A 56,768-nucleotide genomic window follows, 5' to 3' on the forward strand; every position below is an offset into this window, starting at 1 on the left:
AGCCGCCGTGCCGCCGTGCCGCCGTGCCGCCGTGCCGCCGTGCCGCCGTGCCGCCGTGCCGCCGTGCCGCCGTGCCGCCGTGCCGCCGTGCCGCCGTGCCGCCGACGGATTGTGGCCCCGCGTGTCTTGGGTGGTCCAGTGTCACCGCGCTCGAACCAGCTGGCCTCGTCGTCGTGTCGAAGTGGCCGGCGGGCCGTCGTGCTGGCGGCGGGCTCGCGCGCTCGTACGCTAGCGGGCCTCGACGATGCGTTTCAAGGCCTCCAGGTCGGCCAGGACCAGGCCGGTGTCGCGGGTGAAGTCAGCGTCGGACATGCCGGGCTGGCGGCGGAGGGTGAAGACGAGTTCGCTGCCCTCGTCGTGCGGGATGACGCGGAACGGGTTGTGGAAGACCTCGCCGGTCGGGAGGTGGACGTCGTGGTCCAGGACGCCGAGGGCGTTGGCCGGGGCGAAGGTGAGTTCGATGCGGTCGGTACCCGAGATCGCCCACCAGCGGTCGCCGTCGCGCTCGACCGCGGAGCACAGGCCGGGCGCCCACTCCGGCAGGCGGGCCGGATCTACGGCGTACTCGTAAACCTCGGCCGGGGTTCGCCGAATGTGGACGCTGATGTGCCTCGACTCGGTCGCCACGCCGATCATGCTGCCACGAACGTGTTCGTGATGCCCGGCCCCCCGCCGATTCGTTACCGTTGATGTGTGACGACGCCGCTACAGTTCACGCAGGAATTTTGGAACAACCCCCATCCCGTGTACGCGCAGTTGCGGCAGGAATCGCCCGTGCGCCCGGTGACCTTGCCCAACGGCGCCGAGATCTGGCTCGTCACCCGGTACGCGGACTGCAAGGCGGCGCTGGCCGATCCACGCCTGTCGAAGCGGCAGGGTGCCGGCGACAACGCCCGGTCCCTGACGGAGCCGGTGCGTTCGCCGCTGACCAGGCACCTGCTCGCGAACGATCCGCCCGATCACACCCGGTTGCGACGGCTGGTGTCCAGGGAGTTCACGGCCCGGCGGGTCGAGGAGCTGCGGCCGCGCGTCGGCGAGCTCAGTGCGGCGCTGATCGAGTCACTGCGGGTGAGGGGTCACACCGCGGAGCTGGTCGAGGACTATGCGGTACACCTGCCGATTCAGGTGATCTGCGAACTCCTCGGAGTGCCGATCGAGGACCAGGCCGACTTCCGCCGGTGGACGTCGGTGATGGTGTCGGCGTCCGCGGCGGCCGGCGGTGCGGGCGTGGCGGAGGCGGCGGGCGCGTTCGTCGGGTACCTGCTCGGGCTCATCGAACGCAAGCGGGCGGCGCCGGCGGGTGACCTGCTCAGCGCGCTGATCGCGACCCGCGACGAGGGCGACCGGCTCGACGAGGACGAGCTGACGTCGATGGCGTTCCTGCTGCTGCTCGCCGGGCACGAGACGACCGTGAACCTGATCGGCAGCGGGATGTACACGCTGTTGACTCACCGTGACGTGCTGCAGCGCCTGCGGACGGAGCCGGGGCTGATTCCGGCCGCGGTGGAGGAGTTCCTGCGACTGGAGTCACCGGTGGAGACGGCCACCTCACGGACCGCGACGGAGCCGGTCACCTACGGCGGCGTGACGATCCCGGCCGGCGCCATGGTCGCCATCTCGCTCCTGGCGGCCGACCGCGACCCGGAGCGGTTCCCGTCGCCGGACTCGATCGATCTGCAGCGGCCGGAGAACCAGCACCTGGCGTTCGGGTACGGCATCCACTACTGCCTGGGCGCGCCGCTGGCCCGGCTCGAGGCGCAGATCGCGTTCACGGACCTGCTGGGCGCGTTCCCCGACATGCGGCTGGCGGTGCCGCCGGACCAGGTCGACTGGCGGCCGGGCACCCTGATCCGCGGCCCCGCGGCGCTGCCGGTCACGCTCTGACACCGGCTTCGCACTCAGAAACCAGCCTCGCACCCAGAGACCGGCCTCGCACTCAGAGGCCGGTGCTCGTCTACGCGCCGAGCGAGCCGGCCGGGCTGCCCCCTCCGCTGCTGGCTCATATGGCCGTGGCGGTGGGCGGCGGCTTGTCCGACCTCGGCCTCGCACCCGGAGATCGGCGGCCGTGAGCGGGCCGTAGCTCGTCAGCGCGGCGAGCGGTCCAGCGGCCAGGGGGCCGGCGAGCGGTCCAGCGGCCAGGGGGCCGGCGGGCGGACGCGCCAGGCTCGCCTGTCCGCTGCCGGCTCACGCGGCCTGGTGATGGGCGGCGGCAGTCAGTCGGTGGGTCAGACCCCGGCGGGAGGTGCTCACACACATCATCTCTGTCAGTCGGGCATGTGGCCGCCGGCGCCCAGGAAGAACGCCGCGATGCCGAGGACCGCGACGACCAGGGCGGCCAGCTTCGTGAAGCGGCCCGTCGGGTCGGCGACGGTGACGTTGAACCAGCCGCGGGGGTCCTTGCGGACCCGGACCGTCTCGCCGACCTTCGGCTCCGTGTCGAGGAACCGCAGGCGGCCGAGGTTCTCGCCGGTGCCGCGTTCGGAGACCTGGTACGCCGGGAAGCGGTGCTCCGACACCTTGCTCACCGCGCGCACGACCTGCGTCACCTGCGCGTCGGTGGGTACGCCCTCGCGCGACATGTACACCGGCAGGACGAGCAGCGCGCCGATCACCGAGGCGAAGCTCAGCACCAGCAGCATCACGACCCGGTTGCCGGCGGCGTGGTCCGGGGCGCCGAGACGGTACAGCAGGTAGCCGGGCACGGCCGCGAACAGCGACAGCCCGATGCCGACGGCCAGCCAGGTGAAGCTGGGCCCGCCGGCCAGGACGCCGGTGACGATGACGAAGGCCGTCGTCACGACAAGGGCGACCAGCGAACGCCAGATCCCCTTGAACAGTGCGCGCCACGGATAGTGCCTCACGAGTGGCCACCGTAGGCGATCACCCCGGCGAGCGCTGCCCCCGGGTTGCCATCAATTTCCGCGGCCCCGGACAACCGCCGATCAGAGCGCCCGTACGACGTACACAAACCGCGGACACGGCGCCGCCGGCAGACCGTGCCCGCAACCCGTCCGGCCGCCGCCGTGCAGCCCGAAACCGCGGGCACGCCGCCGCGGTCAGAGCGTGCCGGCGACCCGTTCAGCCGCTGTCGTGTAGTCCGGGACCGCGGACATCGCGGCGGCCAGGCGGAGGTACGGCAGGGCCTCGCGGGGGCGGTTCTGGCGTTCGAGGGTCCGGCCCAGCAGGTGGCACGCGTAGTGGTCGCTCGGGTCGCGGTCCACCAGCGAGCGCAGGTGCGACTCGGCCCGGTTGAGCTGGGCGGAGGCGAAGTAGGCGCGGGCCAGCCACAGCCGTACCTCGGCGTTGCTCGGCTCCTCGTCCAGGACGGTCGACAGGATCTTGGCGGCCTCGATGGGGTCACCGGCGTCGAAGTAGAGGACTCCCCTGCGGTACTCGGCGATCACGTCGTTCATGGGAAGCACCAACGCGTACGCGGTACAGAAAAGTCCCTAATGTTTCTGCAACCATCCGATCAGGTCGGCGAGCACCTGGTCCTGCTCCGGTTCGTTGTAGACCTCGTGGTGCAGGCCCTCGTAGACGTGCAGGGTCAGGTCGGTCGAGCTCGCGCGCTCGGCGATCATGCGGCTGGACTCGGCGTCGACCAGGCCGTCCTCGGAGCCGTGCAGGACCAGGGTCGGCAGCCGCAACTCCGGCAGGCGGCGCTGGAAGACCGTCATCTGCGTGAGCATGGCGCCGCCCAGGCCGGCCGGGACCTTGCCGTGGTGCACGAGCGGGTCGGCGTCGTACTTCGCGACCACCGCCGGATCCTTCGAGATCAACACGGAGGGTAGCGACTGCACCGGCGCGCTGGGAGCGATCCGGCCGAGGACCTTCGCGACGGCGATCGCGGGCTTGGGAATGCCCTTGCCGGGCAGCACGGGCGTGCCGGACAGCACGAGCCCGCGCAGCCCGGCCTGGTTGTCCAGCGCGTACGCGAGCGCGATCATGGCCCCCATACTGTGCCCGATCAGGAACGGCGCCGGCCCCGGATGCCGCTCCCGCACCTCCTGGAACAGCAGATCCAGATCCCGGGTGTACTCCGCGATGCTGCGCGCCAGCAGGCGTTTCCCTTCGGATCGGCCGTGGCCGCGGTGATCGGGGGCATACACGGCGAGCCCGATGTCACCGAGCCGCCGCACCACGTGGTCATAGCGCCGCGCGTGCTCGCCCATGCCGTGGGACAGCACCACGACCCCGGTCACATCGGAGTCCGGCAGCCATACGTCGTACACAATCCGTACACCGCCACCGCCGGTGAGGGCTCGCTCATCGCGCTGCATGGCAGCATGGTCCGCCGCCGCACCCCGCTCCGCAAGCACGCCACCGCGAACCCGGGCAACGAACCACCACGAACCCGGGCAACGAACTCGTCACCGTCCGCGCCACGCCCATCACACGGCCATTGGGCAGAACAGCGGCCGCCGGGCAGAACAGCGGCCGCCGGACCCAGTACAGGCGTGTCCCCCGCATTCGCACGGCCGGCGCGGCAAGCACCACAAGCGGCCCAAGTCACACAACTCGACCTTCACCGGCAACAGCGGTCGCTATCCGGCCGAAGTCCCAGCCGTCGCAATCCGGACTCCCGCACAACGCGACGGGCCCACGGCTTCAGCGACAACACCCGCGGCTCAGAGCAGCCCCAAGCGCACTCAGGGGCCCAGCACGCAGCGCAAAGGCCTGACCGGCGAGCGAACCCACGCCCCGGTGCGACCGGCACGGATCAGCCGGGCACGGCCCGGGCGGGGACGTCCGGCGATCGCAATCCGGATATCCCAGCCCCGTCGCGGCGGCGCGCAAGAGCGCGCGGGGGACGGACCGCGCCGGCCGAAGGGAAGGCAACCGAACGTGTTCGGCGCGTGGGTCAGCGCTGGCCGTGCGCGCCAGGTTACGCTGCGCGTTCGGCGGCCGATCGTTCAATGCAGAACTCGTTGCCCTCGGGATCGGCGACGAGAACCCAGCCGGTACCGTCTGGTCGTCGGAAATCGTCGACTTGAGAGGCGCCCAGGGCAAGCACGCGTTGTACCTCCTCGTCGCGGGTCGCGTCCAGCGGCTGCACGTCGAAGTGCACGCGGTTCTTCACGCTCTTGGGCTCGGGGACGCGGATGAACAGCAGGCCGGCGGAGCCGTCCGGGGCGAGGATGAGCGCCTGATCATGCGTAGGCAGGTTGGGATCGTTGGGCGCCTCCTGGTAGCCGGTGACCGCACTCCAGAAGAGGGACAAGCGGTACGGATCGGCGCAGTCAATCGTGATGTGCCTGATGCGGACGGTCATTGCGTCAAGGTATATGTGACAAGGGTGTTGCCGCTGAAGGGAGCGCAAGGTTGCTGACAGCTGGCCCGGCGTGGACGGCTCCGGCCGACGGCACGCAGACGACGACGCCACGCGACGACCAGGTCACCGCTCCCGGCGCGACCGGATCACCGCCGTCCGGGGCCTCCCCCGGTGCGGCCGCCCTACCCGTGGCGAACTCGCCGGCCGGGCCGGGACCGCAGCCGACCGGTCCGCCGGCAGCCTCGCCCGCCGGGCCAGGTCAGCAGCCGACCGGCTCACCGGCGAACTCGCCGGCCGGGCCGAGTCCGCAGCCAACCGGCGGCTCACCGGCCGGCTCGCCCGGCGGGCCAGGACGGCAGCCGACCGGCTCACCGGCCTGGGCGTCGGCCACGACACCGGGGCCGCTGCTGGCCGGCGCCGAGGAGGTGCTCGTCCTCACCGGCCGCGCCGATCTCGCGTTCGCCGAGGCGTGCCTGCGCCAGGCCCGGGCCGGCGGGGCCCGGACCACCGTCGTGTTCGACGGCCGGGGCGAGGCGACGCTCGGTGACGGTACCGCCGCCATGCGCGACGTCCTGCCCGTGCCCGTCATGTGCCGCTCCGGCGGTGCGTTCCGGGCCCGGGTCGTGATCGCGGCGTCGGCGGGCGGGGCCACGGTGTCGATCGGCTCCGGCGATGCCACGCCCGCCGGGTGGGGGCGCGACGCGGAGGTGTGGACGCATCTGACCGCGGACGGGGCGACGACGCCGACGCTGATCACGGACCTCGCGGACTGGCTGCGGCGGCTGCCGGAGCTGCTGTGGATCGAACCCGTCGGGGTCGAGCGGCTCGAGGCGGTCGCGGCGCTGCTGGCCGCGCGGCCGCACGGTGCCGAGGCCGACGAGCCGCTGCTGCTCGTCAACGACCAGGTGCCGATCGTGGAGCAGCTGCCGTTCGCGACCGGGGCGGACCGGCTCGGGGTCGCGGCGAACGCGTTCGATCCGGCCGGGCGGGCGTTCGCGGAGATCGCGCGGGCGGTGCGGGCGCTGCAGGTGCGGCTGCTGGTGCCGGCGGGCGTGCGCTGCGACGTGGCCGGGCTGACGGCCGTGCTCGACGAGGTCGGCGGGTTCGACGAGACCGGCGAGGTGCTCGTGCAGACGCCGGCCGACGGGCGGTACACCCAGGCCGGGATTCTCGAATGGTGGACCGGGGACGCCGGGGTGCTCGTCACCGGGAGCCTGGAGTGCACGCCGGAGTCACTGCTGGTGACGAGCGCCGACCCCGGTGGCCACGTCGAGCTGGCGCTGCTGCAGGAAGTGACGGCGTCGTTGCTGGACGTTCCGGCCGCCCGCGACGTCGCCCTGGACGAGCCCGCGCTGCGGAGCCGGACCCCGGAAGGGGCACCGGCCGCGGTCAGCCGGGTGCTCGCGGTGCGGCTGCACGCCGACCGCGTCGAAGCGCACCTGGTCGCGGCCGGGTCGACGGCGCCCGACGGGCTCGTCGCCACCGTCGGTGAGACGTCGGTGAAGCTGCCGTGGACGGGGGCGCAGGGGCGCCTGCACACGTACGTGGCCGAAGGGGTCACGCTCAGTGGCCGGGCGGCGCAGATCCGGGCCGCGGACGGGACCCAGTTCGGCACCGCGGTCGTCAGCGACGTCGCCGTGGCCGTGACCCGGTACAGCCACCCGTCTCCGCTGGAGTTCCGCGACCTGGCGAACGTGTTCGGTGACGCCGATGACCTCGAGGGCCTGTTCGCCGCGGTCTCGCAGCTCGCGTCCGGGCGCACCCCGCGGTACGGGACGGCGGCCGCCGAGCGCCGCGCGGCCGAGGAGGAGCGGCTCCGCGGCGTGGTCGGACCGGCACTGCTGGACTTCGCGTTCGGCCGGTCGCTCGTCGACGCCGGCGGTGAGCTCGCGATCGCGGTCGCCGGGATGGACCCGGGGCAGATCGAACGGCTGCGCCAGCAGGTGCTGCGCCTCGGCGGGGCGGCGTCGGGCTGGCCGCTGCCGGCCCGGCTGGCGGCGTTCCGGATCGTGCTCGTCCTGGCCGGGGCCGGGCTGTGGCCGGCCCCGCAGGACTGGACGCCGCTGCTCGCGGCCGGTCTCGACGCGTTGATCGCCGCCGACGACGAGGCGTTCGCCGGTGAGCAGGCCGCGCTCGCGACCGTGGGCATCGCGGCGGTACACCATGGGCATCTGCTGTCGCCGTTGGGCGGCTTCGAGGACCTGCGCGCGCAGGTCCGGCTCGATCAGACACCACCGGAGGAGCTTGTGGGGCAATACGCGGAGGGCCTGGCCGGCGACGTGCTGGGCACCGAGTTCCAGGCCGCGGGGATCGCCGCGGACGCCGGGGAGCTGCTGGTGCGCTCCGCGTTCGACGAGGCGGTCGACGCCATTCCGGAGTCGGTGGGTACGGTCCAGCGCTCCGACAGCGGCGGCGTGCTGGTCGACACCTCGAAGGACCCGCGCCGCACGACGCTGCTCGTCCTGGACCTGCTCCGCGACTTCCCGGACACGCACGTCACCGTCCGTGGCGGCGCCGGCACCGAGACGCACGGCTGGTGGAACGGCCGCCGGCTGGTGCTGCTGTCGCCGTTCGGCGGCCGGTGGCGCGGGTCGCTGTGGCCGGGCCTGATGACGGGCATCGCCATGTACGCGAAGGGCGCCGCCCCGCTGCCGGCGGCCGCCCGCACCTGGATCACCGAGGTCGCGGAGATGCCCGAGAACTGAGGTCAGGCCCGGGTCAGCGGGCCCTCGGCGACCGCGGTGCTGAGGTCCTTCGGCTGGGCGTACCAGCTGAAGCCGGCCTTGCCACCGTTCAGCCGCAGCGCCACCACGCCGGTCGTGACGCAGCCGGGGGTGCGCTCGTTGCGGGTGATCTGCTCGGAGAAGTAGGCGGTCGCCGGCTCCACGTGTTGCAGGGTCAGGGTGCCACCGCAGCGCAGGTCCGGGTAGTCGACGGTCGCGGCCGAACCGATCTCGCCGTCGCGGACCGTGATGACGACGTCGTAGTCCTCGCCGGTGTTCGACTGGTGCAGCCGGCCCTTCCACGTGCCGACGAGGCCGGTGATCGCGTCCGGGCCGGTTCTCGTCAGGGTGGCGACCAGGGCGCCGGGCTGGTAGTCCGGGGTGCGGCCCGCGTAGCGCAAGCATCTGCCCGGGGCGACGACGACCGGGACGCGACGAGGTAGACGACCACCTCGATGGCCAGGACGACCACCAGCGCGACGACGGCGATCGGAATCCACCGGCGAGACGGCCGCGGCGAAGGCGGATGCATGCCGGTCCTCAGCTGGCGACGGCGGTGAACGTGTACCAGCCGCCGCCGAGCGGGCTGAAGTGCGCGTAGTCGAACTCGGCGGTGTCGAGCTCGGCGGTCGGGCCGGCCGGCAGGTAGGCGAAGCCGGCGTCGCCGATCAGGCTGGTGCCGTGGATCTCGTAGAGGAACGCGCCGCCCGGCACCCAGGCCGCCCGCGTGATCCGGTAGGTGCCGACCGTGCCCGGCGCCGTGAACTCCCGCGCGGGACTGCCCGCCGCCGGGATCGGGTGGCCGGCCACGACCGCGGCGAACGCGGGCCGGCTCGCCAGCCAGCGCAGCTGCAGCGGCAGGCCCGGGACGAGCAGGGCCATGGTGAGCGCGAAGACGGCCGAGCCGAGCACGAACCAGAGCGGCAACTCCCGGCGCACGACGGCGATGGTCGACGTGCACACCACCCAGGCGAAGGCCGCGGCGAAGGCGCCGACGGTCAGGCCGATCCAGCGGACTTCCGGCTCGCCCGGATAGGTCGCCGTGAGCAGGGCGAGACCGGCCACGCCGGCCACGGGCACATGCAACGCCACAATGAACAGCTTCAGCACGGAGTTGCTGTCGACGACCGACGGAACCATGCGGTCAGTGTTCCAGGTCGAGCTCGAACCGGCGGCCCGCCTTCCCGCCGACCTCGGCCGGGCCGACGAAGACGAACCCGGCCTTGAGCAACACCTTCTGCGAGGCGATGTTGCGCTCGGACGTGCCGGCCCGCAGGGTGCGCAGCCCGTGCCGGTCGGCGGCCAGCCGGGTCAGCTCCCGGACCGTGGCCGTCGCGACTCCCTGCCCGGCGGCGTGTTCGGCGACCCGGTAACCGAGGTCGGCCGTCGCACTGTCGAGGTAGTACAGGTTGAACCGGCCCAGCACGGCACCGTCCTCGTCGACGAGCACGTAGCAGGCGCACCGCCCGGCGTCCTGCTCGTCCAGCAGCTCCGCGAAATGCAACGGGAACCGGTCGAAGAAGTCGTCGCCGCGGTCGGCGATCGAGGCGGCGAAATACTCGCGGTTGGCCACCTCGAAGGCCAGGACGGCCGGGGCGTGATCGGCGCGCAGCGGCTCCAGAGAAGAAAGCACAGCCGAGCCTACATGGGGAGAGGTGTCCGGTAGGCGGCTCAAGCAGCGGGCAGAAGTACGCAGACGGGCGGAGCCGGCCCGAGCACGCTGCACAGCATGAAGCAGAACGCAGTCGTCCTCGGCGGCAGCGTCGCCGGGCTCCTCGCGGCGGCGGCCCTGGCGCCGCGCTACGACAGCATCGACATCATCGAGCGGGACGTCCTGCCGGAGGGGCCCGAGGCCCGCCGCGGTGCGCCCCAAGGGCGGCACGTGCACGCGATGCTGCCCCGCGGGCTGCAGGCGATGGAGCGCCTGCTGCCCGGGATCACCGACCGCCTCGTCGCCGCCGGCGGCCTGCGCGGGGACGTGCTCGGCCATGCCCGCTGGTACCTCAACGGGCTGATGCTGCGCCAGAGCGACCTCGGGTTGACCGCGGTCACCGCGAGCCGGCCGCTGATCGAGCACACGATCCGGGCCGCGGTCCGGGAGTTGCCGAACGTCACCATCAGCGACGGGTACGACATCGTCGGGCTGAGCCCGAAGCATAACGTGCACATCACGAGCCGCCACGGCGGCGGGTCGCGGGTCGTGCCGGGATCGCTGGTCGTCGACGCGACCGGGCGCGGGTCGCGGATGCCGCAGTGGCTGGAGGCGTTCGGGTGCCCGCCGCCGGAGCAGGAGGTGGTGCCGATCGACGTCCGGTATTCGTCGCGCATCTTCGAAGGGGATCTGCTCGGCGACGACCTGGTCGTCATCACCGCCCGCTACCCGGGCCGCAAGCGCAGCTCCGTCATGCAGTGCCTCGAGGGCAACCGGGTCCTCGTCACCCTGGCCGGGGTGCACGGGGAGCGGCCGCCGACCGACCTGGAAGGCTTCGCCGAGTACGCCGGGAGCCTCGCCGTGCCGGACACGGCGAAGGTCATCGCGGCCGGCACCCCGGTCGGGGAGGCGGTGCCGTACCACTTCCCGGCGTACGTCCGCCGCCGCTACGAGCGCCGGGAGCTCCCGCCCGGCCTGCTCGTCATCGGCGACGCCGCATGCGCCTTCAATCCCGTCTACGGGCAGGGCATGTCGACCGCGGCGATGTCCGCCGAGCTGCTCCTGGACGACGTCGACCCGCAGCACTTCCACGCCGCGCAGGCGCAGCTGCACGAGGCCCCGTGGACCCTGGCCGTCGGCGCCGACCTGGCCCTCGACGCGACGGACGGAAGTGCAACAACAGAAGGACCGGCGGCAATGGTACGGCGGCTGCAGCTGGCCGCGGTCGAGGACGCCGAACTGGCCGCGGCGTTCATCCGCGTCACGTCCCTCGTGGACTCCCCGCGGGCCCTCGCCGAGCCGTGGATCGCCGAACGCCTCCAGCAGGTGCGCGGCGGCTGAGCCGGACGGCGCCGCCCCGGTCCCGCGCGACCGGGCCGGGGCGGCGTCCCGTCACGGCAGGACGGTGCAGCTGACGGCGAGGTCGTCGGCGTTGACGATGGAGAGGTGCTCACCGCCGGTGAGCACCATCCGGATGTAGACGTTGCGGTCCGCGGCCGGGGCCCAGCTGGCGGTCCGGATCTGCCGCCAGGTCGAGTTGTAGGGGTCGTGCAGGCGCGACGAGCCCTTGGCGAGGTAGGTCCAGCCGGCCGCCTGCAGCACCTCCAGCTGCATGACGGTGTCGATCCCGTCGTACAGCTCGGCCCGGACGTACATGGTGGCGACGCACGACCGCGCGCCGACCGGGGTCTCGAACGGGCGGCCCAGCGAGACCCAGGCGTCCGGGTTGTACTCCGTGAACATCCGCACGGAGTGGGTGCCCGTGCGCGCCTGTGCCCCGTTGTCGGAGACGTAGGCATCGGTGCAGCTGTAGTAGAAATTGCAGGTGAGGAAGCCATACCCGTCCAGGTCCCACTGCGACCCGAAGAGCTCCAGGTCGTCGCGGACCAGCCAGGTGGAGGCGTGCGCGGTGCCGGCGGTGCCCAGCAGGACTGCCACGGTGGTGACCACCGCGACGATCAACCGTCGTAACAAGGGCTTCATGGCGGCGGACCCTAAGGTGCCGCCCGACACGCGGCAAGGCGCTGCCGGGCGGCACCGGCGCGACCCGGTGCCGCACTTGAAAGTTACCGACGCACTTGGTCAGAACCCGCGGGCCAGGCGGTAGTAGGCCGCGTTCCAGCGGACCTCCTTGGCGAACTGCCGGGTGGTGGTGTCGGCGTCGATGACGAGCAGTTCGGTGCCGACCATCTCGGCCAGGTCGTGCAGCTCCTCGACACCGACGGCCGAGGACATGACCGTGTGGTGCGGTCCGCCGGCGGTCAGCCACGACTCCGCGGACGTGGCCAGGTCGGGGGCGGGTTTCCACACGGCCCGGGCGACGGGCAGCTTCGGCAGGGGCGCGGTCGGCGGCACCACTTCGATCTCGTTGGCCACGAGGCGGAACCGCTCGCCCAGGTCGGCCAGGCCGAGGACGACGGCGGGGCCGGGGGCGGCGTCGAACACGAGCCGGACCGGGTCCTCGCGGCCGCCGATGCCGAGCGGGTGGATCTCGCACGACGGGGTGCCGGCCGCGATCGACGGGCACACCTCGAGCATGTGGGCGCCGAGGATGACCTCGTTGCCGGGCGTCAGGTCGTAGGTGTAGTCCTCCATGAACGAGGTACCCCCGCCGGGCACCATCGCTTTGAGGGTGCGCACGAGGACGGAGGTCTTCCAGTCGCCCTCGCCGCCGAAGCCGTAGCCGTCGGCCATGAGGCGCTGCACGGCCAGGCCCGGCAGCTGCCGCAGCCCGCCGAGGTCCTCGAAGTTGGTCGTGAACGCCTTGTAGCCGCCGGCGTCGAGGAAGCCGCGCAGGCCGAGCTCGATGCGGGCCGCGTAGCGCAGCGACTCCGAACGCTCGCCGAGCAGCGCGCCGCTGACCTGATAGGTGTCGGCGTACTCCTTGACGAGCTTGTCGACGTCGGCGTCCGCAGCGGCGTCGACGGCCGCGACGAGGTCGTTGACGCCGTAGGTGTTGACGGAGACGCCGAAGCGCAGCTGGGCCTCGACCTTGTCGCCCTCGGTGACGGCCACGTCGCGCATGTTGTCGCCGAAGCGGACCAGCTTCAGGGAGCGCATCTCGGCGTAGCCGGCGGCGGCCCGGGCCCAGGCGCCGATCCGCTGCGCGACCCGCGGGTCGCTGACGTGCCCGGCGACGGTCTTGCGGGCGACGCCGAGGCGGGACTGGATGTAGCCGAACTCGCGGTCGCCGTGCGCGGCCTGGTTGAGGTTCATGAAGTCCATGTCGATGTCGGCCCACGGCAGCGCGACGTTGGACTGGGTGTGCAGGTGCAGCAGCGGCGTGCGCAGCGCGTCGAGGCCGGCGATCCACATCTTGGCCGGGGAGAACGTGTGCATCCAGGCGACGATCCCGACGACGCCGGGGTCGGCGTTCGCCTCGAGGCACACCTTGAGGATGTCGCCGGCGGAGGTGAGGACCGGCTTCCACACCACCCGCGGGCCGAGCGCCGGCGACTCGTCGAGGGCCGCGGCGATCTGGCGCGACTGCGACGCCACCTGCTCCAGGGTCTCCGGCCCGTAGAGCCCCTGGCTGCCGGTGAGGAACCAAATCTCGTGCGTCGTCATCGTGCGCCCTTCTGGCCGTAAACGTTCTGGTAGCGGTCGTACAGCGAGTCGACGGCCTCGGCGGGCAGCCGCTCCACGGGGCCGAGCTGGCGGGCGAGGTGCATGGTGCGGGCCACGTCCTCGCACATCACCGCCGCCTTGACGGCGGCCTTGGCGTTCTTCCCGATCGTGAACGGGCCGTGCCGATCCATCAGTACCGCCGGCGACCTGTGCCCTCGCAACGTCTCGACGATGCCCCGGCCGATCGCGTCGGAGCCGATGAGGGCGAACGGCCCGACCGGGATGTCGCCGCCGAACTCGTCGCCCATCGCGGTGATGGAGCACGGGATCGGCTCACCGCGGGCGGCCCACGCGGTCGCGTAGGGGCTGTGGGTGTGCACGACCCCGCCGACCTCGGGCATGTGCCGGTAGACGTAGGCGTGGGCCTCGGTGTCCGACGACGGCGCGTGCTCGCCCTCGACGAGCTTGCCCTCGAGGTCGCAGATCACCATGTCGGCCGGGGTGAGGTCGTCGTAGCTGACCCCGGACGGCTTGATGACCAGGAGGTCCTCCCCGGGCACCCGGGCCGAGACGTTGCCCGACGTCCACGTGACCAGGCCCCAGCGGATGAGCTCGGCGTGGAGGGCGCAGACCTCCTCACGAAGACGGTCGATCACCGCGCGACCTCTTCGCGCAGTGTCCGCAGCCGGTGCAGCACGTCGTTGGTGCCCCTTCCGAAGTAGTCGTGCAAGGTCCGATATTCCGCGTACAGCCGGTCGTAGACGTCGGCGGCGGACGCGTCCGGCACGTACACGTCGCGCTCGACCCGGCCCATCGCCTCGGCCGCCGCGCGGATGTCCGGGTAGACCCCGGCGGCGACGGCCGCGTGCATGGCCGAGCCGAGCGCCGGGCCCTGCTCCGAGCCGATGACGGAGATCGGGCGGCGCAGGACGTCGGCGTAGACCTGCATCAGGAAGCGGTTCTTCAGCAGTCCCCCGGCCGCGATGAACTCGGTGACGGGGACGCCGGAGGACTCGAGGGCCTCGATGATGGTGCGGGTGCCGAACGCGGTCGCCTCGACCAGGGCGCGGTAGACGTCCTCGGGCCGGGTGTGCAGGGTCTGCCCGACGATGACCCCGGACAGGCCGTGGTCGACGAGGACCGAGCGGTTGCCGTTGTGCCAGTCGAGGGCGACCAGGCCGTGCTGGCCGGGTCGCTGGGCCGCGGCCCGCTCCGTGAGCTCGTCGTGGGTCAGCGCGCCGCCGAGGAGGGTCTCGACGTACCAGGCGAAGATGTCGCCGACGCCGGACTGGCCGGCCTCGTAGCCCCACAGGCCGGGGATGATCCCGTCCTGGACGACCCCGCACATGCCGGGCACGTCGGCGAGGTCGGCGCCGCTCATCACGTGGCACGTCGAGGTGCCCATGATGGCGACCAGCTGGCCCGGTTCGACGGCCTTGGCGGCGGGCGCGGTGACGTGGGCGTCGACGTTGCCGACGGCGACCGCGATCCCGGCCGGCAGGCCCGTCCAGCCGGCGGCCTCCTCGGTCAGCGACCCGGCCCGGCCGCCGAGCGGGGCCAGGGGTCCGTCCACCTTGGACACCCAGTCGCCGAACGCCGGGTGCAGGGCCTCCAGGAACGCCTTCGACGGGTAGGCCCCGTCCTGGTAGACGCCCTTGTAGCCGGCCAGGCCGACCATCCGCGTCTCCACGCCGCACAGCCGCCACACGATCCAGTCGGTGGCCTCGATGAACCGCTCGGCCCGGGCGTAGATGTCCGGCGCCTCCTCGATCACCTGCAGCGCCTTCGCGAGCTGCCACTCCGAGGAGAGTTTCCCGCCGTACCGCGCGATCCACGGCTCACCGCGCTCGTGGGCGAGGGCGTTGATCCGGTCCGCCTGGCCCTGGGCGGCGTGGTGCTTCCACAGCTTCGGGTAGGCGTGCCGCTCGTCCGGGAGCACGTCGGACAGCGGGGTGCCGTCGGCCAGGGTCGGCAGGAACGTGCAGGCGGTGAAGTCGGTGGCGATGCCGACGACGTCGGCCGGGTCGATCCCGGCCGCGGCCACGGCCTGCGGGACCGCGGTGCGCAGCACGTCGACCCAGTCGGCCGGGATCTGCAGGGCCCAGTGGGGCGGGAGGGGGTCCCCGGTGGCCGGCAGGGTGCGTTCGACGGCACCGTGCCGGTACTCGTGGACGGCCGTGGCGACCTCGGCCCCGTCGCCGGTCCGCACGACGACGGCCCGCCCGGACAGGGTGCCGAAGTCGACGCCGACTGTGTATTGCGTCATGTGCTACTCCGCGCGGTCTTTTTCCTGGTCACCGTCCGCTGCAGGACGATGAAGACGAACAGCAGCGTGCCGATGAAGATCTTGGTCCACCAGGAGCTGAGGGTGCCCTGGAACGTGATGATGCTCTGGATGAGGCCGAGGACCCCGACGCCGAGGACGGTCCCGAGGACGAACCCGGAGCCGCCGGTCAGCACCGTGCCGCCGATGACGACGGCCGCGATCGCGTCGAGCTCCATGCCCAGGGCGTTGAGCCCGTAGCCGGAAGGCGTATAAAAGGTCAGCAGGATGCCGCCGAGTGCGGAGCACAGGCCGCTGATGGTGTAGACGGCGATCTTCGTGCGCCCCACCGGCAGGCCCATGAGCAGCGCCGACTGCTGGTTGCCGCCGAGGGCGTAGATGTTGCGGCCGAGGCGGGTGTAGGCCAGGACGTAGGCGGCGGCGATGACGACCGCGGCCGAGATGACGACGCTCCAGCCGATGTGGAAGCCGCCGAAGCGCAGCTTGTCCGAGGCGATGGTGTTCCAGGTCTCGTTCGTGATGGGGATCGAGTCGGTGCTGATGACGTAGCAGGTGCCGCGGGCGAGGAACATGCCGGCCAGGGTCGCGATGAACGGCTGGATGTCGAAGAAGTGGATGATCGCCCCCATGCCGAGGCCGATGATGGCACCCACCGCGAGCACAGCCAGTACCACCAGACCGGGGTTGACGCCCTTCTCCAGCAGCGTCGCCGCGATCATCGTGGACAGCGCCACGACGGCCCCGACGGACAGGTCGATGCCGCCGGTGAGGATCACGAACGTCATGCCGACCGCGACGACGAGCAGGAACGCGTTGTCGATGAAGATGTTCAGCACGACCTGGGTGTCGTCGAAGCCCTCGTAGCGCACGACGCCGACGCTGTACATGATCAGCAGGAGGATGCCGGTGGCCAGGACCGGCTTGCGCAGCCAGTTGGCGGCGGTCCGGCCGATCGAGCGGCCCGGGGTGTCCACAGTGGTCATGCGCCGACCTGCACCTTCTCGTCGGCCCGCGCCGCCACCGGGACGGGACGGCGGCGCTGGAACATGGCCCGGAACTTCGGCGACTGCGCGAGGCACAGCACGATCACGACGATCGCCTTGAAGAGCAGCGTGACTTCCGGGGGTACCCCCACCGTGTAGATGGTGATGTCGAGCGTCTTGATGATGACGGCGCCGAGCACGGTACCCGCGATGGAGAAGCGGCCGCCGGACAGCGACGTGCCGCCGAGGACGACGGCGAGGATGGCGTCGAGCTCGATCAGCAGGCCGGCGTTGTTGCCGTCGGCACTGGAGACGTTGGAGCTGATCATCAGCCCGGCGATCGCGGAGCACACCGCGGCGAAGACGTAGACGCCGAGGATGAGCCAGCGGGCCTTGATGCCGGCCAGCCGGGACGCCTCCGCGTTGCCGCCGACGGCCTCCAGGAGCATGCCGAGCGCGGAGCGGCGCACGAGCACGACCGCGAGGACGACGACGGCGGCCGCGATGAGCACGCTCAGCGGCAGCGACAGCCAGTAGCCGGCGCCGATCATCTTGTAGGGCCCGGAGTTGACGGTGATGATCTGCCCGTCGGTGATCAGCTGGGCCAGCCCGCGCCCGGCGACCATGAGGATCAGCGTCGCGATGATCGGCTGGATGCCGATGCCGGCGACGAGGAACCCGTTCCACACGCCGAGGACGAGGGCCAGGGCGATCGCGATGCCGACGGCGCCGAGCACCCCGGCCACGCTGCCCTGGTCGCCGAGGTCGCTGATGCGCAGGCAGGCGATCGCGCCCGCGATGGCGACGACGGCGCCGACGGACAGGTCGATGCCGCCGGTGGCGATGACGAGCGTCATCCCGAGCGCGACCAGCGCCAGGGGCGCGGAGTTGCGCAGGATGTCGATGACGCTGCCGTAGAGGTGGCCCTCGCGGACCTCGATGTTGAAGAACGTGTGCGTGTGGATGACGTTGGTGATCAGCAGGATCACGAGCACGGCGATCGGCCAGATGAAGCGCTTCACGCGGTGACACCCCCCTCGGCGATGGCCGCCATGAGCCGGTCGGTGTCGACATCATCGGTGTTGGGCAGCTCGCTGACCACCTTGCGGTCGCGCAGCACGGCGATCTTGTGGCTGAGCCGGAGCACCTCTTCGAGCTCGGCCGAGATGAACAGCACGGCCATGCCCCCGTCGGAGAGCTCGGTGACCAGCCGCTGGATCTCGGCCTTGGCGCCGACGTCGATGCCGCGGGTGGGCTCGTCGAGGATGAGCAGCCGCGGCTCGGTGATCAGCCAGCGGGCCAGGAGCACCTTCTGCTGGTTGCCGCCGGAGAGGTTGCGCACCGGCAGGTCCGGGTTGGCCGGGCGGATGTCGAGCGCCTTGATGTACTTGTCGACGAGCTCGTCCTTGCGCTGCTTGGACAGCGGCCGGGTCCAGCCGCGGGCCGCCTGCAGCGCCAGCACGATGTTGTCGCGGACCGACAGCTCCTCGACGAGGCCCTCGGCGCGGCGGTTCTCGGAGCAGAACGCGATGTCGTGCTCCATCGCCGCGCGCGGGCCGTGCATCGCGACCGGCTTGCCGTCGACCGCGATCGTGCCGCTGTCGGCCTTGTCGGCGCCGAAGAACAAGCGGGCGGCTTCGGTACGGCCGGAGCCGAGCAGTCCCGCGAGCCCGACGACCTCACCCTTGTGGATCGTCAGGCTGAACGGGGCGATCGCGCCGGTCCGGCCCAGGTTCTCCGCCTCGACCACGGGCTCGGCATGGTCCAGGCGCCGCTTCGGCTGGTCCTCCAGGCGCTCGAGGATCGCCAGCTCCTTGCCGATCATGAGGCTGACCAGCTCCAGCTGCGGCAGGTCGGCGACGACGTGCTCACCGACCAGGCGGCCGTTGCGCAGGATCGTCATCCGGTCGCAGATCTCGTAGACCTGGTCGAGGAAGTGCGAGACGAACAGGATCGCCATGCCCTGGCTCTTGAGCTGGCGCATGACCCGGAACAGCTGGGTCACCTCGCCGGCGTCGAGGCTGGAGGTGGGCTCGTCCAGGACGAGGACCTTCGCCTCGACGTCGATGGCCCGGGCGATGGCGACCATCTGCTGCACGGCGATCGAGTATTCGGCCAGCGGCGCGGAGACGTCGAGGTCGAGCTCGAGGCGGTGCAGCAGGTCGGTGGCCCGCCGGCGCATGGTGCCCCAGCGGATGTGGCCGAAGGTGCGCGGCTCCCGGCCGATGAAGACGTTCTCGGCGACCGAGAGGTTGGGGCAGAGGTTGACCTCCTGATAGACCGTGCTGATGCCGGCCTGGGTGGCTTGCAGCGGCCCGGTAAAGCTCACCGGGGCCCCGTCGAGGACGATCTCGCCCGCGTCGTTGCTGTAGACACCCGTGAGCACCTTGATCAAGGTTGACTTCCCGGCGCCGTTCTCGCCCATGAGGGCGTGGACCTCGCCTGGCAACAGGCGGAAGTCCACGTCCTGCAGGGCCATGACACCCGGGAACTGCTTGGTGATGCCGGTCATGGTCAGCATGGTTCAGTCAGGCTCTTTTAGTATTTGCGGTCCGGGAGGGCGGCCTTCGCCTGCTCCTGCGTGAAGGTGGTCTCCACGGTGAGGATGCGGGGCTCGACCGTCTCGCCCTTGACGACCTTCTTGGCCAGGTCCATGAGCTGGGGCCCGAGCAGCGGGCTGCACTCGACGATGTAGTTGATCTTGCCGACGGACAGGGCGGTCATGCCGTCCTTGACCGCGTCGACCGTGATGATCTTGATGTCGACGCCCGGCTTCTTGCCGGCCGCCTCGATCGCCTCGATGGCGCCCAGGCCCATGTCGTCGTTGTGCGCGTAGAGCACGTCGATCTTCGGGTTGGCCTTCAGGAAGGCCTCCATGACCTCCTTGCCCTTGGCCCGCGTGAAGTCACCGGTCTGCGAGGCGATGATCTTCAGGTTGGGCGAGCCCTTGATCGCGTCGGCGAAGCCCGACTTGCGGTCGTTGGCCGGCGCCGAACCCGTCGTGCCCTGCAGCTCGACGATGTTCACCGGGTCGGTCTTGCCCTGGTACTCCTTGACCAGCCACTCGCCGGCCTTCTTGCCCTCGAGCACGAAGTCCGAGCCGAGGAAGGTCTTGTACAGCGTCGTGTCCTTGGAGTCCACGGCGCGGTCGGTCAGGATGACCGGGATCTTCGCGTCCTTGGCCTCCTTGAGCACCGTGTCCCAGCCGGACTCCACGACCGGCGAGAACGCGATGACGTCGACCTTCTGCGCGATGTAGCTGCGAATGGCCTTGATCTGGTTTTCCTGCTTCTGCTGCGCGTCGTTGAACTTCAGGTCGATGCCCGCGGCGGTCGCGGCGTCCTGGATCGACTTGGTGTTCGCAGTGCGCCAGCCACTCTCGGCGCCGACCTGCGCGAAGCCCATGGTGATCTTGCCATCGTCCTTGGCGGCCCCCGGTGACGAGGAGTCGCTGGCATTCTCCCCGCCGCACGCGCCGAGCGCGCCGACCAGGAGCACGCTGCCAAGCACAGCAGCGGACCATCTCTTCAGCACTGCGTCTGTCCCTTCGGAGATGCGTGAACGTTCACAACGAAAAGCCCATGGCCACACGCCTGGGGTGTCGGGCGGTGACCTGATGCCGCATGCGGGCCGAATGCATTGGCCGTCGCGGTTGTATTTCGAGAGTGTTAGCGTTCTCATCCCGGGCGTCAAGTAGCGGCGGCCGAGATGTTGCCGGAAGGAGACACTCCGTGGCTGCAGCTGTCGTCGGACCGGACCGCGGCCGGCCGGGCCCGGTCGCGCACACCGGCGCCGCCCCCGACCTGGACGCCGTCGGCCCGCCGCTGCGCAAGGTCGGCATGCGCGACGTCGCCCGACTGGCCGGCGTCTCCCACCAGACCGTGTCGCGGGTCCTCAACGACCTGCCCAACGTCAGCGCCACCACCCGCGAACGCGTCCTGGACGCCGTGCGCGTGCTCAACTACCGCCGCAACCTGGCCGCCCGCACCCTGGTCACGTCCCGCTCCCGCACCATCGGCCTGATCGGCTTCGAGACCACCCTGGCCGGCCCGGCCTCGATGATCTACGGCATCGAGAAGGCCGCCCGCGAGGCCGGCTACTACGTCAGCATCGCCACCGTGCGCTCCCTGGAACGCCACGCCGTCCTCGACGCCGTGGAGCAGCTCTGCGCCCAGGCCGTCGAGGGCATCATCGCCATCGCCCCGAAGAACTCCGTGGCCGACGCCCTGACCCAGGTCCCGGCCGGCACCCCCGCCGTCGGCGTCGGCGGCGCCGACGACGGCTACGTGCCGATGCTGCGCGTCGACAACGTCCGCGGCGCCTGCATGGCCACCAGCCACCTCCTCGAGCTCGGCCACGAGACCGTCCACCACGTCCCCGGCCCCGCCGACTGGCCCGAAGCCCGCGACCGCATCGACGGCTGGCGCCAGACCCTGCACTCGGCCGGCGCCCCGGTCCCCCCGATCGAATCCGGCGACTGGAGCGCCCGCTCCGGCTACCTGCGCGGCCAGCACCTCGCCGCCGACACCCGCGTGACCGCCGTCTTCTGCGGCAACGACCACATCGCGCTGGGGGTGCTGCGCGCCTTCCACGAGGCGGGCCGCCCGGTCCCGGCCCGGGTCAGCGTGGTCGGCTTCGACGACACCCCGGAGTCGGGCTTCTTCCTGCCCCCGCTGACGACGATCCACCAGGACTTCGCCGAACTGGGCCGCCGCAGCGTAGACCTCCTCGTGGCCCAACTGACCGGCGAAGCACCCCCCGACCGCGGCCCGGTCCACCTCTCCCCCCACCTGGTAGTCCGAGCCTCAGCCAACGCCGCCCCCTGAGCCCCCCGGCCCTCCCTTTCCCAACGCCCTTGCCCTCCACGACCGCACTTCCGTCACCGCGCCTCCCTGTCGGCACCCCGCTTCCGCCGCCGCAACTCCTGACCACACCAGCACTTACGCCGCCACCTCGGGACTCTTGACCCGCCAGCCGGCCGCAGGGACACCGCTCCCGACCACGCGGCCGGCCAGCAGCACCGACGCCAACCTGCGAGTACCCGGACACCAACCCGTGCGCACCATCACCAGCACCGTCGCGGGCACCAGTCGCAGCCGGTGGTGAAGTCCTCGAGGGGCGGGGAGGGCGACGAGGCGCCCGGAGCCGACGACGGTCCAGCCAACGCCGGACACCGCGCACAACCAGCCGCAGAGGTCGAACGACGCCGGCCAGCCCGCTCCGACGCCACGCCCCACAAGCCCAGCCGCGACCACTTCCCCGAACGGCACACCTCCGAAGGCAATCCGCACCGGACCAGCCCGCCGGCGCCATCCCGGCCGACGCCACCGCCGATCCGGGCACGCGTCCCGTTGCGGCACGGGCCTTCCAAGCACGTCGACGCCCCTCGATGGCGCGCGCCAGGCGTCAGCCTCGGGCGCACGTGGGCTGCGGATTAGGGCGACTTCAGCGGCGACGCACGGCGGCTGCCGGCGATTCGCAGCGGGCAGCGGGCTTCAGCAGCGACGCGCGGCGACGGCCGACGACAGCAGCGGGCCGACAGCCAGCACCGGGCACGTCGACGCCCATCAATGGCGCGCCAGGCGCCATCCCTCGGGCGCACGTGGGCTGCGGATTAGGGCGACTTCAGCGGCGACGCACGGCGGCTGCCGGCGATTCGCAGCGGGCAGCGGGCTTCAGCAGCGACGCGCGGCGACGGCCGACGACAGCAGCCGGCCGACAGCCAGCACCGGGCACGTCGACGCCCATCAATGGCGCGCCAGGCGCCATCCCTCGGGCGCACGTGGGCTGCGGATTAGGGCGACTTCAGCGGCGACGCACGGCGGCTGCCGGCGATTCGCAGCGGGCAGCGGGCTTCAGCAGCGACGCGCGGCGACGGCCGACGACAGCAGCCGGCCGACAGCCAGCACCGGGCACGTCGACGCCCATCAATGGCGCGCCAGGCGCCATCCCTCGGGCGCACGTGGGCTGCGGATTAGGGCGACTTCAGCGGCGACGCACGGCGGCTGCCGGCGATTCGCAGCGGGCAGCGGGCTTCAGCAGCGACGCGCGGCGACGGCCGACGACTGCAGCCGGCCGCCGCCGGGCACCGAGCACCGAGCACCGAGCACCGAGCACCGAGCACCGAGCACCGAGCACCGAGCACCGAGCACCGAATCGAAATACGCGGAGTCTGCGTGTGTCAAAGCCAACCCGCGAACGTGATGATCGTGGAACTTTCATTCGGTCCCGAAGCCGCGCCGACGCCAACGCCATCAGCAAGACAGAACGGGTGGCGGCATCCCCGGTGGTCGCTCGCACGCGGGTGGTGGTGGCGGCGTCGTTGCGGCGAGAGGCGTTCGGCAGACCTGGTGTGGCGTCAGTTGGCGGCAGGGCTTGAAGACGACTCCGGCTCGGTGTCGCTCCGCTTTGTTCACCGTACCCGACGCAACCTAACCGATCTTCGGAGCGGCCACGCCGCGTCAAATCTCGTCGCGCAGCGTAACCTACGCGCGGGGCGGTGCCGTGCTAGCCCTCGTGATCAGCGCCGGCGCCACCCGCGGGTCGGGGGCCGGCCGGTCCGGGCCTTCGCGCAGGTCGGCTTCGATCACGCGGAGCAGGGCGGCGATACAACGGCGCCCCACCTCGTCGAAGTCCTGGCGGATCGTGGTCAGCGGCGGGGACAGGAACTCGGCCTCGGGGATGTCGTCGAAGCCCACGATGCTGACATCGTCGGGGACCCGGATGCCGCGCTCGTGGAACGCCCGCATCATGCCCAGCGCCATCTGGTCGTTGCCGGCGAACACGGCCGTCACGTCGTCGCGCGAGGCCAGTTCGAGGCCTGCGGTGTAGCCGGACCGAGCGCTCCAGTCCCCGGTCATCAGCGGCGGAGCGGGCAGGCCGGCCTCTTCGAGGGTGAGCCGCCAGCCGTCGATGCGACCGTGCGTTTCGAGCCAGTCGCGAGGGCCGGAGAGATGCCAGACCTTCTGGTGCCCCAACGACAGCAGGTGCTCCACCGCCATCCGGGCGCCCGTCACCTGGTCCACCGAGATCGCCGGAACCTCGCCGCCGACGTCGGACTCCACAGCGACGGCGGCCATGCCCAGCGGCATGTTGTGCAGGGCGGCGGCGGCCGCGGTCTGCGGGGCTATGACGACGACGCCCGCCACGGACTGGTCGGCCAGTGCGCTGAGGGCGGAGACCATGCCGGTGTGGTCGACGCGTTCGAGGGTCACGATGCTGACGCCGTAGCCGGCGGCGCGGGCGGCCCGCTCGACACCCAGGAGGGTGGAGGCGGGGCCGTAGAGGATGGTGTCGAACGAGACGACGCCGACAACCCGGGAGCGGCGCCCGGCGAGTCCGCGGGCCATCGCGTTGGGCCGGTAGTTGAGCTGCCGGACGGCCTCGAGGACCCGTTCGCGGGTGGCGGGGCTGACGCTGGGATGGTCGTTGAGGACGCGCGACACCGTCTGATGTGAGACGCCCGCGAGCCGCGCCACGTCGTTCATGACGGCGGCCCGGTTGTGGCTTGTCGCGCGCAATGTACCTCCCCCGCTGTTGATGTTAGCGCTGCCACGATATGCCCGCGTGACACCGGCGACGTGGTCCCGGTCACGGGTCTGCCCGTTCGGCTGATCTGCGGGAACAGCTTCCAACGCGGCTCAACGCAAGGCCACGGAATGCAACATCAAATCCACCGAGCCCGACCCCACCGGAAACCGGACCCGACCGATCGGAAACCCGAACCGACCCGCCGGAAACCCGAACCTCCCCCACCGGAGACCGGCCCGACGCCGCAGACCAAGCCGACACCGAGCCGGCGATCGAGCCGGAAACCGGGCCGGCACCGCGGAAACCAGGCGAGACATCGGCCGGAAACCAGGTAGGTCACCGCCGGAAACCAAGCCGGCATTGCGGAAACCAAGCCCGACACCGAGCCGGAACCAGGTCGCCTCCGAGCCGGAAACGGGCCGCCCCGAGCCGGAATCCGAGCCAACCTCGCCGGAAACCGGCAAGACACCGGCCGCAATCCCGGGCTCGACACCGCGACCGCCGTCCGGCAACGTGCCGAAATTTGCCGAAACCTTTTCGGCCCGATGAAACGTTCACACACCCACAGCACCTCCACCCAGCAGCACACATTGACGATTGACAATCACCAGCAACGCTGCCAGTGTCCCCGAAAACCTTTTCGAAAGGAGTGACGTCATGCGAAAAGTCGCCGTCGTCATCGCCGCGCTGGCGGTGGTGCTCGGCACGGCGGGGGTCGCGCAGGCCGCGCCGGGGCAGAGCGACAACCTGGCCCGCTCGGCGACCGCGACCGCGTCGTACACGTCCTCGTGGGAGAGCGTCGCCGCGGTCAACGACGGCATCGACCCGTCCACGTCCAACGACACCGTCAACCGCCGCTGGGGCACCTGGCCCAACACGGGCGAGCAGTGGGCGCTGCTCACCTGGTCAAGTGCACAAACCCTGAAATCCGCCGATGTGTACTTCTTCGACGACAACGGTGGCGTGCGCGTCCCCGCGTCGTGGCGGCTGCAGTACTGGACCGGCTCCGCCTATGCCGACGTGTCCGGGGTGAGCAGCTACCCGGTCGCCGTCAACCAGTACAACGCGGTGAACTTCAACCAGGTCAGCACCACGCGCCTGCGGGTCGTGCTGCAGAGCGGCGCGGGTTCGGTCGGCCTGCTCGAGGTGCGCGCCTACGCCTCGGCGATCGGCACCACCACCCCGCCGCCGTCGGGCTGGAACCCGCCGTCGAACCTCGTCCAGCCCCTGAGCGAGGTATGGACCCACCAGGAGCAGACGTACAACAACCTGTACGGCTTCCGTAACTACGCGTGGGACCAGATCTTCGCCACCGGCGGCAGCATCAACTACTGCGTCCGCTGGGACTCGAGCGCGTCGGTGACGGCGGCGCAGCGGGACAAGATCCAGGCGACGCTGCAACGGCAGTTCAAGAAATGGGTCGACGTCATGGTCGGCCACAACGGCTGGCCGTACGCGACGGTGCCGGTCAAGGTCGTCGGCTGGGCGGTGCGCGACCGCGCGCAGCTCCAGTGGACGGACACCTCGGTCGACATCTATGTCAACAACATCCGTGAGAACGCGCCCCAGTGCGGCGAGCCGTGCGGGCGGTTCTTCAACCAGAGCGGCAACTACCCGAACTGCCCGGGCGGGGCGTCGCACCATTACGACATGTCACTGTGGCTCACGTCGGGCTTCGGTGGCGGCGCGGGCGGTGACTGGGGCCAGCGCATCGGCAGCGAGTATTACGTCAGCAATCTCGACGCCGACAATGTCCACATCCTGCTCCACGAGATGGGCCACAGTTTCGGCCTGGACGACTTCTACGACTGGACCCCGACGGGCCAGTGCTGCTTCATCATGAAGGCGGGCTCGGCGACGCAGATCACCGAGTTCGACAAGTGGATGCTGCGGGACTGGTGGCGCCATTTGAAGAACCGTTGGGGGTACTGACTCAGCTCCGGCCGCGGACGGCGAGTCCACAACACCGCCGCCCGCGGCCAGGGCCTCAGCGACCTCGCGCAGAACGGCCGCCACCACGGCACCACCCGTAGACGGCGCCGAGCCAGCACAGCACCCGGCGTTCGACGAAGAAGCGGTGCACGGCCCCACCGCCCCAGGCACGCCCGGGCGACAGCACGCAAACGACCCGCCACCGCCGCGCAGTCCGCAGCGATTCCGCGCAGAACGGCCCACCACGGCTCCACCCGCGGACGGCTGATGCACGACGCCACCGCCCACAGCCAGGGCCCGGCAAACCTCACGCAGAACGACCCGCCACCGCCGCACCGCCCGCGAACCGCTAATGCACCACGCCGCCGTCGGCAGCCAGGGTTGCAGCGACCTCACGCAGAGCGGCCCGCCACTGCGACTCCGGCTGCTTCGGCAGAATGTCGTCCCACAGCATCAGGCACGAGCCGCGCAGCTGCAGCAGCCCCTCGGGCCGCCCGGTGAACCACCAGTGCAGGTGCCGGGCCCCGTCGCCGACCTTCGAGATGTGCACGCGGGCGACGCCGCCCAGGCCGAGGATGGCCCGTTCGACGCGCTGCATCAGCGGGAACAGTTCGGCCCCGAGGTCGGCGGGCAGGTCGTCGAAGTCGTGGTGGGCCCGCGGGGAGAGCAGGACCACGGCCGGGATGGCGGAGGCGTCGCCGGCGTGGCGCAGGATCCAGCGGTCGTCGGACCAGATGGCGTGGCGGAGCGGGTCGCGGCACATGGAGCAGTCGTCGGCGCCCTGCTCACCGTTGCGCGGCGGCTCCGGTACCACCGCGGGCTCAAGGGTTTTGATGTGCAGGTCGCCGTCGAACGGGAAGATCTCCCAGCCCGGGATGCCACCCTCGAACGGGACGGGCGGCTCACCGACGGGCAGGTGCGCGAGGAAGCGATCGGGCATGTCCGGCATCATGCCACGGTGCGAAACCCGGCGTTGCCCATCGACGAGTCGGGGGTATTCGAGGAGCGGGCGGCATTGCGGTACCGATTGCAATAGGAGTCGTGACACAGGTACGACCCGCCGCGCAGAACCCTGGCATTACCCGTCGACGGCCCGCGTGGATTATCCATTGCCGACCGTCCGTAGTACCCCGCGTCGAACCAGTCCGCGCACCACTCCCACACGTTGCCGACCGGCTGCCACAGCCCGTAAGCGTTCGGCTGGAAGCTGCGGACCGGCGCCGTGGCCAGGAACCCGTCCGCCGCGGTATTCGTTGCCGGAAACTTTCCTTGCCAGATGTTGCAGGCCCACGCATCGCCCGGCAACGCGTCGCCCCACGGGTAGCGCAGGCCGGAAAGGCCGCCGCGAGCAGCGCACTCCCACTCGGCCTCGGTCGGCAGCCGGCGACCGGCCCACGTGCAGTAGGCCTGGGCGTCGTTCCACGAGACGTGCACGACGGGATGGTCGACCGCACCGTCCACTGAGGACAGCGGCCCGAACGGGTGCGCCCAGTCGGCTCCGCGAACCCCGAGCCACCAGGGCGTCTGCGGCGCCCGCCCGAGGACGTCGTCGGGCGCGGCCCGCAGAAACAGGTGGAACACGGCCGAGTACCCGAACGTCTCGGCCTCGGTCCGATACCCGGTCGCATCAACGAACCGGGCGAAGTCGGCCACGGTCACGGTTGTCGCGTCGATGCTGAAAGCCTCGAGCCGCACCGGGTGTACCGGCTGTTCGCCGTCCGGCCGCGCGCCGTCCCCGTGCGCGTCGCCCATAGCGAACGTCTGCACGGGCACGACGACCTGCTCGATCTCGTGCACTCCCCCACCGCCGACAGCCGCCGGCGCCGACTCCCGATCACCGAACGAGGCCCCGCAACAAGCCGACACCGTCACACCCCCGCCGAGCAGGCCCGCGACGGATGCGGAAACACGAGGACCCGCCCGCCCACGCGAACTCCCCCGCCGTCTACAACGGATGCGCGGGCACGACGACCCGCTCGATCTCGCGAACTCCCCCGCCGTCCACCGTAGGACCCGAGCTGGTCCGTGTCCGCGGTCATGAGAGTCGATTCGCGGTCGCCGAGTGAGGCCTTGCAGCTAGCCGGCATCGTCAGACTCCGGCCGGGCGGGGCTGCGACGGGTGCGGAGTGTCGCCGAGGCGGGCCTGCTCACGCCACATCGCTGCCGTCAACTCGTCACGCACCGCACGATACGAAGGTTCGTTGTAGACGTTCCTCGTCTCCGAAGGATCGTTGACAAGATCATACAGCTCCCACTCTGGCGGGTACGTGAACGCGCCCGTCCCAGGCAGCCCCAGCCCGTCATTGTAGAAGTAAATGAGTTTGTAATCCGCCGTGCGATACCCGTAATGCGCCGGGGCTTTGTGGAACACGTCGTCATGCTCCCAATACCGGTAATACATCCCGACCGCCGGTGGGGCGGCCGCGTCCGAGCCGAGGAGATCTGGCCAGAAGCTGCGCCCCTGCATCCGAGGATGGTGCCCGACCCCGGCCGCGTCGAGGATCGTCTGCGCCCAGTCGACGTTGGTGACGATGTCGGTGAACACCCGCCCGCCGGGGAGCCGCCGCGGGTACGACAGGAGCAGCGGCATCCGCAGCGACTCCTCGTACATGAACCGCTTGTCGAACCACCCGTGCTCACCGAGGAAGAACCCCTGGTCGGACCCGTACATGAGCAGCGTGTCAGCCAACCGCCCCCGCTCCCGCAGCCAGTCGATCACCCGCCCAACGTTCGCGTCGACGGACGCCACACAGGCGAGGTAGTCCTCCATGAACCGCTGGTACTTCCACAGCGCCTCATCCTCGTACGACAACCCCGCCGGCGGATCGATCTTCAGGTCCTCCCGACTGAGATGCTCAGCGATCCGCATAGCCGCCCGCCGAGCCGACGACGATCGCGAGGCGTAATCGTCAAAAAACGTCCCCGGCACAGGCACACCGCCGTAAGCAGACGAAGACAACGGCAACGAGGACGGGGACGGCAACGACGGCAACGGAGACGACGGCGACGGCAACCACGAAGAAGACGGTGACGACGACGGCGGCAACGACGGCGACGGCGACGGCGACGGCGACGGCGAAGAAGACGGTGACGACGACGGGGATGACGACGGCGACGGCGACGGCAACGGCGACGGCAACGGCGACGGCGACGGCGACGGCGAAGAAGACGGTGACGACGACGGGGATGACGACGGCGACGGCAACGGCGACGGCGGCGGCAACGGCGAGGACGACGGGGGCGGCAACGGCGAGGACGACGGGGGCGGCAACGGCGAGGACGACGAAGAAGACGGCGACGACGGCAACGGCGGTTCCCAGGGCCGATGGGGTGCTTTGTGGTAAATCAGCACACACACCGGACCATCCTCATCGGACACCGAGGACATCCAGTCGAGGGCCAGGTCGGTGACGATGTCGGTCGCGTACCCGGGGACGGTGCGCAGCCCGTCCTGACTCAACAGCCGAGGATTGTGGTACTCCCCCTGCTCGATGAACACGTCCCAGTAGTCGAAGTGCTGCGGATCGTGACCCGGACCGTCGCCCATGTGCCACTTACCGACCATCGCCGTGCGATAGCCGGCCTCCTTCAGCAACGACACGAACGTCGGCTGCGATGCGTCGATCGGCGTCACCAGGGTCGTGACCCCGTTGATGTGACTGTACGTGCCGGTCAGGATCGAAGCGCGCGACGGCGAACACAGCGAGTTCGTGGCGAAGCAGTTGTCGAACCGCCAGCCCAACTCCCCGATCTCGTCGATCCGCGGCGTGCTGTTGAGCACCGACCCGTACGCACCGATCGCGTGCGCCGCATGGTCATCGGTAAGGATCATGACGATGTCCGGCCGCCGGTCACGGGGCATTGATGGCATGGCGTCAGGCATTGCTGGCGTAGGTTGACTCGTCCAGGCCGCTGAGGGTCGGGTCGTGATTCAGGGAACCTACGTCGTACATCGACGCCATCCAGTGGTGGAAGTTGTCGCCGCGGTCGCGGAGGAGTGTGTACAGGCGGCGGAGCATTGTTGAGCGGATTGCAATTGTTTCTGGCAGTTCGTAAATGTTCAGTAATTCGTCGGGGTCTCGGGTCAGGTCGTAGAGCTCGTTGATCGAGTCCGGGTTGACTACCAGTTTGTAGCGGTCGGTGCGCAGCATGCGTTGCGGGTATGGGAAGTGGTGGCCGTGGAACTCCGCGACTATGTCCGGAGACCACTCCGGGGACTCGCCTCGGATTAGGGGGAGCAACGAGCGGGAGTCGACGGCTACAGGGGTGTTGGCAGAAATGGCGGCTGCGGAGGCGTCGGCAGATATGGCGGCTGCTTGGGCGTTGGTCGAGATGGCGGAGGCGTCGGCGGAGATGCCGGCCGCTTGGGCGTTGGTCAAGATGGCGGCTGCGGAGGCGTTGGTCGAGATGGCGGCCGCGGAGGCGTTGGTCGAGATGGCGGCCGCGGAGGCGTCGGCGGAGATGGCGGATGCGGGAGCGTCGACGGACACGCCGGCAACGGGCACGTCAACCGAGACGGCGGCCGCTTGAGCGTTGGCGGAGATGGCGGCTGCGGGAGCGTCGACGGAGATGCCGGCCGCCGGCGCGTTGGCGGAGATGGGGTCGGTGGGGATGCCGGCCAGATCCAGGATCGTCGCGGTGCAGTCGGTCAGGCTCACGAACTCTTGGCGGACCTGGCCCTGCGGGGCGCCGGGGACGCGGATCAGGCCGGGGGTGCGGTAGATGTCCTCGTACATCGCCGGGCCCTTGTCGTGCAGGCGGTGCGCGCCGGTGAACTCGCCGTGGTCGCAGGTGAAGAACACCGACGTGTCGTCGGCCCGGCCCAGCTCCCGCAGTGCGGCCAGGACTCGGCCCAGTTGCTCGTCGATCAGGGTGACGTAGCCCCAGTAGACGGCGATGAGCTTGCGGGTCACCTCGATCGGCATCGTGTCGAACGTCCAGTGCTTGCTGTAGTTGCGCTGCACCGGCGGCTTGCCGTGGAAGGTCTCGGCGATCGAGCGCGGCAGTTCGACGGTCTCGGGGTCGATGAGGTCGAAGTACTCCGGCGGGACGATGTAGGGCAGGTGCGGGCCGAAGAAATGCAGCGCCAGGAAGAACGGCCGGTCCTGCTCGGAGTACCCCCGCAGCATTTCGATCGTCCGTGTGGCCAGGTAATGCTCGAAGGTGGCCTCGACCGGCTGGTGCAGGCGGGCGGCGAGGAGGTTGCCGGGCTGGCCGTTGGGGAGGGTGCCGCGGATGCGGTCGGAGATCTCGTACGGTGGCAGGCCCCGCTCGTCCAGGTATTGCAGATAATCCGGGTGGTCGACGGGATTGTGCCAGCCCGGCAAATGGACGCCGTCGAGTCCGTAATCCGCCGGGGTCTTCACGGTGCCGGCGTGCCATTTGCCGACCAGGCCGCAGTTGTAGCCGTGGGAGCGCAATGCCTGCGGGAACGTCCACGTGCCCTCGGGCAGGTCCTCGGAGTAGCCGACGTTGCGCTCCTGGTTGGCCAGGAGCTTGTGCCGGAACGGGGCCTGGCCGGTGAGCAGGCTGGCCCGGGCCGGGGTGCAGATGGCGGTCGGGGTGTACCAGCGGTCGAACCGGGTCCCGGTGCGGGCGAGCTCGTCCAGCACCGGGGTCCGCGCGAGCGGATTGCCGTAGGCGCCGAGCGTGTCCACCCGGTGCTGGTCGGTCATGAGGAACAGGATGTTGCGGGGACTCACTTGGCGGCCGTCCACTGCTCGCCCAGGTAGTACGACTTCGGGTCGGCTTTTTCCTTGAGTTTCCCGGCGCTGAGGAAAAACTCGCCCATCGCGTCGAGCCATTTGCCGACCGTGCCGTCGGTGGTCTGCGCGTCGAGCTCTTGCGTGGTCATCGCCTTGTTGAGGTCGGCGTCGGCCTTGACCGCGTCGGCGGGCTGTTTCGTCAGCTCCGCGACGGCGGCGATGACCTCGTCGCGGTGCGCGGCCCGGTAGTCGGTGGCCTCGCGCAGTACCTGGACGACCTTCTTGACGACGTCGGGCTTCTCGTTGACGGCTTTGTTGCCGGCGACGTACGCGTTCGGGAACTGGACCTTGTCCTTGAACGTGTCGTCGTTGGCGATCTCGACCAGGTTCGGGACCGACTTCTTGATCGTGGCGATCGCCGGGTACCAGAATCCGGCGCCGTCGATCTGCTTGGCCGAGAACGCCGAGGCCAGGGTGGCGGCGTCCATCGGGGTGCGCTGGATGTCCTTGTTCGTCATCCCGGCCGCCTGCAGGGCCAGGGTGAGGATCATGTCACCGGATGTGCCCTCGGGGACGCCGACCTTCTTGCCGCGCAGCTGCTCGATGGAGGTGATGCCGGGCTGGGCGATGACCCGGTCGGCGCCGCCGAGGGTGTTGATCGCGATGATCTTCGCCTGGCCGGAGGCGGGCAGCCAGAACGCACCGGGCCCGATGTAGCCGAAGTCGAGGTCGCCGGTCTGCATCGCCTGGATCTGCACCGGGCCCGTCGTGAACACCTTCAGCGTGGCTTCCAGGCCGTGCTTCTCCCAGAGCTTCAGCTTGTTCGCGATCGCGGGCAGGCTGCTGCCGTTGTAGTCGCCGATGTAACCGAATGTGACTTTGGCAGTACCCCCGGATGCAGTGCCTTTGTCGTTGTCCTTGTCGTCGCCGCAGGCGGCGAGCGTTGCCACGGCGGTGCCGGCCACGAGGCCCATGAACGAACGGCGGGAGATCATGAGGGGAGTCCTTCCTGATGGTGTACCGCACTCCAGACGCGGTTGCGCAGGGCCGCGAAGTCGGGGCCGAGACGTCCTCGGTGCGGGGATAGGGCAGTGCGACATCGACGATCTGCACGATGCGGCCGGGGTCGGCGGCCATGACGACGACGCGGTTGGCGAGGAACACGGCCTCGTCGACGTCGTGGGTGATGAACATGACGGTCCGTTGCTCCTGGCTCCACGTCTGCAGCAGCTGCTCCTGCAGGCGGACCCGGGTCAGCGAGTCCAGGGCGCCGAACGGCTCGTCCATGAGCAGGATTTGTGGATCTACGGCGTAAGCACGGGCGATCGCGCAGCGCTGTTTCATGCCGCCGGACAACGTTTTCGGCAGGGCGTCGGCGAACGCGCTCAGCCCGACGAGGTCGATGAAGTGCTCGGCCCGGGCCCGCCGCTGCGCCCGGGGTACGCCGGCGGTGCGCAGCCCGAACTCGACGTTCTTGCGCACGCTCAGCCACGGGAACAATGCGAACTGTTGGAAGATGACGCCGCGGTCCGGGCCGGGGCCGGTGACCGGCGCCCCACCGACGAGCGCCGCGCCGCTGGTCGCGTGCTCGAGGCCGGCGACGATATTGAGCAGCGTGCTCTTGCCGCAGCCGGACGGGCCGACGATGGCGACGAACTCGCTGGCGGCAACTTCCAGGGAAACGTTGCCGAGGGCGGTGAACTCGCGGTCCTTGAGCGGGAAAACCTTGCCGACGCCGCGGATCGAGATTTCCTTGCTCATCGGTGCTCCCGCCCGCTCGTGACCGGGCGGATGTCCTTGCCCATCGGGCGCTCCTGCCAACTCGTCGCCCGGCGCATGTCCTTGCTCACCGGGCGCTCCCGCCCGCTCGTGACCGGGCGCATGTCCTTGCCCATCGGGCGCTCCCGCCCACTCGTCGCCCGGCGGATGTCCTTGCTCACCGGGCGCTCCCGCCCGATCGCGGCCCGGCGGATGTCCTCGCTCATCGGCGCTCCTGCCAGCTCGTGGCCCGGCGTTCGACCAGCAGCAGGACCCGGTCCATGAGCAGGCCGAGGACGCCGATGCAGATGAGCGCGGCGAAGATGGTGGGCCGGTCGACGTAGATCTGGGCGTTCTGCATGCGGTACCCGAGGCCCTCCTGCGCCGCGACCAGCTCGGCGGCGACCAGGGTCCCCCACGCGGCGCCGAGGCCGACGCGCATGCCGACGAGGATGTACGGCATCGACGCCGGCACGACCACCCGGGCGAAGATGGTCCGGGTCGGGGCGCCGAGGACGCGGGCGGCGTTGATGAGCGTCTTGTCGACGTCGACGACACCCTGGAACGTCGCGATGACGCAGGACAGGAACGCGGCGACGTAGATGACGAAGATCTTCGGTTCCTCGCCGATGCCGAGCAGGACCACGACGAGCGGGATGAGCGCGAGGGGCGGGACGGTCCGGAAGAACTGCACCCACGGTTCGAAGACGGCGCGGGCGAGGGCGTACCAGCCCATCAGGAAACCGACCGGAATCGCGACGGCAACACCGAGCGCGAAGCCGATCAGCACCCGCTGGAGGCTGGCCAGGATGTCGGCCCCGAGGGTGCCGTCGGCGAACAGCTCACCCATCCGCTTCGCGACCTCGACCGGCGTCGGCACGTTCTCGGCGGTGGCCGACCAGAGCCACCACAGGCCCAGGCCGGCCGCGGCCGACGCCACGTTCACGGCTGTGAGCAGGGCACGGCGATATCGTGGCGCATTGACTGCGCTCATCGAACTCCTATGCGGGTCGTCATGGTTGCCGTCCGGCAACGGCGGTGTGGTCGGCGGACTGGGTCGGGGTTGCTGTCCGGCAACGGCGGTGTGGTCGGCGGACTGGGTCGCGGTTGCTGTCCGGCAACGGCGTGTGGTCAGCGACGGGTCGGGTAGCCGTCCAGTAACGGCATGTGGTCAGCGGACGGGGTCGGGGTAGCCGTCCAGCAGCGGGGACTGGCGGAACAGGGCGGCGATGGCGCCGCGGGCACCGTCGTCGTCGCCGAGGCGGGCGGCCCGGATCGCCGGCCGGGCCCCGCCGACGGGACACAGCTCGCCGGCGAGGATCTCCTCGACGCGGCGGACGAGCGCGGGCGCGCACTGTGGCAGCCGTCCGCCGATGACGATCTGTGCCGGGTCGAGCACGAGCGCGGCGGCGGCCACGACCCGGCCCACGGCGGCGGCGGCCCGTTCGACGACAGCCTCGGCGACCGGATCGCCGCGGGTCAACGCGGCCTCGAGGTCCTCGATCGTGTCGATGTTCAAGCCTGCATTGGTACAGCCTGAGAGCACAGCCGGCACCGAAGCGACCGTCTCCAGGCAGCCCGACTTGCCGCACCGGCACGCATCGCCGCCGGGCTGGGCGGTCACATGCCCGAACTCGCCGGCGACACCACCCGCCCCGGCGACGAGCCGGCCGCCGACGACCAGGCCGCCGCCGATGCCGTCGGAGAGGCGGATGTAGAGCACGTCGTGCACGTCGGGGCCGTCGGTCATGGCTTCGGCCAGGGCGGCGAAGCGGGTGTTGTTGTCGACGACGACCGGGGCCGCGAACCGCTCCGCGAACGGCATCGCGAGCTCCGGAACCGCCGGTCGGGGCCCGTGTACACCGACACCGACACCCTGCAAGGCGCGGAAGCTCACGCCGGTGCGGGTGGCGGTGCGGTCGATGAGCGCGAACGCGGCGTCGAGGCGCTCGTCCCAGGCTGACTCGGCCGGGTAGGTGGCGTGGCCGGCGGCGATGATGTCGTGCGCGGCGTCGGCGACGGCGATGCGGACCCGGGTGTGGCCGAGGTCGACGCCGAGGAACTGCCCGGAGCTCGGGTCGAGGGTGAGCAGCTCGGCCGGGCGGCCGGAGCCGGCCCGGCGGGCGGCGTCGGTGTCGACCACGACGACCGCGCCCCTGGACAGCAGGTCACCGGTGATCTCCGACAGGGTCGTCCGGGACAGGCCGACCTTACTGGCGATCTGGCCCCGGCTCAGGGCGCCGTGCTCACGCAGCACGCGCAGGACGCGGGCCTCGTGCGTGCGCCTGACCAGCGCATGGACTCCCTGAACGGACACACCGACACGGTAGGCGGCCACGAATTTTTCCGTCAACACTCCGGCAGAATTATTCCCCACTGATGAGATAGGTATTACAGGAATTGGTTACGGAGCGCAAACACACGGCAGCCCCGCTCGTGCCGAGCGGGGCTGCTGTTGCCGTCCGCGTTTGCCGTTTTCCTCGGCGCCTGCCGTTAGGTTGCCGCTTGCCGTTGCCGTTGCCTCACGTTGCCGCGTGGGGTTGCCGTTTTCCCGCCGTTTGCCGCTCGCCGTTGCCTCGTGTTGCCGCCAGTTGCCGCTGCTCGCCGATCGCTTCGCGTTGCCGCCGGTTGCCGCTGCCCGCCACTCGCCTCGGCCGGCCTGCGCGAGCTGGGCGGTGGTGGTTCGCGTTGCCGCCCCGCCGCTCGCCGCCGCCTCGCGTTGCCGCCGATTGCCGTTCGCCGCTGCCGCGCGTTGCCGTTGCCGTTGCCCCGCCGATTACCGCTTGCTTGCCGTTGCCGTTGCCGTTGTATTGCCGCAGCGGCTGGCTAGGCCTGGGGCCACTGGGCCCTCTGGCGTTACTTCGTCGACGAGGAGGCGGCCGGGGTGGCCGCGTCGTTGGCGAGCAGCTCCGGATGGGCGGTCACGAACGGGCCGACGGCGTCGGTGCTGTAGGCCTTGAGGAGATCCTTGGCCGTCTGATCGAGAACCTCGAACGACTGCCCATTGATGATCTCGGTCGAGTACTGGCCGTTGTTCGTCCGCAGCGTGATCATCTGCTCCGGGTTGACGCCCTTCAGCGTGAAGATCCAGTCGGCCAGGGAGACGTTGTTGTTGTAGAACGACACCGCCTTGCCGACCTGGCCCAGGACCTCGTTGACCTTGATCGGGTTGGAGATGACACCGGCGCTCGTCGCCTTCTTGGCCATCGCCTTGATGAACTGCTGCTGGTGGCGCTGGCGGCCGTAGTCGCCGTCGTTGTTGGCCAGTTTGTCGCGCTGCCGCACGTAGTCGAGGGCCTCCCAGGCGGCGAAGTGGCGGCAGCCGACCTCGTAGACCATCGGGCGCATGTTGGGCTTGAGGCTGGTCGGGATGCCGTCGGTGTTGAAGTTGTAGGGCACGCCTTCGACGTTGGTCTTCGTGTTCCAGCCGGTGTGGATCGACGTGACCTTCTCGTCGACGCACATGTCGACGCCGTCGAGGGCGTTGACCAGGCCGCTGAACCCGTCGAAGTTGACGATCGCGGCGCCGTTGAACTTCAGCGCGCTGCCGGCCAGGCCGCTGACCGTCTCGGCGAGCAGCTTCAGGCCGTTGTCGCGGCCGCCGCCGTTCTGGTAGCCGAACTGGAACGCGGCGTTGATCTTGTCGGTGCCGCCGTTGTAGCCGGTGCCCTTGCTCGCCGGAATGCCGACCCTCGTGTCACGCGGGATCGACATCAGATACAGCGCGTCATGGGAGGCGGGCACGTGCGCGACGATGATCGAGTCGGCCCGGGCGCCCATCTCCTCCTTGTTGACGCGCTCGTCGATCCCGACGAGGAGCAGGTTGATCGGCCCGTCGATGGTCGCACCGGTCGCCGCCGCGTCACCGAGGCCGCCCTCATGGGTGATCTGGTCGCTGTAGTGGTTCAGCAACAGATTGCCACCGACGAGGGTGCCTCCGCTGATGAGCAGCAGTAACGCCCCGCCCACGAGGGACAGTCGCGCCCACAACGGGTCTTTCTTCCCACGCTTCTTCGCCATACCACTCCCCGGCACCATCTGTTCCCCGGCGGGCCACAATATCCCCCCGAAGTGTGCGTCCGTGTTTCGTCCCTGAAGACGGATTCGGGACAGCGGATGGTTGCAGTTCGGGCGGACCGGTCCGTTTCTCGCGGATTTCCGTCACCGCCCGCCCCGGTTGCCGTCACTGCCCGCCGTCGAGCAGCACCCGGCCCAGGTCCGTGACCAGGTAGTACACGGATCGCCCCGGCCGGTTGCGGTCGATCAGCCGGGTGTCGAAGAGCAGGCCGAGCCGCTGGCCGACCGCACCAACCGACAAACCGGTCCGATGGGCCAGATCGGACGTGGTACCCGGAGCTTGAAGCAGTTCCAGCAGCCGCACCGCGCCGGCCACAGCACCCCGGCCAGGGCATTCGCGTGCGCGTCACTCCGGGCCGCCGCCCGAGGCCCTCCCACAGCGTCCCGATGGCCCGCGCCGGGTACACCGCGCCGGGCGCCGAATCGTTCGAGCACGAAATCAGCGGCGCCTTGTCGGTGCACACCGACGGCATGAGCGGACAGCCACGCCCATCAACGGAGCGTGACTGCGTCCACCGGCCGGTGCTCGGGATGATTACGTGGGGGCGGCGCGGATAGTCGTACGGGCCGCGGAACATGTTCGGTCCGACCGTGTCGACGCTCCGGGCTATGCACGGCACCGGCGCGGGCTGGGCGGTGATCACGGCGGTGATCACGCTCGGGGCTCTGCTGGCGCGCCCGGCCATGATGTGGGTCACGCCCGGGCGGAGCGTCAAGGTCACGACTGCGGCGCTACCACCGGCGTGATACACAGTTTCTGCCGGAACGTGCGTGGAGGAATGCGTTTGAGGGGGACGAGTTGGGCGCGCTGCAGCGGTTCGAGAAGCGGCTGGAAGGCATGGTCGAGGGCACCTTCGCCAAGGTGTTCAAGGGCGTCGTGCACCCGGTCGAGATCCTCAACGCCATGCAAGGCGAGGCCCAGGCCAACCAGTCCCAGATGACGGGCGGCCGGATCCTGGTGCCGAACCGCTACCTGATCGCGCTCGCCCCCGCCGACCACTCCCGCCTGGCCCCGTTCGCCGCCGCCCTGGCGCAGGAGCTCGCCCAGTCGCAGGCCGAGTACGTCGGCGAGCAGGGCTGGGCCGTCTACGGCGACATCGTGGTCGAGATCACTCGGGGCGACGATCTGGCGACCGGCCTGTTCCGGGTCTCGGCTCAGGTGTACACGGGCGGCGAGGTGGCACCGGGTGAAGGCACCGGCGTGCGCCTGGTGACCGAGGACGGCCAGAACTACCGCCTCACGGAGGGCGCCACCATCATCGGCCGCGGCGAGCAGGCCTCCCTACGCGTGGCCGACGTGGGCGCCTCCCGCCAGCACGCCCGCGTCGACTACGACGGCCACCGGGCCATGTTCACCGACCTGGGTTCAGCCAACGGCTCAGTGGTCAACGGCCGCCGCGTCGAGGCGACCGTCCTGCTCCACCCGGGCGACGAGATCGTCATCGGTACCACCCGCCTCTCCTTCCGCGTCTGACGCTCGACGGCTCCTCGGTCGGCGCAACCGACCGGGCACCGCCGTCGCCCGTGCGACACCACGAGACGAGCAGCGGTGATGTATGCCCGCGCGTCGCGCTGGACCGGCCGGGGCTGATGAGCGGGGGCTCACGGGGCGGGCGGTCAGCAGGTGCGCAGGAGGCGGGTCAGGACGCGTTCGCCGAACTCGAGGGCGTCAAGGGGGACGCGTTCGTCGATGCCGTGGAACAGGGACGTGAAGTCCAGTTCCGCCGGCAGGCGCAGCGGGGCGAAGCCGAAGTGGCGGATGCCCAGGCGCTGGAAGGACTTGGCGTCGGTGCCGGCCGAGAGCATGTAGGGCAGGAGGCGGGCGCCCGGGTCCTCCGCCTCGATCGCGGCCGCCATCGCGTCGACCAGGTGGCCGTCGAACGTGGTCGTCACCGGGGGCAGCTGGTCCCAGGCGAGCTCGACGTCGGGTCCGAGTATCTGGGCCAGTTCGCGTTCGAAGGCACGTTCGCGGCCCGGGAGCATCCGGCCGTCCACCGTGGCCTCCGCGGTCGACGGGACGACGTTGCCCTTGCTGCCGGCCCTCAGGATCGTGGTGTTGGCGGTGTCGCGGAGGGTCGCGCCGATCAGCCGGGACAGGGAGCCCAGACGGGCCACCGCCGCCTCCGGGTCGTCCCGGTCGAAGGGGACGCCGGTCAGGTCGGCCACGCCGGCCAGGAAGTCCTCCACGGCCGGGTGCAGCACTAGCGGGAACTCGTGCGCCTCCAGGCGAGCCAACGCCTTCGTCAGCTTCGCGACCGGATTGTCGGTGTGGATCATCGAGCCGTGCCCGGGCGTGCCGCGAACCTTGAGCCGCAGCCACATCGAACCCTTCTCGGCCGTCTCCACCAGATAGGCGCGTACGTCGTCGCGCACCGTGTAGGAGAACCCGCCGACCTCGCTGACCGCCTCCGTCACCCCGTCGAAGAGGTCCCGGTGGTGCTCGACCAGCCAGCCGGCCCCGTGGCCGCCGCCCGCCTCCTCATCGGCCAGGAACGCGAACACGATGTCGCGCGGCGGCACGATGCCGTCCTGGGCGAACCGCCGGGCGACGGCCACGGACATGGCGACCATGTGCTTCATGTCGATGGCGCCGCGGCCCCAGAGGTACCCACCGCGAATCTCTCCGGCGAATGGTGGCACCGACCATTCGGACCCGTCCGCCGGCACGACGTCCAGGTGGCCGTGCACGAGCAGCGCGCCGCGGGTGGGGTCGGCCCCCGGCAGGCGCACGACGACATTGCCGCGTCTGGGTGCCGACTCGACGTACACCGGCTGCAGACCGGCGTCGGCCAGCCGCTCGGCGACGAACTCGGCCGCGGCCCGCTCGTCGCCGGTCGCACCGTCGTCGCTGGCGTTCGTGGTGTCGTACCGGATCAATTGCTGGGCCAGGTCGACGACTTCGCTCATCGAATTACCGTAACGAAATATCGGCAATCCACTGACTCACAGCGACTTGGCAGCTCCGCAGGATTGCGGCCACAGCTGCGGCGTGCACGGTCGTCGTGGACACGCCCGATCTGCTGAGGAGTACGCGCGATGAGCTCTGCTCACGATGACCCGCAGGCGCCCCCCGGCCCGCACCGGCCGGCGACGCCCGAGGCCACTGCGCCGCCACCGGCCCAGGCAAGCGCGGCCCCCGAAACCGCCGCCGCGGCCCGACCGCAACTGGCCGGCGAGCATGGCGGACAGCACCTGACCGGCGAGGATGCCGGACCGCGACCGGCCAGTGAGGATGCCCGGCCGCAACCGGCCGGCGAGAGTGCCGGCCCGCAGCCGGCCGGCGAGAGTGCCGGACCGCAGCCGGTGTCCGGGCCGCCCGGGTCGGAGGTACCGCCGGTGTGGGCGGCCGAGGCACCGTACGTCCCGGCCGGCAGTAGCGCGCCCACGGCCGTTGCCGCGCCCCCGCAGCGGTCGTCCCGGCTCAAGCTCGGCATCGTCGCCGCCGTCTCAGCCGTCATCGTCATCGGCGGCGGGGTGGCGGTCGCGCAGGCGGCCAGCGACAGCAACTCGAGCCAGTCCAGCGGACCGGGCGGCGGGCCGGGCTCCCCGGGCGGGCGCGGCGGTGGACAAGCCGGACAGGGTGGCCAGGGCGGCCCGGGCGCGCAGAACGGCCAGAACCAGAACGGTCAGAACGCCCAGGGCGGCCAAGGGTTCCCGGGCGGCGGGCCGGGCGGCCCGGGCGGGTTCGGTCCGGGGTTCGGTGGCCGCGGCGGAGCCAACGCTCTGGTCGGAGCGCTGCACGGCGACTTCGTGGTCAAGGGCGGCGACGGGCAGTACGTGACCGAGCGCCTCCAGTCGGGCACCGTCACCGCGGTCAGCGCGACGTCGATCACCGCCAAGAGCGAGGACGGTCACGCCACCACGTTCGTCGTCAGCGACGCCACCAAGGTCGACAACGGGGTCGCCAAGATCGCCGACGTGAAGGCGGGCGACACGGTGACGATCGTCGGTACCGTCGCCGGCGACACCGCCACGGCCACCGAGATCACCGACACCGCGCTCATGCGACAGGGCAACAACGGCAACGGCGGTAACGGTCAGCAGCGTCAGGCGAGCCCGCGCCCGACCCGCACCGCCTGATCGGCGGGGCCGGGTGGCGGGCGGCGCAGCGGCCGGTGGACCGCGAACCCCGGACCCCCTCCACCGTCACCCGGCCACCGCGCGGCATCGCTGTCCAGAGCCACGCTCGAGCGGCGCATGCCCCGGACGCCTAAGACCCGTGCAAAACGCCTAAATACCCTGTCAGGCGATAAGTCCGATGTGTCGAGCGCAGCGCGGCGCGAAGCGCCCGACATATCGCACGTTGCCCGCCGCGGAAGGCAGGCGCGAGCCAGGAGTAACGGTGCCGGTGCGCGACTACGGTGCCGGCGGGAGTTGGTGCGGCGCCAGTGGGAGGGCTTGGGGCGGGGGCGGCGGGAGTTGGCGTGGGGGGTGGAAGGCCAGCGGCTGGTGGTGCAGCGGCATCGGCGGGCGGCGGTACATGGTGATGGCTCGGCCGCCCAGAGCCCTCGTCGCGTTGCCGTTCGTCACGCTGCCCAGGATGATGGCCAGGCCGGGGATGACCTTGGCGGCCATCTTCTTGACCGCCCGCACGCCCGCCATCTGGGCGAGTTTCAGGCCCAGCCGCATCAGGACCTTGCGAACCTCGGGGCGTTCGTGCGGAAGCAGGGCGCTGACGTTCTCCCGGCCCCGCGCGACGGCCAGAGCGGTGCGGGCGGTCTGCGTGTACTTGTGGATGCCCTGCAACACCAGAAGGTCCACGGCCCGGTCCGGGTGGGCGGGGTCGACGCCGAAGTTCGCGGCCAGCATCAGGACCATTCTCGCCTGCGTCCAGGCCAGCACGCCGACGTCGAGGAGCGCGCCCGCCACCGGGACGGCGCCGCCGACCGCGCCGGAGAGGCGGGACTGGTTCACGTAGCGGTAGACGATCATGTCGGCCAGGGCGTCGGGGTGGGCGCCGGGGTTCTGGCCCTTCAGCTTGCCCAGCTCCGCGGCCATCTTCGGGCCGAGTCTCGTGACCGCCTCCAGCGCCAGGTGCTCCGGGGCGTACTCCGGGTCCGCCTTCATCTTCTCCCACAGGCCCGCGGGCGGGCCCTCCACGTGGGGAGCGTCGGTGGCGGCGGGCGAAACTGGTTCGGTCACCCGTCCACGGTAATCAGCGCAGGCCAGTCCCCGGAGTCCGCAAGCCGATCGCCACAAGACCGTCATATTTACATCGGCGGGTACAGTCGATCACGTGAGCCTGCCCGAGTGGGCGCCGGACGGCGTCGATGTGACCGTTCCCAATGCGGCCCGGGTGTACGACTACGGGCTGGGTGGCTACCACAACTTCGCCGTCGACCGGGAGTTCGCCGACCAGCTGATCTCGGCCTGGCCCGGCATCCTGCAGGTCGCGCACACCAACCGGGCGTTCCTGGGCCGGGTGGTGCGGTGGCTGGCCGGGCAGGGCATCCGGCAGTTCCTCGACATCGGCTCCGGCATCCCGACGCGCGGGAACGTGCACGAGGTCGTGCAGGCGATCGACCCGGCGGCGACGGTCGTCTACGTCGACGTCGACGATGTCGCGGTCTCGCACGGGCAGGCGATCCTGGCCGAGAACGGCAACGCCACCGCGATCGGCGGTGACCTGCGCCGGCCGGAGGGCATCCTGGCCGACCCGCGGGTCCGGGCGCTCATCGACTTCGACCAGCCCGTCGCGATCCTGCTCGTCGCCGTCCTGCACTTCCTCAGCGACGAGGACGACCCGCCGGCGCTGGTCCGCACCCTGGCCGCGGCCTGCGCGCCCGGGAGCTACGTCGCCCTGTCGCACTTCACGGCCGTGGACGACCTCGGCTCGGAGCACGAGCAGGTGACGAAGCTGTACGACCGCACCCCGACCTCGGTCCGCACCCGCAACCCCGACCAGGTCGCCGCGATCCTCGCCGGCCTCGAACTGGTCGAGCCCGGGATCGTGCCCATCACCAGCTGGCACCCGGACCCGGCCGAACCACCGGAGCACGAGCAGCGCTCAGTCCTCGGCGCAGTAGCCAAAAGGCCCTAAGAAACGAGCAACGGCCAAACGGCCCTAAGCGACAAAAGCGAAAAAACCGATAACAGCCAAAGCGCAAGGCAAGGCAAGGCAAGGCAGCAACGGCTGAAGCGCAAGGCAAAAGCAGCAACAGCCGAAGCGCTAGCCGATCGCCACCACGCCGGGCCCCGCCGACCGGGAACCGGTCAACAACAGACCGCCCGCGAACTTCGGCGCGTCACCGAGGTCCGCGACCGCCCCGGACCCGCTCACCGTGTCGACCGGAAGCGGCTCGCCGTCGCGCAGGGAGAAACGCGCCGCCGCCCGGCCCTCCCGGGGCCGGTCCGGCTTCGGGTTGTGCAGGACCGTCACCGCACCCGCGTAGACGAACACCGACCGCAGCGGCGCGAAGTCGCCGAACTGCTCCGGGTCGAACGCCGTCTCCCGGGTCCACAGCGTCGTGCCGTCCCGCAGCGACCGCGCGGTGAGCGTGAACGGCCGTGTCTTGGAGCCGGCGACGATCGCCGCATCGCCGAGCCCGGCGAACTCGTCCCGCCGCAGCCGGTCGTCCCGCCACCGTTCGGCGCCGGTGCCGAGGTCGAGGACGGTGAAGCCGAGGGTGTGGAACAGGACCACGGCGTCGTCGGCGCCCTGGTCGCGCAGGAGGCCGTCGCCGGCCGCCATCGGGTGGGTCCAGCGGATCGTCCCGCCGCCGTCGATGCGCTGGATGGCGTCGCCGGTGTATCCGAGCAGCGACTCGCCGTACCGGATGCTCCGCTCGCAGGCGGCCTTCGTCGCCACGCTCCAGACCTTGTCTCCGGTGGTGAGGTCGAGGGCCTCCAGGTGGGCTTCGCCGCCGTCGCTCGGCGCCGGGCAGATCTGGCGCACGAGCAGCCCGGGCAGCGTGATCGCACCCAGCTGCCCGGGGACGTCGGCGAGGTCGAGCCGGACCCGGCCGGTCCGCGCGTCCAGCACGGCCGTGTGCCGCTCGGTCGCGGCCGTGCTGCGGCTGGAGCCGCGCTCCCATCGCACGACCAGTTCCTCCCCGGAGGCGACCACCTCAGGACTGTTCCGGGGGTACCGGAAGTCGGCCCGCCACCGCCGCTCGCCCGACGCCGGATCAAGGCCGGTGAGCACGTTGCCCCGCACGAAGACGGGCACCGCGGCCCCGGCGACCACCCCGTCGAGTTCCTGGTCCGCGGCGCTCCACCGCAGCCCGAGGTGCTCCCCCGCCGTCCACGACGCGATCGGCGCCGACGGCACGACCGCGATGTCGGCGCCCCGCTGCACCGGCACGATCACGGCGACGGCCGCGACCGGCAGCGCGAACGCGAGGACCACTCCCCCGGCCGCCCACCACCGCCCCGCCGGCTCCAGTGCCGCCGCGGCCGGCAGCCCGAGCACCACGAGCCCCGCGGTCATCAGCACCGACCCGGTGACCATCGCCGGCCAGAACGGCCCCGCACCGGGATCGTCGGCCGCGAACCAGCTGACCACCGCCGCCACCGCCGACGCGACGGCCGCGAACCGCACCAGCCGCACGATCCGCCCGCTCGCCGGGTCCTGCGCCGCCAGGTACACCGCGACGAGCACCGCCGCCGCCTCGCCCACCGGCCACAGTGGACCGGATGGCGACCGCGAACCGATGTCCGTCGTCAGCCAGATCGTCGCGACCAGCAGGAACGCTCCCCCGACCGCGACAGCTCTCCCCAGTACCGCCACGGGGCCCAGCATAAAAGCCGTTGACAAGCATGTGAATCTTGGCGGGTGCCAACGGATCAGCTGATCGCGGTCACCGGCGCCTCGGGCGCCCTGGGCCGCCTGGTCGTCAACCGTCTCCTGAACCTCGTCCCGGCCGAGCGGATCATCGCGGTCGTCCGGGACCCGGCCAAGGTCGCCGACCTGGCCGCGCGCGGCGTGACCGTCCGCACCGGCGACTACGACCGCCCGCAGAGCCTCGACCTCCAGGGCGTCGACCGGCTGCTGCTGATCTCGTCGCCGGAGCTGGACGCGGACAAGCGCACCGGCCAGCACCGCAACGTGATCGAGGCGGCCGCGGACGTCCGGCTGCTGGTGTACACGAGCTTCCTGACGCCGGACGGCGCCCACCAGGCGACCGAGGCGGCGATCCGGGCCGGCGGCCGGGCGTACACATTCCTGCGCAACCCGTTCTACACCGACGCGTTCGTCCAGACCGGCGACCACCTGGCCAGTGGTACCGGCGGCGGCGCACTCAACACCGCGACCCGGGCAAACCTCGCCGAAGCGGCCGCGGCCGTCCTGACCGGCGAAGCGCACCACCACAACCGCGCCTACGACCTGACCGGTCCACTGTGGACGTTCCCGGGCGTGGCCGAGGCGATCGGCGTCCCCTACCGCGAGGAGGCGCCGGCCGGGGCGATGGGGTTCCTGCACGGCCTGGCGAAGGCGGGCCGGCTCGAGCGGCAGACGGACGATCTCGAAACGCTGCTCGGGCGACCGCCGACAACCGCGGTGGAGGCGTTCAGGGCCGCCCGGCGATGAACTCCGGCGGGCCCATCCGCTCCGCGAAGCGACGACCTCGACGACCGCGCCCGGCGCTCACGTCGCGCCCGGCGCTCAGACCGCGACCGGCTTCACCAGGATCTCGAACGCGAGGTCGGGGCGCAGCGGCACGCCGAAGCGCTCGTCGCCGTAGGGGAACGGGCTCAGCTCGCCGGTGCGCTTGTAGCCGCGCCGCTCGTACCAGGCGATCAGCTCGGCCCGCTGCACGATGACCGTCATCCGCACCTCGCCCGCGCCCCACTCGTCGCGGGCGAACCGCTCGGCCTCCGCGAGCAGCCCCGCGCCGACGCCGCCGCCCTGCCGGCCCGGGTCGACGGCGAACATGCCGAAGTACGCGTACCCGTCGCGCCGCTCCAGGTGACAACACGCGGCGACCGTCTCGTCACCGTCGAGCGCGAGCAGCACGACGCTGTCCGGGCCGGTCACGGCGGCCGTCACCATCGCCGGGTCGGTCCGCTGCCCCTCGAGGAGGTCGGCCTCCGTGGTCCAGCCGGCCCGGCTGCGGTCACCGCGGTACGCCGACTGCACCAGCTCGACGAGCACCGGCACGTCCGCGGCATCCGCCACACGAAAGGTCATTCCGCTGATGGTAGTGCTAGCCATACCCCGATCCGGGAAGGTGGCGGTATCGAAAGTGGCGGCGCGGGAGCGGACCCTTATGGCATGTGGGGACGAGGGCTGGTCGCGGAGCGGGACGTCATGCCGGACACGCTGCGGCGGACGCTGCGGGAGGCCCTCGACGACCTGTGCCGGCTCGGCGCCACCGGGGCGCAGGGGCAGGTGTACGCCCACGGCCGCGACATCACCGCGAGTGCCGGCGCGGGCATGCCCGCCGCGGGCCGGTTCCGGATCGGTTGCGCGACGGGTGCGTTCACCGCTGCGGTGGTACTGCAACTGACGAGCGAAGGCCGCCTGCACCTCGACGACGAGGTCGACACCCTGGTGCCGGGGCTGCTCCCGGACCCGCGGATCACCGTGCGGCACCTGCTGCAGCACACCAGTGGCCTCGCCGACTACGTCGGGGACCTCGCCGCCGGCTCCCGCCTCGCCCGCCACGAGCCGCGTGAGCTCGTCGCCCTGGGCCTGGCGCACGGGCCGCGGTCCGAGCCGGGGGCGCACTGGTCCTACGCCAACACCAACGCCGTCGCCGCCGGGCTGGTCGTGGCCGCGGTCACCGGCCGGTCGTGGGCCGAGCAGGTCCGCAACCGCATCGCCCGGCCGCTCGGGCTGCGCGACACCTACTTCCCGTACGACCACCCGGCGCTGCCCCGCTCCTCGGCCCGCGCCTACCAGCAGCTGCAGCTCGGCGGGCCGCTGTTCGACGTCACCGAGCTCAACCCGACCGCACTGGACGCGGCCGGGGGCCTGGTGAGCACGACCGCGGACCTGACCCGCTTCTGGCGCGCCCTGCGCCGCGGTGAGCTGCTCGACCCCGCGGGCCTGGCCGAGTTCGACCGGACCGTGCCCGCCGAGACCTACCAGGACGTGCGGGCCGGCATCGGGTACGGGCTGGGTGCCTTCCGGGTGCCGAACGCCTCGGGCGGCTTCTGGTCGCACCCCGGAGATGTCCCGGGGACGGCGACCTGCAACGGGGTGAGCGCCGACGGTTCGCGCTCGGTGGTGCTGTACCGGACCACGACCCCGGCCGACCGGGCGCTGCGCGGCTGCATGGACGAGCGGGCGCTGCGCCTCGTCGAAGAGGTACTCGCCGCCTGAAAGCAAGAACGCCTGTCATCCGATCGGACAGTTCCGCCGCCGGACCCTCATGCCGGGGCCGCGGCGGGCGATGGCACAGGCAACGGCGACCAAGGACGGGCGCCGGCCCTGACCCGATCCAAGGAGGACATCATGGGTCTTCGCATCAACAACAACATCGCCGCGCAGAACGCCTACCGGAACCTGTCGGTCACCGACGGGCAGATGAGCAAGTCGCTCGAGAAGCTCTCGTCCGGCTTCCGCATCAACCGGGCCGCCGACGACGCGGCCGGCCTGTCCATCTCCGAGGGTCTGCGCTCGCAGATCGGCGGTCTGAAGGTCGCCGTGCGCAACGCGCAGGACGGCATCTCGGTCGTGCAGACCGCTGAAGGTGCGCTCACCGAGACGCACTCGATCCTGCAGCGCATGCGTGACCTGTCGGTGCAGGCCTCGTCGACGGGTTCGCAGGACTCCGACGCGCGCTCGGCCGCGCAGACCGAGTTCTCGCAGCTCAACTCCGAGCTCGACCGGATCGCCTCGACGACCGCGTTCGGCGGCCAGAAGCTGCTGCAGAGCGGCGCCTCGGCGTACACGGGCACGTTCCAGGTCGGCGCCAACGGCTCGTCGTCCGACCAGATCGCGGTCAACCTCGCCTCGGCGTTCGGCTCCGGCTCGGCGCTGTCCGGGTTCGACTCGACCGGCCTCGGCGTCGGCTCGCTGGACCTGACCAGCTCCGGCACGGCCGCGATCGACGCGATCGACAAGGCCATCAAGGGCGTCTCCACCGCGCGGGCCACGCTCGGTGCCTACCAGAACCGGTTCGAGCACACCATCAACAACCTCAACGTCGCGGTGGAGAACCTGTCCGCGTCCGAGTCCCGCATCCGGGACACGGACATGGCGCAGGAGATGGTGTCCTACACCCGCTCACAGATCCTGACCCAGGCCGGCACCAGCATGCTGGCCCAGGCCAACCAGGCACCACAGAACGTGCTGTCGCTGCTGCGCTGACTCGTGCGGGTGGTGGCGGGGAGCGGACAACGGCGTCCGCTCCCCGCCGGGCCTTTTTCGGCTATGCGCTCGCGCGCTGGGCGTTGCGTTCGCTGGCGTGGACGAGTACGGAGCACCACATCCGGTAGGGCCGCCACGGCTCGGCGATGTGGTGCATCCGCGCGTCGGTCGGTTCGTCGTCGAGGCGGTACAACCGGCGGATCCCGGACCTCGTGAACCCCTCGGCCGGGACGGCGTCGGCGCGGCCCGCCCCGCGCAGGACGATCCCGGTGGCGAAGAAGTCGCCGACGCCCCGCAGCCGCTGCACGTCGGCGATCGCGTCGGCGGCGTCCATCCCCCGCAGCCGGGCCCGGTCCAGGCGGCCGTCGATGGCGGCGTCGGCGATCCCGTGCAGCCGCACCATCTTCTCCGCGTCCAGGCCCGGCAGCTCGCGCAGTGCCCGCAGCACCGGCGGGGCCGGGAACGCGTGCAGGACCTGCCCGCCGACCTCGACCGCCGCGCCGTGCGCCTTCGCGATCCGGGCCCGCAGCGCCCGCTGCTGGGTGATCCGCACGCGGTGGCCGATGACGAACGCGCAGGCCGCCTCGTAGGGCGAGTGGAACAGCACCGGCCGCAGGTAGGCGTGCTCGCGCTGCACGGCCCCGATGACCGGGTCGCGCTCGCCGACCGCGGCCCAGCCGCTGCCGTCCTCGTCCAGCGACAGCGTGGCCAGGGCCTGCTCCCAGGCCTCGGGCGGGCCGGTCACCGCGCCGGTGACGGTGTCACCCTCCTGCCGGAGCAGGACCGCGGCCGAGGCGTCCCGGCCCTCGACCGGGAAGGCCATCGCGATCGTGCCCGGGTCGCCGCCGGCCGGGCGGACCCAGCCGCCGAAGAACTCGCTCTGCCGGGCCATGTCGTAAGGCCCCGTGATCGGTGTCCGCATGTCCACCAGCGTGCACCCGTGAACAAGACATCTCTTGTCATGTTTTCGGGGGTACCGTGTGCGACATGCGCGGCGACCGGCTCCTCTCCCTCGTCCTGCTGCTCCAGGCCCGGCCCGGGGCGGTGGCGCCCGAGCTCGCCGAGCGGCTCGGCGTGTCGGTGCGCACCGTCCTGCGCGACGTCGAGGCGCTCAGCGGCGCGGGCATCCCCGTCTACACCGAGCGCGGCCGCAACGGCGGCATCCGGCTCCTCGACACGTACCGGACGGGCCTGGCCCACCTGAGCCGGGCCGAGGGCGCCGGGCTCGCCGTCGGGCAGTCCCGGCTGGCCGGGGACCTGGGCCTGGGCGACGCCCTCGACACCGCCCTGGAGAAGCTGACCGGGGCCGGCGGCGGGGCCCTGCGCGGCGGCCTGGCCGACGGCCGCAGCCACGTCCTCGTCGACGTCGACCCGTGGATGCGCTCGGGTGAGGCGGTCCCGCACCTGCCGGCCATCCACGAGGCGCTGCTGCGGGGCCGGCAACTGCGGCTGGTGTACCGCGACAGTGAGGGCGGCCGCACGACCCGCACCGTCGACCCGGTGGGCCTGGTCGCGAAGGCCGGCATCTGGTACCTGGTCACCGCCGGGCCGGCCACCGCCGGGCCGGCCACCGCCGGGCCGGCCACCGCCGAGTCGGCCGTCGCCGGGCCGGCCCTGCTGCGCGTCGCCCGCATCGAGACCTGCACGCCACTGCCCGACCCGGCCCACCGCCCGCCCGGCTTCGACCTGGCCGCGGCGTGGACCACCCTGCGCTCCGGTGTCGAGTCCCGCCCCCGCGACCTGCGGGTCGTCGCCGAGGTCGACCCGGCCGCGGCCGCCCTGGCCCGCCGCGTCCTCGGCCGCCACGTGACCGGCGCCGCCCAGGGCACGCGCCTGGAGCTGGCGTTCACCGGCGTCGACCACGCCGTCGGCAGCCTCCTCGGCCTGGGCGCCCGGCTCGAGGTCCTCGAACCCGAGGCGGTCCGCGCCGCCCTGCGCACCGCCGCCCTGGAGGTGGCGGCGCTCTACCAGACCTGACCGGCGCGCAATCCTTACGGAACGAGAACGCCCGTTGTGCCGGGCCCGGCGACGGAGAAAGCTGAGCACATGCGCTGGATCCTCCTCATCGTCGGTGTCCTCGCCCTCCTCGCCGGCATCGTCTGGACCCTGCAGGGCCTCGATGTGCTCGGCGGCAGCGCGATGAGCGGCAACGGCATGTGGGCCGTCATCGGCCCGATCGTCGCCGTCGTCGGCCTGGTCCTGCTGCTGCGCGGGGCCCGCCGCCGCAGCTGAACCACGCCGGTCCCAAAAGGTGCGACCTGGCCCTGACCCACGGTCCAGCTGCGCGCGTTGTCGGCCTGACCCACGGTCTGGCCGCGCGGGACGTCGGCCTGACCCAGGGCCTGCTTCACAGGCCCTGGCCGCGCGGGTCGAGGCCGGCGGCCCGGTAGACGGCGTCGATCACCGCCATGTTGGCCACCGAGTCCTCCGGCGGGGTCAGGTTGGGGCCGCCGTCGCGGACCGCGGCCGCGAACGCGCGCAGCTGGTGCCGGTAGGTCAGCTCGCCCGGGACGCGCTCGTGGGTGGTGCGGCCGCCGCGGGTGACGGTCAGGCGGTGGTACAGGCTCGGGATCAGGTAGTTGAAGATCTTCAGGGAGCCTTCGGTGCCGGTGTAGCGGGCGCTGAGGCTCAGCACGTGGCGGGACCAGAGGCTGGCCGTCGTGCGGCCGGTCGCGCCGCCCGGGAACCGGTAGTCGGCGACCATGAGCCGGTCGATGCCCGGCTTCCGCAGCGTCGCCGTCGCCGCGGTCACCTCCGGCTCGGCCCGGGCCAGGGTGCGCAGGGCGTGGACGGTGTAGCTGCCGGCGTCCATCATGGCCCCGCCGGCGAGGCTCAGGTCGTAGCGGATGTCACCGAACCGGGGCAGCGGGAAGCACAGGGCGGTCTCGATGTGCTGCGGCGCGCCGAGCTCCGGGAGCAGCTCGAGGGTGCGGGCGAGCAATGGGTGGTACCGATAATGGAACGCCTCCATGACGACCAGTCCGGCCGTCGCCGCGGCCTCGGCCACCGCGCGGGCCTCTTCGGCGTTCGCCGTCAGCGGCTTCTCGCACAGCACGTGCTTGCCGGCGGCGAGGGCGGCCAGGGTCCACTCGGCGTGCAGACCGTTGGGCAGCGGGTTGTAGACGGCGTCGATCCGCGGGTCGGCGAGCAGGTCGCCATAGCCGGCGTGGACGGTGCCGATGCCGTGCTTCGCCGCGAATTTCTCCGCTTTGGTACTGCCCCGAGCCGCCACGGCCGCCACCGTCACGGCCGCCACGGAGCGCGCGGGCCGGACCAGGGCCGCGGGCGCGATCCGGGCCGCCCCGAGGATACCGATCCGCAGGGGTCCGCTCACGCCGCCGCCTCCGCGCACGCCGGCCACGACGCGTCCACCAGCACCGGCCGCAGCGCGTCCACGCCGTGCCTGCGGTGTGCGGCCCGGTCGTCGCGCTGCGGTTCGCTCACGATCGATGCTCCACGAGGCCGACGAGGTTGCCCTCGCTGTCCTCGACGAACGCCTGCCACTCCGCCGCGCCGGCCGGGCCGAGGGTGTCGTCGGCGTGGGTGAAGATGACGTGCGGCTCCGAGCGGATCACGGTCCCGGCCGCCCGCAGCCGCTCGACCGTGCCGTCGATGTCGTCCACGTTCAGGTACAGCATCGCCGCCGGGGCGTTGCCCTCCAGCAGGAGCCGGACCCCGGCCAGGTCGAAGAAGACCAGGCCCGGCGGGTCGAAGGTGGCGGACGGTTCGGCGCCGAGCAGGTCGGCATACCAGCGGGTGGCGCGCTGGAGGTCCGCGGCGTGCTGCGCTATCTGCACCAGCCTCATCGGCGGAGCATAGCGATTCGGCGGAGCCAGAGCGATCAGCCGGCCCGCGCCTCCAGGGCGGCCAGCACCTCGGCGCTGACGACCTCGACCGGGCGCATCGCGTCGACGGTCAGCAGGATGCCCCGGCGGGCGTAGTAGGCCAGGACCGGCTCGGTGACCTCCCGGTACAGCCGCAGCCGCTGCCGGATCACGGCCTCGTTGTCGTCGGCCCGGTGCTCGATCCCGGCCCGTTTCAGCAGCCGCCCGACGAGCTCCTCGTCGTCGGCCGACAGGTGCAGGGCCACGTCGGCGGTCATGCCGATGGCGTGGGCGACCCGGTAGGCGGCGAGGGCCTGCGCCACCGTGCGGGGCACCCCGTCGAGGACATAGCCCCCGCCGAGTGCGCGCGCTTCGAGGAGCCCCTCCCGCATCAGGTCCAGGACGATGTCGTCCGGGACGAGCTCGCCCCGTTCGACCAGCGGCCGGACCCGGCGGCCGAGCTCCGTGCCGTCGGCCACGTGGCGGCGCAGCAGCTCGCCGATGGTGACCCGGTGGAGGTGGAAGTGTTCCGCGATCACCGCACCCTGCGTGCCCTTGCCCGCACCGGGCGGCGCAACCATCAGCACCCGCACGGGCACAACGCTAACGCATGTCAACGTTCCGGCAAGCGGAGGCCACGGCCCGGGCCGCGATCCATCGCCATTCCGTAAGAAACGCCGGTTCTTTAGGGTTGGGGCGTGCATCTTTCCGGCCGCGCCACCGAACTGGCCCACCTCGAGCAGGCCTGGCGGTCGGCCGCGACCCGGTCCGGTGCGATCGTCGTCGGCGGCGACGCCGGGATCGGCAAGTCGGCGCTCGTGGCCGCGTTCACCGAGCGGGCCGGGGTCACGGTGCTGCGCGGCGAGTGCCGGGAATGCGGCGGCGACGCCCTGCCCTACGCGCCGTTCGCCGACGCGCTCGGCGACCCGGCCCTGGCCGACCCGGGCCGGCCGCGGACGGCGCTCTTCGCCGAGGTGCGCCAGCGCCTCGAGGCGGCCGCGCCCGTGGTGCTCGTGCTGGAGGACGTGCACTGGTCCGACCGGCCCAGCCGGGACCTGCTCGAGTTCCTCGGCCCCGCCCTGCGGCGCCCCGGTGTCCTGATCGTCGCCACGCGGCGCGGTGCCGCCGGGCTCGCGCCGGGGCCGCTCGACACCACCCTGGGACCGCTCGACTTCGCGCACGGGCCGCAGGACTTCGCTCCACGGCCGCAGGGCTCGACGCCGGGGCCGCAGGACTTCACGCTCGGGGCGATCGGGCCGCGGCCCGCCAGGTCGCGCGACAGTTCGACGGCCGTTGCCGGTCCGCGGGGGCGAGATCGAGCGGCTGCCCAGGACTTCGCGCTCGGGGCACAGGACTTCACGCTCGGGCCGCTCGACGAGGCGGCGGCCGGGGACCTGCTCACGCGGCGCCTCGGGCATCGTGCCGGCTCTGCGGTGATCGCGGGTGTCTGGCAGTACACCCGGGGCAATCCGCTCTTGCTGGAACTGGCCGCGGACCTTCCGGACCCGCAGTCCCCGCCCGACGACCTGCTGCTGGCGCCGTTCCGCTCGCTGCCCGCGCCGACCAGGGCCGCGGTGCGGGTCGCCGCCGTCCTCGGCCCGGAGGTCGACGGTGCCCTGCTCGGCCGGGTCGCCGGGAATGTCGGCGAGCGCCTGCGACCGGCCGTGGAGCGGGGGCTGCTGGTCGCGGGCGAGGGCGGGTACCGATTCCGGCACGCGCTGATCCGGGCCGCCGTCTACGCCGACCTCCGCCCGGCCGAACGCACCCGCCTGCACGAACTGGCCGCGGCCGCGATCACCGCCCGGCTCGGCTTCCGGCCCGGCACCGCCGCCCTCGTCGCCCTGGCCGAGCACTGGCACGCCGCCGGGGACACGGACCGGGCGTTCGACGCGGCCTGGCGGGCGGCCGGGGCGGTCGGCGCCGCGTCCGGGGGCCGGCTGCGGCTGCTCGAACGGGTCGCCGCGACCTGGAACCGCGTGTTCGACCCGGGCTTCCGCACCGGCACCGACCGCGTCGCCGTCCTCGCCGCCGCCGCGTCCGCCGCGCTGCACGCCGGTGCCCTCGACCGCGGCATCGCCCTCGCCGGGGAGGCCCTGGACGGCACCCGCGACCCGGCCCGGCAGGCGGTCCTGCTCGAGACGAGAAGCCGGCTGCGGTACCGCGGCGGCGACGACGGCCTCACCGACCTGCGCGATGCTCTGGCCCTGGCGCCGCGCAACAACCGCGTCCGCGCGACCCTGGCCGCCCGCCTCGAGTTCCTGACCCGCTCCCTCGAGGCCCGCGTGCTGGCCGAGGAGGCCGCCGCCGATCGCGACCCGGCCGTCCGCGCCGTCGCCCTCGTCACCCTCGCCTCCGCCGCCTGTGACCCGCAGCCCGGCGCCGACCCGGGCGACAGCGGCGCCGCCGTCGCCCGGCGCCGCGCCCGCGAGGCGGCCGATCTGGCCCGCGAGAGCGGCGACGACGACACGTACGTGCTGGCGCGGACCATGGAGGCGGCCGCCCTCGAGGCCGCCGGCGACTCCCGGGCCGCCGTCGCCGCCGCCGAGGCCGCTCTCGTCGCCGCCCGCCGGACCGGCCTCCCGCCGAGCCGCACCGCGCTACCGGCCGCCGCACAGGCCGGCTCGCTGTCCGCCCTGGGCGAGTGGGACCGGGCCCGGACGGTCATCGCCGACGCCCTCAGATGCAACCTGCCGCCGGTGTACCGGGCCGTGCTCCTCACCGGCCGCGCGTGGCTCGACGCCGTCACCGGTGACCGGTCCGCCGCCACCGCGGACGCGGACGAGGCGGCGGCGCTGCTCGGCTCGCAGTACACCGGCCGGCAGTTCTGGACCCCGCTGTGGGAGGTCCGGGCCCTGCTCGGCACGCCACCCCCGCTCGGCGACGGCCAGCTCCCGATGTTACCGGCCCTGGCGTGGTCCCTGCTGCTCAGCTCCCGCTCGGCCGACTCCGGCGCCGGCTCCTCCGGCTCCGGCTCGTCCGGCTCCGGTTCGTCCGGCCGCGGTCTGGCTCGGCGCCTGCCGGTCAACGGCCCGGTCCAGCGGGCCGCGAGCCTGACCGTGCACGGCCGGTGGGACGAGGCGATCGCCGCCTGGCGGGCCGTCGGCCACCCGTTCCGCCTGGCCCAGACCCTGCTGCTGGCCGCGCACGCCGCCCGCGACCGCTCGACCGCCGCCGTCCGCGCCCGCGAGGCCCTGACCCTGGCCACCCGCCTGGGCGCCGGCCCGCTGACCGCGGCCGCGGACGAACTGCTGCGCAGCGAACGCCTCGAGCCGGGCCCGGCCCGCCTCACCGGCCGCGAAACCGAGGTGCTGCGGCTCCTGGCCGACGGGCGGACCAACAAGCAGATCGCCGAGGCCCTCGCCATCTCCCCGAAGACGGCCGGCGTCCACGTCACCAACATCCTGGCCAAGCTCGGCTCCAACTCCCGCGGCGAGGCCACCGCCGTCGCCCACCGCCGCGGCCTGCTGGCCTAGCCGTCGCCGGTGATGAGACCGAGGACCCGGACGAACTCGGCGTACGCACCGGCGCCGAGCCGGCGGGCATGGCGGGCCTCGATGTCGGCGACGATCTCGTCGGAGATCCGCATGACGCGCCGGCCCTTCTCCGTCGGCATGACCAGTTTGGCCCGGCGGTCGGCCGGGTCGGGGGTGCGGTGGACGTAGCCGAGCTGCTCCAGTTCGTCGAGGATCGCGGCGATGGTCTGCTTGTTGCGCCCCGCGAGCCGGGCCAGGTCGGCCAGCCGGATGCCCTCCTCGTCGAGGTGGGCCAGGACCGCACCGTGCCGCGGCCCGAGATCGTCGAACCCCAGCTCGGCGGCGCGGGCGAACAGCTCCGCCTGCAGCCCGAACAGCAGCCGGGCGGCGAGGACCCCGAGGTCGGGCGCCTCGGCCTTGCGTGCGCTACGTCTCACGGTCCTCCCCCTCGCCGCGGGTATAGTCCAATTATTGGACGACCTCGGGGAAGGATTCTCGCATGACCACCGTCGAACTCACCCGCTTCCGCGTCGACCCCGCCCGCGAACCCGACCTCCTGGCCGCCCGCCCGGCGATGCTGGCCGACTTCCGCGCCGACCGCACCGGCTTCCTCGACGCCCGCCTCGTCCAGCTGCCCGGCAACGAGTGGCTGGACATCGTGACCTGGGAAACCTCGGAGGCGTTCGCCGCGTCCCGCGCGAAGGGCGCCAACCGGCCGGGGATCGCCGCCTT

Annotated in this window: 52 protein-coding genes and 1 pseudogene (1 of these 53 running past the window's edge); 16 read left to right on the plus strand and 37 right to left on the minus strand. The window is 71.7% G+C overall.

Annotation, left to right across the window (positions count from 1 at the left end):
- Positions 1 to 228 precede the first annotated feature (228 nt).
- Complete coding sequence (locus tag ACIA8L_RS09985) at positions 229 to 627, minus strand: SRPBCC family protein (protein ID WP_395902528.1); 399 nt, start codon at positions 625 to 627, stop codon at positions 229 to 231.
- Between the two features lie 66 nt (positions 628 to 693).
- On the opposite strand from ACIA8L_RS09985, the gene ACIA8L_RS09990 reads away from it, so the two are divergent.
- Positions 694 to 1,884 carry a cytochrome P450 gene (locus ACIA8L_RS09990; RefSeq protein WP_395902530.1) on the plus strand — a complete coding sequence of 397 codons (1,191 nt, stop codon included), beginning with the start codon at positions 694 to 696 and terminating at the stop codon, positions 1,882 to 1,884.
- A 380-nt stretch (positions 1,885 to 2,264) separates the two neighbouring features.
- Here the strand turns inward: ACIA8L_RS09990 and ACIA8L_RS09995 are convergent, their stop codons facing one another.
- From ACIA8L_RS09995 to ACIA8L_RS10010, 4 genes are all read right to left on the minus strand, one after another.
- Positions 2,265 to 2,861, minus strand: coding sequence for a hypothetical protein (locus ACIA8L_RS09995; protein ID WP_395902531.1), 597 nt, complete (start codon positions 2,859 to 2,861; stop codon positions 2,265 to 2,267).
- A gap of 195 nt (positions 2,862 to 3,056) precedes the next feature.
- Positions 3,057 to 3,413 carry a tetratricopeptide repeat protein gene (locus ACIA8L_RS10000; protein WP_395902533.1) on the minus strand — a complete coding sequence of 119 codons (357 nt, stop codon included), beginning with the start codon at positions 3,411 to 3,413 and terminating at the stop codon, positions 3,057 to 3,059.
- 36 nt (positions 3,414 to 3,449) lie between these two features.
- The gene (locus ACIA8L_RS10005) at positions 3,450 to 4,280 is read right to left on the minus strand and encodes a lysophospholipase (RefSeq protein WP_395902535.1); all 831 of its coding nucleotides are present in this window, start codon (positions 4,278 to 4,280) and stop codon (positions 3,450 to 3,452) included.
- Positions 4,281 to 4,885: 605 nt separating this feature from the next.
- Complete coding sequence (locus tag ACIA8L_RS10010; RefSeq protein WP_395902537.1) at positions 4,886 to 5,272, minus strand: VOC family protein; 387 nt, start codon at positions 5,270 to 5,272, stop codon at positions 4,886 to 4,888.
- A gap of 50 nt (positions 5,273 to 5,322) precedes the next feature.
- Here ACIA8L_RS10010 and ACIA8L_RS10015 point away from each other — a divergent pair, with 50 nt between their 5' ends.
- Positions 5,323 to 7,977, plus strand: a complete 2,655-nt coding sequence (locus ACIA8L_RS10015; protein WP_395902538.1) for a hypothetical protein — start codon at positions 5,323 to 5,325, stop codon at positions 7,975 to 7,977.
- A gap of 2 nt (positions 7,978 to 7,979) precedes the next feature.
- Here the strand turns inward: ACIA8L_RS10015 and ACIA8L_RS10020 are convergent, their stop codons facing one another.
- The 3 genes from ACIA8L_RS10020 to ACIA8L_RS10030 all read right to left on the minus strand — a co-directional run bounded on the left by ACIA8L_RS10020 (position 7,980) and on the right by ACIA8L_RS10030 (position 9,628).
- Positions 7,980 to 8,396 carry a hypothetical protein gene (locus ACIA8L_RS10020; RefSeq protein ID WP_395902539.1) on the minus strand — a complete coding sequence of 139 codons (417 nt, stop codon included), beginning with the start codon at positions 8,394 to 8,396 and terminating at the stop codon, positions 7,980 to 7,982.
- A 139-nt stretch (positions 8,397 to 8,535) separates the two neighbouring features.
- Positions 8,536 to 9,135 (minus strand): hypothetical protein, encoded by a 600-nt coding sequence (locus tag ACIA8L_RS10025; protein WP_395902541.1) that lies wholly within the window; start codon positions 9,133 to 9,135, stop codon positions 8,536 to 8,538.
- Positions 9,136 to 9,139: 4 nt separating this feature from the next.
- Positions 9,140 to 9,628, minus strand: a complete 489-nt coding sequence (locus ACIA8L_RS10030; protein WP_395902543.1) for a GNAT family N-acetyltransferase — start codon at positions 9,626 to 9,628, stop codon at positions 9,140 to 9,142.
- Between the two features lie 96 nt (positions 9,629 to 9,724).
- Between ACIA8L_RS10030 and ACIA8L_RS10035 the strand changes: the two genes are divergently transcribed.
- Positions 9,725 to 10,987: an NAD(P)/FAD-dependent oxidoreductase gene (locus ACIA8L_RS10035; RefSeq protein WP_395902545.1), complete on the plus strand. Its 1,263-nt coding sequence runs from the start codon at positions 9,725 to 9,727 to the stop codon at positions 10,985 to 10,987.
- A 51-nt stretch (positions 10,988 to 11,038) separates the two neighbouring features.
- Here the strand turns inward: ACIA8L_RS10035 and ACIA8L_RS10040 are convergent, their stop codons facing one another.
- The 8 genes from ACIA8L_RS10040 to ACIA8L_RS10075 form a co-directional block, all read right to left on the minus strand.
- Positions 11,039 to 11,629: a hypothetical protein gene (locus ACIA8L_RS10040; RefSeq protein WP_395902546.1), complete on the minus strand. Its 591-nt coding sequence runs from the start codon at positions 11,627 to 11,629 to the stop codon at positions 11,039 to 11,041.
- 99 nt (positions 11,630 to 11,728) lie between these two features.
- On the minus strand, positions 11,729 to 13,213 hold the full coding sequence (gene araA / locus ACIA8L_RS10045; RefSeq protein WP_395902548.1) for an L-arabinose isomerase: 1,485 nt from the start codon (positions 13,211 to 13,213) through the stop codon (positions 11,729 to 11,731).
- The gene (locus tag ACIA8L_RS10050) at positions 13,210 to 13,869 is read right to left on the minus strand and encodes an L-ribulose-5-phosphate 4-epimerase (RefSeq protein ID WP_395902550.1); all 660 of its coding nucleotides are present in this window, start codon (positions 13,867 to 13,869) and stop codon (positions 13,210 to 13,212) included. Before ACIA8L_RS10050 ends, araA begins: the two co-directional genes overlap by 4 nt.
- A complete protein-coding gene (locus tag ACIA8L_RS10055) occupies positions 13,866 to 15,479 on the minus strand; it encodes a ribulokinase (RefSeq protein WP_395902552.1) in 1,614 nt (537 codons plus the stop codon). The genes ACIA8L_RS10050 and ACIA8L_RS10055 overlap by 4 nt, the downstream gene beginning before the upstream one ends.
- Positions 15,476 to 16,480 carry a galactofuranose ABC transporter, permease protein YjfF gene (gene yjfF / locus ACIA8L_RS10060; RefSeq protein WP_395902553.1) on the minus strand — a complete coding sequence of 335 codons (1,005 nt, stop codon included), beginning with the start codon at positions 16,478 to 16,480 and terminating at the stop codon, positions 15,476 to 15,478. The genes ACIA8L_RS10055 and yjfF overlap by 4 nt, the downstream gene beginning before the upstream one ends.
- Positions 16,477 to 17,502 (minus strand): ABC transporter permease, encoded by a 1,026-nt coding sequence (locus ACIA8L_RS10065; RefSeq protein WP_395902555.1) that lies wholly within the window; start codon positions 17,500 to 17,502, stop codon positions 16,477 to 16,479. Before ACIA8L_RS10065 ends, yjfF begins: the two co-directional genes overlap by 4 nt.
- Positions 17,499 to 19,001, minus strand: a complete 1,503-nt coding sequence (locus tag ACIA8L_RS10070) for a sugar ABC transporter ATP-binding protein (protein WP_395902557.1) — start codon at positions 18,999 to 19,001, stop codon at positions 17,499 to 17,501. The genes ACIA8L_RS10065 and ACIA8L_RS10070 overlap by 4 nt, the downstream gene beginning before the upstream one ends.
- 17 nt (positions 19,002 to 19,018) lie before the next feature.
- Complete coding sequence (locus tag ACIA8L_RS10075; RefSeq protein WP_395902559.1) at positions 19,019 to 19,990, minus strand: ABC transporter substrate-binding protein; 972 nt, start codon at positions 19,988 to 19,990, stop codon at positions 19,019 to 19,021.
- 329 nt (positions 19,991 to 20,319) lie between these two features.
- Here ACIA8L_RS10075 and ACIA8L_RS10080 point away from each other — a divergent pair, with 329 nt between their 5' ends.
- Entirely contained in the window at positions 20,320 to 21,306 is a 987-nt protein-coding gene (locus ACIA8L_RS10080) for a LacI family DNA-binding transcriptional regulator (protein ID WP_395904180.1), read from the plus strand.
- Between the two features lie 1,659 nt (positions 21,307 to 22,965).
- On the opposite strand, the gene ACIA8L_RS10085 is transcribed toward ACIA8L_RS10080, so the two are convergent.
- Positions 22,966 to 24,000: a LacI family DNA-binding transcriptional regulator gene (locus ACIA8L_RS10085; protein WP_395902561.1), complete on the minus strand. Its 1,035-nt coding sequence runs from the start codon at positions 23,998 to 24,000 to the stop codon at positions 22,966 to 22,968.
- A 667-nt stretch (positions 24,001 to 24,667) separates the two neighbouring features.
- On the opposite strand from ACIA8L_RS10085, the gene ACIA8L_RS10090 reads away from it, so the two are divergent.
- Entirely contained in the window at positions 24,668 to 25,942 is a 1,275-nt protein-coding gene (locus ACIA8L_RS10090) for a cellulose-binding protein (RefSeq protein ID WP_395902563.1), read from the plus strand.
- Between the two features lie 349 nt (positions 25,943 to 26,291).
- Here ACIA8L_RS10090 and ACIA8L_RS10095 read toward each other — a convergent pair whose 3' ends face one another.
- The 11 genes and pseudogenes from ACIA8L_RS10095 to ACIA8L_RS10145 all read right to left on the minus strand — a co-directional run bounded on the left by ACIA8L_RS10095 (position 26,292) and on the right by ACIA8L_RS10145 (position 37,798).
- Positions 26,292 to 26,882, minus strand: coding sequence for a hypothetical protein (locus ACIA8L_RS10095; RefSeq protein ID WP_395902565.1), 591 nt, complete (start codon positions 26,880 to 26,882; stop codon positions 26,292 to 26,294).
- Positions 26,883 to 26,890: 8 nt separating this feature from the next.
- The gene (locus ACIA8L_RS10100) at positions 26,891 to 27,739 is read right to left on the minus strand and encodes a formylglycine-generating enzyme family protein (RefSeq protein WP_395902567.1); all 849 of its coding nucleotides are present in this window, start codon (positions 27,737 to 27,739) and stop codon (positions 26,891 to 26,893) included.
- Positions 27,740 to 28,031: 292 nt separating this feature from the next.
- The gene (locus tag ACIA8L_RS10105; RefSeq protein WP_395902568.1) at positions 28,032 to 29,825 is read right to left on the minus strand and encodes a sulfatase; all 1,794 of its coding nucleotides are present in this window, start codon (positions 29,823 to 29,825) and stop codon (positions 28,032 to 28,034) included.
- The gene (locus ACIA8L_RS10110) at positions 29,818 to 31,746 is read right to left on the minus strand and encodes a sulfatase-like hydrolase/transferase (protein ID WP_395902570.1); all 1,929 of its coding nucleotides are present in this window, start codon (positions 31,744 to 31,746) and stop codon (positions 29,818 to 29,820) included. Before ACIA8L_RS10110 ends, ACIA8L_RS10105 begins: the two co-directional genes overlap by 8 nt.
- Positions 31,641 to 32,642 (minus strand): aliphatic sulfonate ABC transporter substrate-binding protein, encoded by a 1,002-nt coding sequence (locus tag ACIA8L_RS10115; RefSeq protein ID WP_395902572.1) that lies wholly within the window; start codon positions 32,640 to 32,642, stop codon positions 31,641 to 31,643. The genes ACIA8L_RS10110 and ACIA8L_RS10115 overlap by 106 nt, the downstream gene beginning before the upstream one ends.
- 337 nt (positions 32,643 to 32,979) lie before the next feature.
- Positions 32,980 to 33,408 (minus strand): annotated as a pseudogene (locus ACIA8L_RS10120) (ABC transporter ATP-binding protein); the annotation flags it as partial.
- Complete coding sequence (locus tag ACIA8L_RS10125) at positions 33,405 to 33,632, minus strand: hypothetical protein (protein WP_395902574.1); 228 nt, start codon at positions 33,630 to 33,632, stop codon at positions 33,405 to 33,407. The pseudogene ACIA8L_RS10120 and the gene ACIA8L_RS10125, both read right to left, overlap by 4 nt.
- A complete protein-coding gene (locus ACIA8L_RS10130) occupies positions 33,629 to 34,351 on the minus strand; it encodes an ABC transporter permease (RefSeq protein ID WP_395902576.1) in 723 nt (240 codons plus the stop codon). Before ACIA8L_RS10130 ends, ACIA8L_RS10125 begins: the two co-directional genes overlap by 4 nt.
- Before the next feature lie 225 nt (positions 34,352 to 34,576).
- Positions 34,577 to 35,722 carry an ROK family transcriptional regulator gene (locus ACIA8L_RS10135; RefSeq protein ID WP_395902578.1) on the minus strand — a complete coding sequence of 382 codons (1,146 nt, stop codon included), beginning with the start codon at positions 35,720 to 35,722 and terminating at the stop codon, positions 34,577 to 34,579.
- A gap of 539 nt (positions 35,723 to 36,261) precedes the next feature.
- Positions 36,262 to 37,425 (minus strand): LCP family protein, encoded by a 1,164-nt coding sequence (locus tag ACIA8L_RS10140; RefSeq protein WP_395902580.1) that lies wholly within the window; start codon positions 37,423 to 37,425, stop codon positions 36,262 to 36,264.
- A gap of 163 nt (positions 37,426 to 37,588) precedes the next feature.
- Positions 37,589 to 37,798: a winged helix-turn-helix domain-containing protein gene (locus tag ACIA8L_RS10145; protein ID WP_395902581.1), complete on the minus strand. Its 210-nt coding sequence runs from the start codon at positions 37,796 to 37,798 to the stop codon at positions 37,589 to 37,591.
- A 275-nt stretch (positions 37,799 to 38,073) separates the two neighbouring features.
- On the opposite strand from ACIA8L_RS10145, the gene ACIA8L_RS10150 reads away from it, so the two are divergent.
- Positions 38,074 to 38,229, plus strand: a complete 156-nt coding sequence (locus tag ACIA8L_RS10150; protein ID WP_395902583.1) for a hypothetical protein — start codon at positions 38,074 to 38,076, stop codon at positions 38,227 to 38,229.
- 52 nt (positions 38,230 to 38,281) lie between these two features.
- Positions 38,282 to 38,956, plus strand: coding sequence for an FhaA domain-containing protein (locus ACIA8L_RS10155; protein WP_395902585.1), 675 nt, complete (start codon positions 38,282 to 38,284; stop codon positions 38,954 to 38,956).
- 143 nt (positions 38,957 to 39,099) lie between these two features.
- Here ACIA8L_RS10155 and ACIA8L_RS10160 read toward each other — a convergent pair whose 3' ends face one another.
- Entirely contained in the window at positions 39,100 to 40,389 is a 1,290-nt protein-coding gene (locus ACIA8L_RS10160; RefSeq protein ID WP_395902587.1) for a M20/M25/M40 family metallo-hydrolase, read from the minus strand.
- Positions 40,390 to 40,518: 129 nt separating this feature from the next.
- Here ACIA8L_RS10160 and ACIA8L_RS10165 point away from each other — a divergent pair, with 129 nt between their 5' ends.
- Complete coding sequence (locus ACIA8L_RS10165; RefSeq protein ID WP_395902589.1) at positions 40,519 to 41,562, plus strand: hypothetical protein; 1,044 nt, start codon at positions 40,519 to 40,521, stop codon at positions 41,560 to 41,562.
- Between the two features lie 276 nt (positions 41,563 to 41,838).
- On the opposite strand, the gene ACIA8L_RS10170 is transcribed toward ACIA8L_RS10165, so the two are convergent.
- Positions 41,839 to 42,624, minus strand: coding sequence for an EcsC family protein (locus tag ACIA8L_RS10170; protein ID WP_395902591.1), 786 nt, complete (start codon positions 42,622 to 42,624; stop codon positions 41,839 to 41,841).
- Between the two features lie 94 nt (positions 42,625 to 42,718).
- Here ACIA8L_RS10170 and ACIA8L_RS10175 point away from each other — a divergent pair, with 94 nt between their 5' ends.
- Positions 42,719 to 43,522, plus strand: a complete 804-nt coding sequence (locus ACIA8L_RS10175; RefSeq protein WP_395902593.1) for an SAM-dependent methyltransferase — start codon at positions 42,719 to 42,721, stop codon at positions 43,520 to 43,522.
- 129 nt (positions 43,523 to 43,651) lie between these two features.
- Here ACIA8L_RS10175 and ACIA8L_RS10180 read toward each other — a convergent pair whose 3' ends face one another.
- A complete protein-coding gene (locus ACIA8L_RS10180; protein ID WP_395902595.1) occupies positions 43,652 to 45,211 on the minus strand; it encodes a PQQ-binding-like beta-propeller repeat protein in 1,560 nt (519 codons plus the stop codon).
- A gap of 45 nt (positions 45,212 to 45,256) precedes the next feature.
- Here ACIA8L_RS10180 and ACIA8L_RS10185 point away from each other — a divergent pair, with 45 nt between their 5' ends.
- A complete protein-coding gene (locus ACIA8L_RS10185; RefSeq protein WP_395902597.1) occupies positions 45,257 to 46,012 on the plus strand; it encodes an NAD(P)H-binding protein in 756 nt (251 codons plus the stop codon).
- 75 nt (positions 46,013 to 46,087) lie between these two features.
- Here the strand turns inward: ACIA8L_RS10185 and ACIA8L_RS10190 are convergent, their stop codons facing one another.
- Positions 46,088 to 46,612: a GNAT family N-acetyltransferase gene (locus ACIA8L_RS10190; protein WP_395902598.1), complete on the minus strand. Its 525-nt coding sequence runs from the start codon at positions 46,610 to 46,612 to the stop codon at positions 46,088 to 46,090.
- A gap of 84 nt (positions 46,613 to 46,696) precedes the next feature.
- On the opposite strand from ACIA8L_RS10190, the gene ACIA8L_RS10195 reads away from it, so the two are divergent.
- Together ACIA8L_RS10195 and ACIA8L_RS10200 are read left to right on the plus strand one after the other, a co-directional pair.
- Entirely contained in the window at positions 46,697 to 47,749 is a 1,053-nt protein-coding gene (locus ACIA8L_RS10195; RefSeq protein WP_395902600.1) for a serine hydrolase domain-containing protein, read from the plus strand.
- A gap of 132 nt (positions 47,750 to 47,881) precedes the next feature.
- The gene (locus ACIA8L_RS10200; RefSeq protein ID WP_395902602.1) at positions 47,882 to 48,739 is read left to right on the plus strand and encodes a flagellin; all 858 of its coding nucleotides are present in this window, start codon (positions 47,882 to 47,884) and stop codon (positions 48,737 to 48,739) included.
- 61 nt (positions 48,740 to 48,800) lie between these two features.
- Here ACIA8L_RS10200 and ACIA8L_RS10205 read toward each other — a convergent pair whose 3' ends face one another.
- A complete protein-coding gene (locus tag ACIA8L_RS10205; RefSeq protein ID WP_395902604.1) occupies positions 48,801 to 49,661 on the minus strand; it encodes a DNA-3-methyladenine glycosylase family protein in 861 nt (286 codons plus the stop codon).
- A 65-nt stretch (positions 49,662 to 49,726) separates the two neighbouring features.
- Here ACIA8L_RS10205 and ACIA8L_RS10210 point away from each other — a divergent pair, with 65 nt between their 5' ends.
- Positions 49,727 to 50,716 (plus strand): helix-turn-helix transcriptional regulator, encoded by a 990-nt coding sequence (locus ACIA8L_RS10210; protein ID WP_395902606.1) that lies wholly within the window; start codon positions 49,727 to 49,729, stop codon positions 50,714 to 50,716.
- Positions 50,717 to 50,785: 69 nt separating this feature from the next.
- On the plus strand, positions 50,786 to 50,971 hold the full coding sequence (locus tag ACIA8L_RS10215; RefSeq protein ID WP_395902608.1) for a hypothetical protein: 186 nt from the start codon (positions 50,786 to 50,788) through the stop codon (positions 50,969 to 50,971).
- A 115-nt stretch (positions 50,972 to 51,086) separates the two neighbouring features.
- On the opposite strand, the gene ACIA8L_RS10220 is transcribed toward ACIA8L_RS10215, so the two are convergent.
- The 3 genes from ACIA8L_RS10220 to ACIA8L_RS10230 all read right to left on the minus strand — a co-directional run bounded on the left by ACIA8L_RS10220 (position 51,087) and on the right by ACIA8L_RS10230 (position 53,156).
- On the minus strand, positions 51,087 to 52,073 hold the full coding sequence (locus ACIA8L_RS10220) for a Gfo/Idh/MocA family protein (RefSeq protein WP_395902610.1): 987 nt from the start codon (positions 52,071 to 52,073) through the stop codon (positions 51,087 to 51,089).
- A 106-nt stretch (positions 52,074 to 52,179) separates the two neighbouring features.
- Positions 52,180 to 52,545, minus strand: coding sequence for a VOC family protein (locus tag ACIA8L_RS10225; RefSeq protein ID WP_395902611.1), 366 nt, complete (start codon positions 52,543 to 52,545; stop codon positions 52,180 to 52,182).
- Positions 52,546 to 52,580: 35 nt separating this feature from the next.
- Positions 52,581 to 53,156 carry an adenylate kinase gene (locus ACIA8L_RS10230; RefSeq protein WP_395902613.1) on the minus strand — a complete coding sequence of 192 codons (576 nt, stop codon included), beginning with the start codon at positions 53,154 to 53,156 and terminating at the stop codon, positions 52,581 to 52,583.
- Between the two features lie 105 nt (positions 53,157 to 53,261).
- Here ACIA8L_RS10230 and ACIA8L_RS10235 point away from each other — a divergent pair, with 105 nt between their 5' ends.
- Complete coding sequence (locus tag ACIA8L_RS10235) at positions 53,262 to 56,036, plus strand: AAA family ATPase (protein WP_395902615.1); 2,775 nt, start codon at positions 53,262 to 53,264, stop codon at positions 56,034 to 56,036.
- Here ACIA8L_RS10235 and ACIA8L_RS10240 read toward each other — a convergent pair.
- Entirely contained in the window at positions 56,033 to 56,473 is a 441-nt protein-coding gene (locus ACIA8L_RS10240; RefSeq protein ID WP_395902617.1) for a MarR family winged helix-turn-helix transcriptional regulator, read from the minus strand. The genes ACIA8L_RS10235 and ACIA8L_RS10240 overlap by 4 nt on opposite strands.
- A gap of 62 nt (positions 56,474 to 56,535) precedes the next feature.
- Between ACIA8L_RS10240 and ACIA8L_RS10245 the strand changes: the two genes are divergently transcribed.
- Positions 56,536 to 56,768: the 5' portion of an antibiotic biosynthesis monooxygenase gene (locus tag ACIA8L_RS10245; RefSeq protein ID WP_395902619.1), read on the plus strand. The gene runs 58 nt beyond the window's last position; 233 of the gene's 291 nt are visible here — the first part of the coding sequence; the start codon lies at positions 56,536 to 56,538; its stop codon lies beyond the right edge, outside the window.

The sequence above is a fragment of the Dactylosporangium sp. NPDC051541 genome, from assembly GCF_044454505.1.
In the GTDB taxonomy this organism is placed as follows: Bacteria; Actinomycetota; Actinomycetes; order Mycobacteriales; family Micromonosporaceae; genus Dactylosporangium.

Excerpts from the sequence above, each read along its gene's own strand:
- ACIA8L_RS10000 (WP_395902533.1), bottom strand. The coding sequence starts at position 3,413 with ATGAACGACGTGATCGCCGAGTACCGCAGGGGAGTCCTCTACTTCGAC.
- ACIA8L_RS10005 (WP_395902535.1), bottom strand. The coding sequence starts at position 4,280 with ATGCAGCGCGATGAGCGAGCCCTCACCGGCGGTGGCGGTGTACGGATT.
- ACIA8L_RS10010 (WP_395902537.1), bottom strand. The coding sequence starts at position 5,272 with ATGACCGTCCGCATCAGGCACATCACGATTGACTGCGCCGATCCGTAC.
- ACIA8L_RS10025 (WP_395902541.1), bottom strand. The coding sequence starts at position 9,135 with ATGGTTCCGTCGGTCGTCGACAGCAACTCCGTGCTGAAGCTGTTCATT.
- ACIA8L_RS10035 (WP_395902545.1), top strand. The coding sequence starts at position 9,725 with ATGAAGCAGAACGCAGTCGTCCTCGGCGGCAGCGTCGCCGGGCTCCTC.
- ACIA8L_RS10040 (WP_395902546.1), bottom strand. The coding sequence starts at position 11,629 with ATGAAGCCCTTGTTACGACGGTTGATCGTCGCGGTGGTCACCACCGTG.
- araA (WP_395902548.1), bottom strand. The coding sequence starts at position 13,213 with ATGACGACGCACGAGATTTGGTTCCTCACCGGCAGCCAGGGGCTCTAC.
- ACIA8L_RS10055 (WP_395902552.1), bottom strand. The coding sequence starts at position 15,479 with ATGACGCAATACACAGTCGGCGTCGACTTCGGCACCCTGTCCGGGCGG.
- yjfF (WP_395902553.1), bottom strand. The coding sequence starts at position 16,480 with ATGACCACTGTGGACACCCCGGGCCGCTCGATCGGCCGGACCGCCGCC.
- ACIA8L_RS10070 (WP_395902557.1), bottom strand. The coding sequence starts at position 19,001 with ATGCTGACCATGACCGGCATCACCAAGCAGTTCCCGGGTGTCATGGCC.
- ACIA8L_RS10080 (WP_395904180.1), top strand. The coding sequence starts at position 20,320 with ATGCGCGACGTCGCCCGACTGGCCGGCGTCTCCCACCAGACCGTGTCG.
- ACIA8L_RS10090 (WP_395902563.1), top strand. The coding sequence starts at position 24,668 with ATGCGAAAAGTCGCCGTCGTCATCGCCGCGCTGGCGGTGGTGCTCGGC.
- ACIA8L_RS10095 (WP_395902565.1), bottom strand. The coding sequence starts at position 26,882 with ATGCCCGATCGCTTCCTCGCGCACCTGCCCGTCGGTGAGCCGCCCGTC.
- ACIA8L_RS10105 (WP_395902568.1), bottom strand. The coding sequence starts at position 29,825 with ATGCCTGACGCCATGCCATCAATGCCCCGTGACCGGCGGCCGGACATC.
- ACIA8L_RS10110 (WP_395902570.1), bottom strand. The coding sequence starts at position 31,746 with ATGGCTCGACGCGATGGGCGAGTTTTTCCTCAGCGCCGGGAAACTCAA.
- ACIA8L_RS10115 (WP_395902572.1), bottom strand. The coding sequence starts at position 32,642 with ATGATCTCCCGCCGTTCGTTCATGGGCCTCGTGGCCGGCACCGCCGTG.
- ACIA8L_RS10125 (WP_395902574.1), bottom strand. The coding sequence starts at position 33,632 with ATGAGCGAGGACATCCGCCGGGCCGCGATCGGGCGGGAGCGCCCGGTG.
- ACIA8L_RS10140 (WP_395902580.1), bottom strand. The coding sequence starts at position 37,425 with ATGGCGAAGAAGCGTGGGAAGAAAGACCCGTTGTGGGCGCGACTGTCC.
- ACIA8L_RS10160 (WP_395902587.1), bottom strand. The coding sequence starts at position 40,389 with ATGAGCGAAGTCGTCGACCTGGCCCAGCAATTGATCCGGTACGACACC.
- ACIA8L_RS10165 (WP_395902589.1), top strand. The coding sequence starts at position 40,519 with ATGAGCTCTGCTCACGATGACCCGCAGGCGCCCCCCGGCCCGCACCGG.
- ACIA8L_RS10190 (WP_395902598.1), bottom strand. The coding sequence starts at position 46,612 with ATGACCTTTCGTGTGGCGGATGCCGCGGACGTGCCGGTGCTCGTCGAG.
- ACIA8L_RS10195 (WP_395902600.1), top strand. The coding sequence starts at position 46,697 with ATGTGGGGACGAGGGCTGGTCGCGGAGCGGGACGTCATGCCGGACACG.
- ACIA8L_RS10200 (WP_395902602.1), top strand. The coding sequence starts at position 47,882 with ATGGGTCTTCGCATCAACAACAACATCGCCGCGCAGAACGCCTACCGG.
- ACIA8L_RS10205 (WP_395902604.1), bottom strand. The coding sequence starts at position 49,661 with ATGCGGACACCGATCACGGGGCCTTACGACATGGCCCGGCAGAGCGAG.
- ACIA8L_RS10210 (WP_395902606.1), top strand. The coding sequence starts at position 49,727 with ATGCGCGGCGACCGGCTCCTCTCCCTCGTCCTGCTGCTCCAGGCCCGG.
- ACIA8L_RS10215 (WP_395902608.1), top strand. The coding sequence starts at position 50,786 with ATGCGCTGGATCCTCCTCATCGTCGGTGTCCTCGCCCTCCTCGCCGGC.
- ACIA8L_RS10225 (WP_395902611.1), bottom strand. The coding sequence starts at position 52,545 with ATGAGGCTGGTGCAGATAGCGCAGCACGCCGCGGACCTCCAGCGCGCC.